Raw genomic sequence first — 42,302 nt, forward strand, 5'->3', positions numbered from 1 at the left:
GAACTGAAAGCTAAAGACCAAGCGAGCTAGTTTTTTTGTGAATAAGCCGCTTTTTCTGGTAGTGGGACTTTTTTTGCTTTCTCGCTTCAGTATAACCATATTTAGGAACTTTATTTTCGTATAAAAAGGCAACGAAACACCGAAAGAACAGTCTGTTTTGAAAGGCTATCTTGAGAATAAGGGTTTCCAGGTTGTTTCTTATGAAGGACTTGCCGAGAGTTACGAACTAACAAAACAGAAAATCGTAACACTACCGTATATGATTTATTGGGGGCTACAACTTGGCGACCCATCCCAATATTTTGGCAAGACAGTAAACGTTGAAAAGTTCATCGTTAAGAATCATCCGCTATCTCAAGGGAAAGTTGATGTTTATGTCTACGAAGTCAATGGTCTACCCATAGGAGGAACTTCGTATCCACATGGCGATACATCAGATGGTGGGTATTGGTCTTTAGAAGGTAAAACGTTAGAAGAACTTCAAACTAAGTCCTTTCAAGATTGGCAAAAAAACTGGATTAACAAGTATAGTAATGAAGTGGGTGGACGGAATTAATACGCCTATTTAAAAATCACCGAAAGGTTCTTCATGTTCAACTAGTTACTATTGCGGTGAATTCACCACTAATTGTATTTCGTACAGCTATTTTCAGGCGAATGGACGATTTCTGGATTTTAAGTGCAAAACCTGCAGCTAAAAGGGGCTGCTTTGGTATCCAGGGCGATTTTCCCCCTTATTAAATGTACTTTTTACAACTAAGTCTCCAATTCCCCCCATTATGGCAAAATTAAATGTACAAAATACAGTTAATGGATCAACAGCGTGCCCACGATTACAATCCCGATATTGAACCATTTGTTTGTAACTTTCATATAAGTTATCTCCAGTCTATGTACAAATTGATTTTCTACAATATAGCACTCTCCACCTAGGCTTCAGGTGATTTTTATCTCCCCCAGAAATAAATAAGGTGCAAGAACCCGGGGAGGCTCTTGCACCTAAAATTGGGGTAAACGTTTGTTAGAGGTTTATCAGCCCTTCACCGCGCCGGCGACAACGCCTTTGACGATGTATTTTTGCAGGAAGATAAACACGATGATCGAAGGCAGCACAGCCATTACCATGGCGGTCATCGCATACTGCCAGTCGGAGGTATATTGACCGACGAAGGTGTAAGCGGCCAGCGTCAGCGTTTTTGTGACCGGCGAGCCGTTGACCATGAGCAGTGGAAGCAGGAAGTCGTTCCAGATCCACATCACATCGATGATGATGATCGTCGTTGTTACGGATTTCAGCAGCGGGAAGATCACGCTGAAGAAGAGCCGGAACCCGGATGCGCCGTCAATCGTTGCGCTCTCGTCAATTTCCTTCGGAATCCCCTTCACGAAGCCGTGGTAGATGAACAGGGCGAGCGGAGCACCAAAGCCCCAATACAGAATGCCCAGACCCCATGTGCTGTCGGAAAGGTGGAAGCTTTTCGCCATTTGCAGCACCGTTAGCATGATCGACTGGAACGGAATGAGCATTGGCATGATACAAATAAAGTAAATGATCGAGCTTGCCCGAGATTTAGTACGAGCCAGCTTGTAAGCGGCGATGGAGGAGATCAATACGATCCCGGCCAGGCCGAGTACGGTAATGACGGTATTGTTCATAAACAGACGCGGGTAATTGATGAAATTCCACACGTAGCTGTAGTTCTCGAAAGCCAGTCTTTTAGGCAAGGCGATTACGTCGGTCATGACCTCAGAGAAGCTTTTGAGTGAGTTGATAATGGTCAGGAACAACGGATACAAGAACAAGATAGACAGCAGAATCATGACGATTTCTAGCGTGATGCGACCTGCTCTATTTTTGCTCATTATGCCTCAACCTCCCTGCGTTTGAAGATCGTTAATTGAATTACGGTCACTACTAGAACGGCGAGGAACAGAATAAGCGCTTTCGCAGTCCCGTAACCGTACAGGTTATTTTGGAACGTATCCCGGTAAATGTCATAAGCGACACTGTAAGTCGTTCCGCCAGGGCCGCCGCCTGTCAAGGACAGGATAACGTCGAATACTTTGATCGAGTTCGTCAGCGCCATAAAGACGGAAATCGTAATCGAAGGAGCCAAGAGCGGCAGTGTAACGTTAAAGAATCTGCGGAATGGACCCGCCCCGTCCACGGTAGCTGCTTCCTTCAAATCGTCCGGTACCGATTGCAGACCGGCGATGTATATCACCATATAGAAACCGATGGATTGCCATATGGAAACAAGTAGAACAGATATGAAGGCTAGTCCAGGCTTACCGAGCCAGCTTAGTGCGAAGAAACCCCAACCGGTCGTATTGCCCAAAGATTCAAAGCCTTGCATGAAGATAAACTTCCAGATAAAGCCGACGATAACCAAGCTGAGAATGTAAGGAATGAAGAAAGCAGCTCTGAGCCAGTTCGTCGACTTCAGCTTCATATCTAGGATCAACGCCAGCCCGATCGCAAGCACGTTGATCAGTACGATATAAAGAATGGCATATTTAATCGTGAATATGGCAGCGTGTGAAAAGTTAGCGTCACCCATAAATATTTGCTTGAAATTGTCGAGTCCAATAAATTTAGGATGTTTTGAGATCCCGTTCCATTTCGTAAGTGAGTAACGAATGGTCATAAAGAACGGATAATAAAAGACTGCAATGATGGAAATCAGAATCGGCAATGTAAAGATTCCAAACTCCAGTTTGTCGCCCCGTTTTCTCCCTAGTTTTAACATAGCGCACCTCTTTTTCTGTAACAGTAGTTTAAAATTCGGGTGATTCGGCTGCCCTACACACATCACCTTTTTCGGCTATAATGTATTATAAAACAGCGGATTTGACGCCAAAATGGATTTAAGAAAACAGTTAAGGGTAAAAAGGTGAACAGCATTTTTGGCGGTGAATCGGATAACTATATATCAGAAATGAGGGCATCATGATCAACCGGGTAAAACGAATGTTTGAGTCGCTTAGGGACCGGATTTCGCGAAGATTGGTCAATAAGCTTATTTTGCTGTTTACGACCATTATTATTCTTGTTGTTGGTCTCCTGACGGTTATTTCCTATCAAATGATCCAGAAGGAATCGGTCAACCACAGCATTACGAGCACGACGAACAACTTGAAGCTAGTGAACCAGAACCTCGAGGACTATTTGGAGGGGATTGAGAAGCTGTCCCTGCCGCAAATCCGCTACGAAGAGATTCTCCGAGCCGTTATGAATGAAGAGAACGATTATGCATCGAAAATGTATCTAGAGGATTACCTTAAGGAGTTGTTTTATTCTCGCAATGATCTGGAAAGCATCTATTTGTATTTGATCGATCAGAAGAAATATTACTCGATCACGCGCGAGGCTTATAACATAACGGTTCGAGTGAGCTACCAAGCGGGAATACCTGAACAGCCCTGGTACGAGCAGGCGATGAACAGCCCCTTTAACCGTTCTTTTCAATCCTTCATTGAACCTGGAGCGAAGACGGGATATACGATGAACCTGGAGCCGAGCTTCATGGGTTATCACCGTGTGCTCCGTTCCATCGTGTCCCGGGACCCCAAAGCCGTGATCTCCTTCTATATAAAGCCTACCGTGAAAGATGAGATTCTGAAGGATATTCCGTTTGAAAAAGGGGAGCATTTACTGTTCCTTGATCCTGATAACGTTCCATTTCACAGCGACGATCGCAGTTTTCTGCAGCAAGCGGAAAAGGCACCATGGCTAAGCCGGCTTGGACAGGACCCAAATTCTAAGCCGATTACCTGGACCAACGAAGATAAGAAACGCTATTTAGTCGTGTACAACGTCGGAGAAACCGATGGGTGGAAGCTGGTTAAGCCGATTCCTTACAGCAAAATTTATGCGGCAGCTACGGCAACGCGTAATTTGAGTTATATGATCGGGTTGATTTTTCTGCTAATTGCGGTCATTTTAGTGACGTTGATTTCCAATAAAATCACGAAACCTCTAAAGAACTTGTCTATGGAGATGAAGCGGTTCAGCGAAGGGACCTTCGACGCGGAAATCCCGGTAAATGGGCGAGACGAAATCGCCTATTTGTCCAAGCACTTTAACCGTATGGTGCGGCGGACCAACGATTTGATTAATGAACGATACAAGATGAAGCTGGTCGAGAAAAACGCTATTCTCAAAGCGCTTGAGGCGGAAATAAACCCCCATTTTCTTTACAATGCGCTGCAGGCCATATCGACAAAAGCTTTGAAAAGCGGGGATGAGGAGGTAGCCGATATGGTGGACGCTTTAGCAGTGACCCTTAGATATTGCATAAGTGGAAAAGATATCGTAAACGCTAGGGATGAGCTCAAACATATCGACCGTTACATCTCGCTGCAGAAGGCTAGATTCGGGAGCCGCCTGCAGGTAACGGTAGAATGGGATGACTCGCTGATGGAGCTGCAAATACCGAAGCTTTCGATCCAGTCGCTGGTTGAGAACTCCATAAAGCATGCTCTGGAAAAGGTGTCAACGGGCGTAACCATTAACATTCGAGCGGAGCTGGCGGAGACGCATGCCGTCATTCTGGTGCAGGACAATGGCCCCGGCATTTCGCCCGAAAGAATGGAGCAAGTACTTCACTCGTTGCAAGCGGATTGGGAAGAGCAGGAAGGCGAGAACATCGGCCTCAAAAACCTGAACACGCGCCTGAAGCTGCTATACGGAGAGGAAGCCGGCCTGCTCATTCGCAGCGACGAACAAGGCACGGAAATGAGTATGCTTATACCGCGGGGGGGCAGCAGCCATGTATAGAGTGCTGATTATTGATGATGAAGAGCCACTCCGCGAGGCAATCCGAATCTTGGGCGATTGGGAAGGACTGCAGGTTGACGAGGTGCTGGAGGCGACGGACGGCAGAGCCGGCCTTGCAATGCTGGAGAAGCACAACACTGATTTGGTGATGGTCGATATGAAAATGCCTGAGCTAAATGGGGTTGAATTCCTGCGAATTGTTGAACGTGAATACCCTGATTTGCTGACGATTGTGATCAGCGGGTACAACGACTTTGAGTTTACCCGCCAAGCGATTCACTCCAAGGTGGTAGATTATCTGCTAAAGCCGATCAACCGCCATGATCTTAACCAGGCGCTGCGCAAAGCGATCGATATTCTGGAGGCAAAGCGTCAGCTTCAAAGTGAATCCATAACCCGCAATATCGCCTTTAATATGTCGTTGCCTAAATTAAAGGAGAAAATTTACTTATCGATTATTGAACGCAGCTTTAAGAAGCAAAGCAGTCGGGCTTTCTTGCCGCTTATAGGTGCCGATGATCCTGCAAACCGCTTCGGAGCGCTCGTACTGCGCATTTTGAACATGGAGGCCGTAAGGGACAGCCGATTTAACAGCGATACAGAGCTGTTATATTTCGCGGTGGCCAACGTCATTAATGAAGTAGCCGTCGATAATCTGTTATGCTTCAGCTTTGCCAACCCGAAGCAGGAACGGGAAATTATCGCGATTTATACCGTGAATGGTGGTTACCCGCAGGATCTTTCCTTCCGGTCGGAACGCTTTATGAAGAAAGTTGTTTCAACACTGAGCGATTTATTTGGTGTTCTTTCAGCCGGGGGTATTGGCCAGGCTTGTCAGAACGTAGTGGAGCTAGCCCAATCTTACGAGGAGGCGCTGTCTTCAGTGCTGGCGATTGATTTGCTGAAGCTGAAGGGAGAAGCGGTTATAGGTAGCGCTGGCAAGTCTGTAGTCAGCAAAGATATTCACTCTTTTTCGAGCAGAGTTCCTATACTCCGCAGTGCTTTGGAAGCTGGTAACCTCAATCATGCAAAATCGGTCATGGCTGAATTTGCCAAAAAGATCAAAGTATCGGGAGCCTTTAGTTTGGGCGCAGCAGACAGAACGGTCCGGGAAATTGTCGTGCTATTGAACGATGTGGTGCTGGAGCTTGGCGTCCCTGCCGAGTCACTGCCGCCATCCGGCGGTGAGCGTGCTCTGCGTGCGCTTGGGCTGCGAACTGATTTTGCAACATTTGACCAGTTCGAGTCGCTGCTGATTCAGCTCACGGAGTACTATGGCGAGCAAATCCGCAGGTCCATGGCGGCAAACCGACCGTTTAATGTGGATGATATCCGGGCCTATATTGACAACCACTATTTTGAAGATATCAAAATTTCCATGTTTACGGAGAAATACTTCCTGAGCCGGGAGTATTTAATGAAGCTGTTTAAACAGCAATATGGATACGGAATTCACGAATATGTACAGAAGGTGCGAATGGACAAGGCTAAGGAACTGCTGGACGATTCATCCCTGAAAATCCAGGAAATTTCGGAGATGCTGGGATATAAGGATAAGAACTATTTCAGCAAGGCATTCCGAAATTATTACTCGCTATCCCCGTCTGAATATCGTGCGAACCAGGATGGAGAGGGCAAAAAGTGAACTGAAGGATCCAACCACTTTTTTACCCTTAAAAAACCACATATCTACATTTTTATCGCTAAACCTTTTCTTTAGAATAAGGAGCATAGAAGGTACAAGCTACCTTTCACAGAAATACACAACTATAAGAAAGTGGGGGCGTTACGAATGAAGAAAAAAATCCTTGCCCTGTCGTTCAGCTTAGTGCTGATTATGGGCCTGTTGTCCGCTTGCGGCGGCAACAACGCAGCTAACAAAGGCGCAAACAATGCCAAAACTGGTAACAATGGTGCTGCGGCTACAACCGAGACCGACAATAGTCCAGTAACGATCAACATGTTTACGGCTTCGCCGGAGTATACGGATGCATTCAATGCCTATATCGCTGAATACAAAAAGGTAAAACCAAACGTAACGATTAACCTGGAAATTATGCAAGCCGACTATAACACCGTCCTGAAATCCAGAATCGCAGCCGGCAGCACACCGGATGTATTCCAAACGACAGCTGGCGGAGATATCGATACTTTTGCCGAATATAGCGCAGACTTGACGAACGAGCCTTTGGCAGCAGCTATGACGGATGCGGTTCGTGCTAACATGACTTCCTCCGACGGTAAGGTGCTTGGCCTTCCGGTTAAAGGCAACCTGTTCTGCATTATCTACAACAAGAAGTTGATGGAAGAAGCTGGTGTAACCACCTTCCCTAAAACTACAGCAGAAATGGACGACGCCATCAAAAAACTCGAAGCAAAAGGCATCAAGCCATTTGCAAACGCTTATAAAGAATGGTGGGTTTGGAAACACGTATTCCAGCATTTCGTGAATGCCGCAGCTGCGGACGCTGGTGTTAGCTCGAAGGATCTCGTAAACAAATTTATCGCCGGAGACGCTCATTTCAAAGATTATCCGGTACTGTACAACAACTTCTTTAACTTCATTGACACGACTGTAAAACATGGTACTGACAAACCGTTGGAACGCGACAGCAACGCTCAAGTCAGTGACTTTGCTTCCGGCAAAGCTGCGATCATGATCGGTAAAGGTGCATGGGACGAAGAAGCAATCAAGAAAATTACACCAGACATCCAAATCGGTATCGCGGGTTATCCAGTAAGTGACAAAGCTGACCAAGCTACGATCATTACAGGTGCTGACCAAGCGCTCCGTATTAACAAAGATTCCAAAGTTGTTAAACAAACCGTTGAGTTCTTCAACTGGCTGTATACTTCAGAATACGGCAAACAATGGTTCTCAAACGTAGCAAAAGTTATTCCACCGATCAAAGATGCTCCGCTTCCAGCTCTGGATATGCCGAAACAAATGAACGAAATTCTGAAAACAGAAAAATCGGGTGATCTGACCGTTAACTATTCGCTCGACACGTTCCATCAAAAATTCGGTGAACTTATGCAAGCCTACATCGGTGGCAATAAGACGAAAGATCAAGCGATTACCGAAATTGAACAAGCTTGGGTTCAACTGGGCTCAGCTCAATAATCGTCAATCAACAATCGGTAAATCCAACCTTCTTAACTCAGCACCCGGCGGTGCTGAGTTAAGTTATTTATGGAGGTTTATTGGGTTGCTGAGGAGAAGTATTTGAGGAAGCTACAATTACGAAGGCAGGTGCTTATTCTATGGCTCAAATGATCGACATCCACGAGAATGGACTACATCTTATACTGGAGATATCGCAGGAGTTGGAAGTTCTTCTGCTGCATTTCGGGTCCCAATCGCTCGGGGAGCAAGTGATTCGCAGCGACCAGAAGCCGGGCTTCCGGCTGATGGAGCTTCAGCTTACCGGAGAGGATCGGGCGGAATACCATGGTCGAACTCACCGGGCAACCTACCCGGGCTTGCGGATGAAATACGAGTCACATTCCGATCTTCGCAACGCCTTGGGACGGAAGCTGGAAATTACATTGCACGATCCGGAAACCTCATTGCGGGCGGTCCAGCATTTTCAATTTTACGATGATGTGCAGACCGTCCGGGTCTGGACCGTTCTAATCAATCGGGGAATGAAGCCTTTGGGCGTAGAATATATTTCCTCCTTCGCATTGACTGGTTTGGACAAGGAAGGCAAGCAGGATCGCGACGATAAAATGATGCTTAGTATCCCGCATACCGGGTGGCAAAGCGAACTGCAGTGGCGGACGTACAGCCTACCTGAGCTCGGGATGTCGCATCTGACGGACCGCAGCTCCAAGCGTATATCCTGCAGCAATACCGGTTCATGGTCCGCTGCCGAGCATATCCCGATGGCGGTCCTTGAAAACAAGGAGGCTGGAACAAGCCTGTTCTGGCAAATCGAGCATAACGGCTCCTGGCACTGGGAAATCATCGATCAGAACGATTTTCTCACCCTGCTCGCCAGCGGGCCGACAGAGCATGACAATCACTGGTGGGTTAACCTTCAACCCGGCGAGGAGTTCGTGAGCGTTCCCGTAGCTGTAGGCGCGGTGTCCGGCGGCTTCGAGCAGGCCATTGGGCAGCTCACCACCTACCGCCGTAAAATCCGCCGTCCGAACGCGGACAACCGCGATTTGCGGGTTATTTTCAATGATTATATGAACTGCTTATGGGGTTCGCCCACGACGGCTAAGCTGCTGCCGCTCATTGACGCTGCGGCCGAGGTCGGCTGCGAGTATTTCTGCATCGACGCGGGCTGGTACGCGGCTGGCGAATGGTGGGATGGTGTCGGTGAATGGATGCCGTCGCCAGAGCGCTTCCCGGAAGGCATCAAATATGTGCTGGACTATATCCGCAGCAAAGGTCTTGTTCCTGGATTATGGCTGGAGCTTGAAGTGATGGGCATCAACAGTCCGAAGCTGGCGGAGACCGATGACAGCTGGTTCTTTAAACGTCATGGGCAAAGGGTTAAGGACCGCAGCCGATACCAGCTCGACTATCGTAATCCTAAGGTGGTTGCACATGCCAATGAAGTCATCCGCAGACTGGTTGAGGATTATGGCGTAGGCTATATCAAGATGGACTACAACATCAATGCTGGCATCGGCACGGAAACGGATGCGGACAGCTTCGGAGACGGCCTGCTGCAGCACAACCGAGCTTATCTGGCCTGGCTGGACAGCATCTTCGCCCGCTACCCCGATCTGGTCATCGAAAACTGCTCCAGCGGCGGGATGCGGATGGATTATGCGATGCTGAGCCGGCACAGCATCCAGTCGACCAGTGACCAGGAGAATTACGTGAACTATGCGGCCATAGCTGCCGCATCACCGTCAGCGCTGACTCCGGAACAGTCTGCGATCTGGTCATACCCGCTGCGGGAGGGCGATGATGAGGAAGTCGTCTTCAACATGGTCAACGCACTGCTGCTCCGGATTCATCAAAGCGGACATCTGGCTGAGCTAAGTCCTCGCAGAAGAGAACTCGTGAAGGAAGCGCTGGATTATTACAAAACGATCCGCGGCGATATTCGCGCTGCGCTGCCGTTTTGGCCGCTGGGCCTGCCGAAGCAGCAGGACGATTGGGTTAGCCTGGGGCTGCGGCATGAAGAGCGCGGGGCAGAGTATGTAGCCGTCTGGCGTACCGGCGGAACATCAGGGGCCAAGATGCTTTCGCTTCCTGAACTAAAAGGGGAAACGGTTGAAATCCGGTGCGCCTACCCGCAGGATTTGCCGACCGAGTGGACCTGGGACTCCGCGAAGGGCGAGCTCCACGTGACAATGCCGGAAGCCAAGACCGCACGGCTGTTTGAGATCAAACATAAGCGATAAAGAGAAAACCGCTGGTTCGCCCGTCAGGTCGACAGCTATATTAAAGAGCCGTTCCTACGCCGCAGCGAACTTGCGTTGCGGGGGAACGGCTTTTTTTGACTGGGAGCAAGCTTTCAATAGCATCCACCTGAGTAGATGTATTTTGTACATTTATTTTGGCTAGTTTCCGCCGATGAAGGTAAATAAATGTAAAACATACATCTAAATGGGCTGAAAAATCATTTATACGCCTGCCGGGCAGCCTTTAGATGTACAATCTGCAATTAAATCAGAAAAAGTTGTTCTACCAATCAAAATAGTTGTACGAAATACATTTAGGTATGGCTGTAAGTAAGAGTATGGGTCTCTCTATCGATTTGTGCGGAAAGGTGGAAATGAAGCGTGAAATCACTGCCCTTTTTCCTCGTGGGAAGTTGGTATACGATGATTAAGGTAGAGAGGATGCTTGAATCCACATTTGCTGAAGAAGCTAGGCTTTTGTCCACACAAGACAGGCTGGTATATAATGGTTGTGTACTACCAAAACGTCAAGGAGGTTATGATCAATGAAGTACACGAGTTTGGGAAGAACCGGATTGAAGGTAAGTCGCCTTTGCCTTGGGACGATGAATTTCGGACCAACGACAGAGGAAAAGGAAGCGTTCAAAATCATGGACGCGGCAATCGATGCCGGGGTCAACTTCTTTGATACGGCGAACGTTTATGGAGGTACACCGCATCGGGGCTGGACCGAGGAAATTATCGGCCGCTGGTTTGCCCAGGGTGGCGGTAGAAGAGAGAAGGTCGTGCTGGCCACGAAGGTTTACGGCGGGATGGGCAATCCTGACGAACCTAATGGCGGACCTGGGTTGTCGGCATATAAAATCCGCCAGCATCTTGAGGATTCACTGCGGCGGCTTGGTACAGACCACGTGGAATTATATCAAATGCATCATATCGACCGGAACGTTACATGGGATGAGCTGTGGAACGCTTTTGAAATCGCACTAAAGCAAGGAAAAATCGGATACGTCGGTTCAAGCAACTTTGCCGGCCGTGATTTGGTCAAAGCGCAATATGAAGCGAAAGCGCACGGCATGCTCGGTCTTGTTTCCGAACAACACAAATACAGCCTGCTATGCCGGCTCCCTGAGCTGGAGGTACTCCCGGCGGCGCAGGATCTGGGGATGGGCGTCATCCCTTGGAGTCCGCTTGACGGCGGTATTCTCGGCGGAAATTGGGATCCAAAACCGGGCACAAGAACAGCCAAACAGGCCGAACGCGTTGAAAAGCTGCGTCCGCAGCTGGAACGGTTTAGCGCGCTTTGTAAAGAGCTTGGTGAGTCCGAAGCGACGGTTGCTTTGGCGTGGACGCTGGCCAATCCGGCAATTACCGCGCCAATTATCGGACCGCGTACGCTGCAGCAGTTCGAGGACACCTTGCGGGTAGTAGAAGTTGAGCTTAGCGAGGATACGCTGAAGGCGCTTGATGAAATCTTCCCCGGACCTGGCGGAGATGCTCCGAAAGCCTACGCTTGGTAAGCGCGAGTTGAGTTTATAAGTTTCTTTATCTTTAACTTTTCATAATTACTAAGCCCTGGGCAACCGGTTCGGCTGCCCAGGATTTTACCGGGAAAAAGGGGAGGGGCTTCTTTATGATTCAATACGTTAGAGCAACTGAAACAGGAACTGATGTTATTTATAATGCGTTTCAGCGGGGATTCTCGGACTATATGATTCCATTGAAAATTTCGAAGGAAGATTTTGAAGCGAGATTCTTCGGACCGGAAGGGAATCAGAAGGAGCACTCCTTTGTGGCCTTGGACGGACAAGAGCCTGTAGGGCTTGCACTTGGCGGTGTCAAGACCTATGAGTCGGTTAAAACAATGCGGTGCGGGACATTAGCGATTCATCCGGATTACCGGGGAAAAGGGATCAGCGCCAGGCTGATGGACCTTCATCGGGAAGAAGCGATTGCAGCTAGCTGCAAGCAGTTGTTTCTAGAAGTCATTGCCGGCAATGACCGAGCGATCGCATTTTACAACAAAAGAGGGTACCGGAAGTTTTACGACATCTTCTTTTTCACACTTGCTGATGCAGGTAAATTAGGAAATCCGAGCATTCCGGAGGGAGGGCGGATCTCCAGAGTTACATTTCAGGAGTTTGCGGCCGTAATCCAAGCGTGGAAGTACTTCCATGTGAACTGGCAAAACGATCTTGATTACCAGGAGCTGGACGACCGCCATATCTATTACATCCTATACATAAAAGATAATCCGGTAGGCTGCTTAAGCGTCACAAGCGGAGGGAAAATCAGTATGCTCGTGGTGGACATCCGGTATCGCGGCCAAGGGGCGGCTACGGCGCTTTTGGCTTTTGCACGCGACGAGCTGTCCATCGCCAAATTTTCAGCTTCCACGCCGAACAACGCGCTGTTGGAGTGCTTTTTGGAACGCAGCGGCTTTACGAGAGACAACCTGAGTCTGCACGAAATGTACATTTTGCTGTAGCGGGGCACCCGATTGACATCCGGCTTGTTTTTCATTTATGATGTAGACCGATTGGTCTAATCTTCTTGAGAAAGGTACCTGCTACATGTCGAACCAGAATTCAACCCGGCAAATGCTGATTGAAACGACTGCCAAGCTGCTGCAAAACCAGGGCTACAATGCGACTGGATTAAATCAAATTACTCAGTTGAGTGGCGCGCCTAAGGGCTCACTGTACTATCACTTTCCTGCGGGCAAGGAGCAGCTGGCTTGTGAAGCGGTTAGTTATATAAAAAATGCAACTCTGGAAGGTTTGCGAGCCGTGCTGAGATTGCCTTTATCTTCAGCTGAAGCTGTTCAGCGGTTGCTCACGCTGCTCGCGGATCATTTTGAGCAAAAGGATGAGGAACTGGGTGTGCCGATGGGAATTATCGCTCACGAAACTGCAAAGAGCAATGAGAATATTCGGCAGGCCTGCTGCGGCGCCTACAACGCTTGGATCGCGGAGTTTGAGCAAAAATTTGCTGCTGATGGGTATGACCCGGAAGAGGCGGCGGAGCTGGCCGTGATGATCAATGGAATTGTAGAAGGTTCGATTATCATGTGCCTGACTCAACAATCAAGCAAGCCGCTGCGGACGGCGGCAAAGCTGGTCCCTAGACTATTTCCGTCTATTTAAGCCTACAACCGGTAAAGTGCCTGAAGGAGAAAGGGTAAAATTTACTTGGCACAATGCCGGTTTTTAATTTAAATTTAATATATAGAACGGTCTAGAAACTATTAATTCATATCACTATATCAGGGACAGTGCCTCGGTAATATGAATGGCGCTCGCCTTGTTCAAATAGATAAGTAAGAAAAAGAGAAAAGAAATTTATTATGGATAGTTTGGAGGTACTTTAGAAGTATGAATACGACTGCACTAAGCGCCGCTCAAGAGGCGGCAAACACAGAAGGAATCAGGCGTTTACCGATCACGATCGCTCTGATTATCGGTGCGTTTGTATCGATTTTAAACGAAACCTTACTGAACGTGGCTTACACGGACTTGATGAAAGAGCTTCAAGTGGGGGCGTCTACGATTCAATGGCTCTCTACCTCCTATATGCTGGTTATCGGTATTTTAGTTCCTATTACGGCACTGTTGATTCAATGGTTTACAACGCGGCAGATGTTTCTGTCAGCGATGTTGTTGTTCTTGGTGGGCACCATCGTTTGCGGTGTTGCTCCTTCCTTTGGAATGCTGCTGTTCGGGCGCGTGATTCAAGCCTTGGGGACAGGGCTGCTGCTCCCGGTGATGATGAATACGATCCTAACGATTTATCCCCCGGATAAAAGGGGAGCGGCCATGGGAACGATTGGGCTCGTCATTATGTTCGGCCCGGCCATCGGTCCGACGCTGTCGGGACTTATTTTGGATGCGCTCAACTGGCGCTGGCTGTTTTATCTGGTAACACCGCTTGCTGCTTTTTCTATTTTATTCGGAGCGATGTATTTGCGTAATGTATCCGAAACGAGCCGCCCTAAGGTAGATCTGATCTCTATTCTTTTATCCACGGTAGGCTTTGGCGGAATTGTCTATGGCTTCAGTAGCGCAGGAGAAGGGGATGGCTGGTCGAGCCCGGTCGTAATTACCTGCTTGATCGTCGGATTTATCGCTCTCGCATTATTCGTTTGGCGGCAGCTTGTCGTGAAGCAGCCCACGCTGGATGTGCGTGTCTTTAAATACCCGATGTTTGCATTATCGGCGGCGCTGCTTATGGTTATGATGATGACGTTGTTCTCTACGCTCATCCTTTTGCCGATGTACTTGCAAGGGGCCTTGCTCCTTACCCCGTTTATCGCCGGTTTGGTGCTCCTCCCCGGTGGGGTGATTAACGGTCTGATGTCCCCGGTCGCGGGCAGGCTGTTTGACAAATTCGGGCCTCGGGCGCTTATTACACCTGGGCTGCTGATTGTGATTACCACGCTATGGTTCATGCGGGGACTGGACACGACCTCGTCGACCACGCTCGTAATCACCCTGCACATTGCGCTGTTCGTCGGTATCTCCCTGGTGATGATGCCGGGTCAAACGACCGGCTTAAACCAATTGCCGCGCCGGCTCTACCCCCATGGCACAGCGATCATGAATACGCTGCAGCAGGTATCCGGAGCGATTGGAACAGCACTCTTCATCAGCATCTATTCTACCGGGCAAAAGCGTTACCTGGCCGGCTCCGCCAATCCGCAAAATCCGGCCGAGCTGGGAAATGCGCTCGTGGCCGGTCTGCATACTGCGTTCACGATCTCTATGTACGTTGGCGTTATTGCGCTGCTGATCGGCCTGTTTCTCCGTCGAACTCAGGCGCCTGCGGAAGGAAATCAGTAAGGGTAATTACGCTGCTTGGCTTAAACGACCTCAAACAAGTGGGTGGAATTCAGCAGAATTCCACCCTTTTTGCGTGATAGCTGCATTCTATACAAGCTTGGAGATATTGGGCGAAATAGCTGAAGGATGTCGTCAGAAAGAATGTTTAACTAAAGCGTCGCTTGTTTCGCAAAATTTTCAGAAATCCAAGAAAGAACTGCAAAAATAACGAAGATGGCTTGACGGAGAAGGACTATAGATTAACAATACAGTTATGCCAAAACGAGGAATCATACAAAAACGGCAATACTAGCTACCATGAGGTTTTCGTACATACGAAGGGAGAACAACACAGATGATTGACGCATTTTTTAAACTCAAGGAACACGGGACCAACATAAAAACAGAGGTGCTGGCCGGTATCACTACGTTCCTGGCGATGGCCTACATTTTGGTGGTCAATCCAGCGGTATTAAGCGCGGCAGGGGTTCCGTTCGAGCAAGTATTTATGGCTACAGTGATTGCAGCCGTAACAGGAACGTTGTTTATGGCGCTATTCGCCAACCATCCGATCGCCATCGCCCCGGGCATGGGGCTTAACGCATACTTCACAAGCGTTGTTGCGTCTACCGGTTTGTCCTATCAAACCGTCCTGGGTACGGTGTTCTTCGCCGGGGTGCTGTTTCTGCTGCTAAGCTTGACCAAGCTTCGGGAGGCGCTCATCCGGGCAATACCGGATTCGCTAAAATTCGGCATTACCGCCGGAATCGGCTTGTTCATTGCCTTTCTCGGATTAAAAATGTCCGGTATCGTAGTAGCCAATCCGAATAACCTGGTCACTTTCGGCGATCTGCATCGTTCCGTCACACTGCTCACCATTTTTGGCGTCTTCGTAACGCTGATTTTGATGGCACGCCGGGTTACTGGAGCGTTGTTCATCGGAATGGCGCTGACGGCTTTGCTCGGCTATTTTACCGGTCAGCTTAAAGTGACCAATTTCTTGTCCACGCCGCCGGCTCCGGTCTTTTTTGACCTCGATCTATCGGGAGTATTCAGTCAGGGACTTTACACAACGGTATTTGCCTTTCTGCTAGTCACACTATTTGACACCACGGGGACGCTGATCGGCGTGGCCGAACAGACTGGCGCGATGAAGAACGGGGAGCTTCCAAGGGCCAAATCGGCGCTGCTCGCTGATGCGACCGCGACGACAATCGGCTCCATGTTCGGGACGAGCCCGACCACCGCATTCATTGAATCGACGACCGGGGTTGCGGCCGGGGGAAGAACCGGCTTAACCTCGTTCATCGTGGGAATATTGTTTCTGCTGTCGATCTTCTTCTCGCCTCTGGTCGGCTCGATCTCCTCGCTTCCGGCCATTACCGCACCGGCGCTCATTATCGTCGGCTGCTTTATGATGGAGGGCTTGGCCCGGATTCAATGGAAATCGTTCGACGAGGCGTTTCCTGCCTTCGCCATTTTACTGATGATGCCGCTGACCGCCAGCATTGCGACAGGCATCGCCATCGGCTTCATCACTTACCCGGTCATGAAGCTTGTTAGCGGGAAGGGACGGGAAGTACATCCGCTCCTCTATGTATTTGGAGCTATTTTCATCATCCAGCTAACCTTTTTCCCGGCGCACTAAAAAAAGGGGCCGCACGGCCCCGCAATTTTCACTCCCAAATCCCTGCCAAACCCTGTTGTTACCGCTTTATTGAATAAGATTTTGTTACCCGTTTTAACTTTGTTGAGACCCTTTTCCAGTGACATACGTATATAATTTAACTATAGGGCATATCTGTAGTCTGTATGCGGCAAAGATGCCGACACGGAAAGGCGGGAACTCTAGTGAAAAGATGGCTGACGGCAGTACTACTTCCAATCGTTTTAATCATAGCGATTCCTTCGTTAACGAATTCAAGCTCGAAGGCTGCCGAAACAAAACAGGTAGTTGAACAGAAACCGTATACGATAACCGTATACCTAAAACATGTTGATCTGGGCTCGAATAGAGGTACAGTAACGGCAGATCCGATTCAGTGGTACGAAGGTAAGGCTGCCGATAAAATATTTGCCGAACGTGAACCGGACGCGGGGATTGACGGTCCGCCGGACGGATACTATATTGTCAACGACAAGGAAGAGCAAACCGAATACCCGGTTGCAAAAGATGCTCAGGTGCTGATGCAAATTTACGACCGGACCGGAAATCCCGAAGACGCAGATATAAAATGGAACGAACCGATAACTCTGGAGAAATTCTCAAAGGTGTTCACTCATACCGATCTTATCGATTTGAGCGGTTTCCCATATCATCTCACGATTGCGAACGGGGAAGTTGTTAAAATTGTTCAGCAATATGTTCCATAACTTCTCTAGTAGCTCTACGATACAGTCTCATATGACGCAAGCCTCTATCAACATATTAAATGGCCTGCAGCTACCAAAGATCCGTCCGGTTCTATGCCGGGCGGTTTTTTTCAAGCTTAGGATATCGACCTTAAATGCTAGCAGCAATAAAATATATAGAAAAATATACCTTTCGTAGTATAATATTAGAATAGGTAGTTCTTTAGACCTACACAAATTGCTTAATAAGGATACAGCTAACTGCAAAGTGAAAAGGTGGTAGCTATGCATACGGATACCGATCTGATTCATCAGAAAAACGTTTGGGTACTGAAGATGTTCGCTTGTTTTTTTGCCATTGCCTTAGTCATTAATTTCATCTCGAACGGAAGCGTTACAGGGATGAAACCACTCATCGGTTTCGTGCTGCTGCTGATGTTGGCTGGCTTTGTAAAAAGTCACCGCTGGCCTTTTATCACAATGCTGCTGACGATCGGGTTTGTATTCGCTTATTTACATATTTTGATTTCTAACGATCCATCGGTTGTTAATTATATTTTTTTGGGACTTATTCCTTTGTTAAGCCTGTTCTATCAAAGCTACTCGGCAGTGATCTTGTCGGGGGTACTTTATGTGCTATCAGGAATTTACTTTATGTTCATGTATGATAAAACGGTATTTTCCGGAATCGTAAGTTCACGGGATACGGCATACATACTGCTTTATGACCTGTTCATCTTATTGTTTTCCTTGTTCTGTACATATATCAACAAAAGCTTATCCGCTCGGGCCGAGCTTAGCGAGGATCGGCTGCAGGCCATTCTGAAAAGCGTATCCGTCGGGATTTGGAGCTACGATTTAGACACCATGCAATTTGAAGTTTCAGACGGTTTCGAACGAATTACGGGTTATACCGGTGAGATGTTCAGAAATAGTCCGAGCTGTTTGAAGGACTTTATTTACCAGGAGGACCAGCATCTTTTTCAGGAGTGCCAGAAGGAAATGATTTTGGACCGGACAAGCTCTGTGATGGAATGTCGGGTGATATGCCCCAACGGGGAGCTAAAATGGATTCAAAGCCGCGGCACGCCTTATTTCAATTATACCGGGAACCTGGTTCGGCTGGAGGGGGTCATTATTGAAATCTCGGAACGCAGACAGCTGGAGGAGACCATTCAATTTCTGGCGTATCATGACGAACTGACCGGATTACCCAACCGCCGACAGCTTAGCGAGAAATTTGCCGAGTACGTCGAAAAAGGGATACAGCCGCTTGCACTTATGTTTCTGGACCTGAACAACTTCAAGGAGGTCAACGATACGTTCGGCCACGACGCCGGGGACTCGCTGCTGAGACATATCGCCGTAAAGCTCTCCTCTCTGATTCGCAGTGAGGATATGATTTGCCGCCTTGGCGGGGATGAATTTGTCATTTTGCTGAAGGATTTAAACGAAGAAAGTGTCTTGAAGGTGGTTGAACGGATTAGAACAAGCCTTTCCGAGGGCTACAATTACTTAGGAAACTGGATCGACGTGTCGGCCAGTATCGGCATTTGCGTTTCCCACGAGGGCAAGGGCAATCTCGATGAAATGATCCGGGAGGCAGACGCCTCCATGTATGAGGTAAAGCGCGGCGAAAACCGCTCCTACCGCGTTTATGGGGAGCCGAACCCGGTCTCTTAATCTTCGAACGGGCGGCTCCAAAAGGCCAGCCTTAGCTAGTTATCTTCTCTGCTGCGGCGGTCGAAATAAACGGCTCCAAGCCACTGGCTGGCAGCGAACAACACGACCAAACCAAGGATGATCAGAAAGCGATTATCCCCTTTGCGCATCAGCAGTTGAATCATGAATAGGGCCACAGCGACCTCGGTCCACATTAGCCCCCGTTTGCGCAAAGCTTTAAGGTCATAGGAGCCGGTTTTCATTTTACGCAAATTAATAAAAGCGACCGTCAAGAGTACGACAATGAATACCGCCGAACCGATCAGGTCCTCCGTCGAAAAATTATTCAAATCGCGAACCTCATTTCTTAGAAGTAATGATGAGCTGCATAGGCTCGTGTATATGTAGCATTGTAGCGTAAACGAAGCGGTGCAAGCAAACCGACCCTTCACCGCCTTGTCAAGGACATATCCAATAGATATTATTTCAAAAATAAGATATCCTCTTTTAAAGGATCGGAGCGGCTTTGCTTTGATTGTATCTGAAATAGAAAAAGAGGATGATCATCAATGGCGATAACAAAATTTCTCAAGCTGGTGGAAATTCAGACAAAAGCGGCCAGCATGATTCCGTTTCTGCTTGGAACGGTGTACGCCCTATTCCGGTTCCACGAGTTTCACGCAGGGCACTTCGCGCTGATGCTTATTTCACTGCTCAGCTTTGATATGGCAACAACGGCGATCAACAACTATTATGATTACAAGAAAGCTACCAAAAAACACGGCTACGGCTATGAACATCATAACGCTATCGTTAAATATCAGATGAACCCCGCAGCGGTGCTTGGTATCATCATAACCTTGCTCCTTATTGCCATTCTGGCGGGGATTTTGCTGTTCCTGCAAACCGGGCTGCTCATTTTACTGCTTGGAGGTTTGTCGTTTGCGGTCGGCATCTTATACTCCTTCGGCCCAATTCCGATTTCGCGGATGCCACTTGGTGAGATTTTTTCCGGCTTATTCATGGGGTTTGTCATTATATTCATATCGGCTTATATTCATGCGGGAGAGAAGCTAGCGACCTTGACACTAAATGGGGAAACTATCGTCCTTCAGGTGCAATTCGTCGAGGTGCTGCTCGTTTTTCTGCTTTCGATTCCGGCCATCCTGGGTATTGCGAACATTATGCTTGCGAACAACATTTGCGACATGGAGGATGACATCGAGAACAAGCGTTATACTCTGCCCGTATACATCGGCAAGGCGCCTGCGCTGATGCTGTTTAAAATAATGTATTACGCCGCATATGCTGACCTGATCGTGCTGGGATTCATGAAGGTTAATCCGCTCATCTTGGTGCTGGTGCTCGCTACCGTCATCCCCGTGGGCAAGAACATCAAACGGTTTGCGGCTCAGCCGACAAAGCAGCACACGTTTGGATTAGCGGTGCAAAACTTCATATTAACAAACGTTGCCCGGATTGCTGCGCTTAGCATTGCGGCTTGGATGACGTTTTAAAAGGTTGTGGACAGCTGCAGGCACTAGAAAGGTTTAGGTTTAAGGATGGAGGCGGCTTAACATGGATAAAATCAGGTTCGGCATCATCGGTGGCGGCTGGAGGGCCGAATTTTACTTACGAATCGCTAAGGCGCTGCCGGAACGGTTTGAAGTTGCAGGCATATGGGTGAGGGATGAAGAGAAGAGCCGGGAACTTGGCGGAAAATGGGGCGTTCCGACCACCTCCCGGCTGGAGGACTTCTTGGTGCAAGCCCGGCGCGATTATAGCTTTGTGGTTCTGTCGCTCACCAAGGTGGTCACCCCGGAATTTTTGGTCAGACTGGCGGCGGAAGGAATCCCTGTTCTAACGGAGACGCCTCCGGCAGTCGATATGGAGGGCCTCCTCCGTCTATATGAATCCGTTGGTCCTGAAGCGAAGATTCAGGTTGCGGAGCAGTTTATGTTTCAGCCCATGCATGCCGCTAGGCTGGCTGTGGCCAAATCCGGCCTCTTAGGCGAAGTGTCCCATGTCCAAGTGTCGGCGGGACACGGATATCATGGCATTAGCCTGATCCGGCACCTGCTGGGCGTTGGCTTCGATGAAGCGGAGATCAGCGGGCAGCGCATTGTTTCTCCGCTAATTCAAGGACCCGGGCGGAATGGCCTTCCATCTGCGGAGGCGGTGATCACCTCTGAGCAAGATATAGCGCTGATCCGTTTTGGCGATCGGACAGCGTTGTTTGATTTTACCTACGACCAGTATTTCTCCCCGATCCGGCGGCATCGCGTACTCGTTCGCGGACTCCGTGGAGAAATAGAAGGTACGGAAATCCGCTACCTTCGCGATTTTCGTACCCCGGTATATGTCCAGCTTCGCCGGGTGGATGCCGGCCATGGTAGTTCTTTGGAAGGTTATTATCACCAGGGTGTACTGGCCGGGGCCGAATGGGTGTATGTGAACCCGTTCGGGCCGGCTAGGCTAAGCGATGAGGAGATCGCCATAGCGACCAGCCTTGAGCGCATGGGCCGATACGTACAGGGCGGCCCTGCTTGCTACAGTTTGGCCGAGGCATCGCAGGATCAATATTTAACGCTATTGATGCTTGAAGCCATCAAGTCTGGCAAGACGGTGAAGTCGACTCACCAGCCTTGGGCATATTGAAGCTGAGTGTTCCCGCGAGGTATCAAGCTAAGTTCATCATCATTTGTAGCTCACCAAACTTGCTCTCATTTCTTTTCCAGCAAGCTGATGATCTGATTCAAATAATCGATATCAAGCTGCAGCAGCGCTAGACAATTATCAAACGAAGCCTCGGCGAATGCGTTAATTCCGCCGCAATTTTGCTTGATCTCTCGGCCTTTTCGCCAAAGGGACAACGTCTCCTCCAACTGCTGCAGGTTTTGCTGAAGCAGAGCTAGCGCCTCTTCCTTCGGAATCGATTCGACCCAGCTTAGCGCAAGGGTGAAATCAGATTTTAAGGAGTGCGGGGTCAAGGTTAGTGATTCGCGTACCATTTGCTGAAACGCAGCTTCCCCGGCTTCAGTAATAGCGTAAATTTTGCGTAGCCGCGCTCCCGTACGCTCTTCCGCTTCCGTCCGAATCAATCCTTCCTGCTCCATTTTGTTCAAGGCGTAGTAGATGGAGCCCGACAATAGGTTGGCCCAAGTATCTATGCGACTGGTCTGAATCAGCTGTTGAATTTCATAGCCATGCATCGGATGATCGCGCAGCAGGGCAAGAATAATTAGATTAGTCACTGGGATCTTCCTTTTCAAAATATTGATTATCCAACGTTGGATATCTGTAAACCAATTATATGCATCCGCTTCCTAAGTGTCAACAATTTCCTCCCCCACGGAAAAAAGCCGAGAGCACGAGCAAAAAACTCGCGTTCGGCTTTTTTGTACTCTGGGGATGAGAACCGGGCCTCGTGCAGCCAGGCCAAAGTCGTGAATTCGTTACAATCTCTTTTTCGGGGCAAGCATTACACCGGCACCGATGACGATCAGCGCAATAGCGAGCACGGGTTGTCCGAAGATCATGCGGTTGTATAGGTTTCCAATCGAGAAAATCGCAAAAAACAACAGCGCAAGTCCGCCCAAAATGTTAATCGGAATTAGTAAATATTTGTTTCGCTTTCCGAACCAGTAGAATTCAAACAAACCGACGGCAGGGGCAAGGATAAAGCCTGGCCATAAATACTGCCAGCTGTCGAATATCGTCGATAGCTGACAAACGAGACCTACGGTAAATAAAATACCGCCAGGGATGAGCAGCCCCGTCCCTCTTCGATCGGTCATCGAAAAATACAGCCAATGGAAGAACAATCCGAGCGGGATGACGAACAGCGTAGGCCAAAAGTTTCCGAACAGCGTACCTGCACTAATCGCTTCCTTGCGGAAGAAGAACAGGTAGATGCCCACCAATATCAAGGCAGGTCCGATCCATGCTTTTTTATTCATGTTCATGTTACAATCTCCTTTTCCTATGTACTGACTGTAATCCATCATACTATAAACGACGGGCAGCATCTTCGGTCTCTGGGGAAGTTGAGGACTGGACCAAAGTCCAGTTATTTGGCGTAAGCCTTGCATGCGTGTTAAAAAAGTGAACGCATAATAATCAATCGCTCATGAAACGCTAACTTCAGGAACATGAGGTGTTGTATATAACCCGTGAGGGTATCCTACACTTATCCCTAGAAGCTGGCAAGGAGGTTTTACGATGGCAAAAGAAAAATCACGCGGCAGACAGGCTGGAAATGGGAGCAGCAACGGGCAAAATCAAACGACAGGTAACGGTGGGGAAGGCCAAAGCGGACGCTTGTCCCAGATTAAGAACCATAAGACCTCGGGGGGAGAAACGCTGAACGAGTTTATTTCCGGGACTGACCGCTACGAAGGCTGATTTTCACCGCTGAAAAAGCCGAAAAAGCCGCTTCACAGCAGAATGGGCTGTGTGCGGCTTTTTCGCGGAAAGAGGAGTTATTTTTGCGTCCCGTGCTGCTTGGTCGGGAGCTTGCTGGCCGGGTTGCCTTGTCCATGGCGCTTTTTGTTGCGCGCCTCCTTCTCCTGCTGGTCATGTACTTTTTCAACGAATTTATGCAGATCTTCCATCCGGGTCATCAACTCCTTTGCAAATGGTTGGGTTCCCAGCGTTACTATGCCCTAATTTCTAAGCTTTCATCATTCTCCATATACTTAGAGGGGCGAAGGATTGTACAATAAAAAGGAAAATCGGATGGAAAAGAGGGTGCCTCCTAAAATGAAACGGGAAGACAAGCAGCTACGCTGGGGAATCATGGGGTGTGCGGGGATTGCTATAGGTGCCGTGATGCCAGCTATACAGCAGTCAACCACCGGGGTGATTACTGGCGTAGCTAGCCGGAATTTAGAAAAAAGCCGTCAAGTGGCGGACCAGTTTGGAGCGCCAAAAGCTTTCGGCAGTTATGAGGAAATGCTGGCTGACGCAGATATTGATGCTCTATATATCCCGCTCCCTAACCATTTGCATAAAGAATGGGCGATTCGGGCTATGCAGGCAGGCAAGCATGTATTGTGCGAGAAGCCGATTGCGCTGAATGCACCCGAGGCAAAGGAAATGGCTGACGCTGCGGACGAAGCTGGCGTACAGCTCGCGGAAGCATTCATGTACCGCCATCATCCAAGATGGGAGCGCATTCGCGAAATTATTGCCAGCGGAGAAATCGGCGAGCTACGAGTGATTCGCGGGGCCTTTACGTTTAACAACGCTGAAGATTTAACCAATATTCGCTTGCGTCCCGAGTGGGGTGGCGGCTCCATCTATGATGTTGGCTGTTACCCGATCAGTGCGGCCCGATATATTCTTGGCCAAGAACCGGAAGCGGTTACCGTACAAGCGAAGTTCTCACTGAAGCATGGCGGTGTTGATATGATGGCTGCGGGTCTGATCGAGTTTCCGGGTGAAGTCGCTCTGACGTTTGATTGCGGAATGTGGGCGGAGAACCGAGAGTTGCTGGAAATCGTCGGCACCGAGGGAGTTATCGATCTTCCGCGAGCATTTACAGCCGGCATGGAGAAAGCAGCCTACGGCGTTACTGTGCGCGGCGAGCGGCGCGAAGAGATTCCAGAAGCCATGAATCCTTATGTGGCTGAGCTGGACGATTTTGCCGCAGCCGTCTTCGGCGAGCGCCCGCAGCGTTTTACACCGCAGGATGCGGTGAAGGGCATGACGGTGCTGGAGGCCTGCTTGACCTCGGCCCGGGAGAAAAGACGGGTGAGCCTGCAAGCTTAGGGGCCGGTCTGGGGTTCTCGGTCGTTTGATTTGAGTAACAAGTAACAGGCAACTTTCGCAGATGAACAAGCAGGGCCAGGTGTACACATTGCGCCTGGTCCTGCTTCATTTTTATTATTTCTAAATATTACTGGAAAACCTCCCGCTATTTTTGGCGAAAAAGGTAGATTTGACTGAATTAACAGGAAAACCTCCCGTTAATTTTACTAATGTCGGCTGAATTGATGAAAATGCATCAAATTAGCGGGAGGATTTCCCTCTAATTTTTTCTATCCGGTGATTCGTGGCCAACTAACAGGAGGATTTCCATCTAATTACTTATTTCTCTCCAATCGGGTGATGCTTTACAGCTAACAAAAATTCTAAGCATCAAACGGTTGACAATTAAAAATATGAGACGGTATAATTCAATCTAGTTGATAATGAAAATCATTATCAATCGTCTGTCCTGCCGGCAGCAAACAAACTTGATCTTCCTACTGGCCAGAGGAAGAGAAGTAGGGCATAACACATGAAGAAAAAATATCTAACTATTTTGCTAATCATATTATCTTTGGTTTCCCTGTTCATCGGAGTCAAAGATATTTCTTTATCAGGCCTGCTGCACCTCCAAGCGGAGCAGTGGGAAATTCTCAGCATCAGCCGGATTCCGCGACTGATCAGCATCATCATCGCCGGCGTCAGCATGAGCATCGTCGGGCTAATTATGCAGCAGCTGACCCGCAACAAATTTGTGTCGCCGACGACGGCGGGCACGATGGATTCAGCCAGCTTCGGCATCATGGTATCGCTGCTGCTGTTTGGCTCAGCAGGTCCGCTCGTCAAGATGGCCGTAGCCTTCGTATTCGCGCTGGCCGGGACATATATCTTTATGCGCATCCTGGATCGGGTGCGGTATAAGGATACGATTTTTATCCCGCTGGTGGGTTTGATGTTCGGTGGCATTGTCAGCTCGGTAACGACTTTTTTTGCCTACAAATACAATTTGATTCAAAGCATGTCGGCCTGGATGCACGGCGATTTCTCCATGATCATGCAAGGGCGCTACGAGCTATTGTACATCAGCGTTCCGCTCGTTGTCGCTGCCTATGCCTACGCGAATAAGTTTACGGTGGCGGGCATGGGGGAGGAATTTTCCGTAAACCTTGGCCTCAATTACAAGCAGGTCGTCAATATCGGTTTGGGGCTGGTAGCGCTGGTCACCTCGGTGGTGGTACTGACGGTTGGGGCGATCCCGTTTCTCGGGCTCATTATTCCGAATCTTGTCACGATGTACCAAGGCGACAACCTGAAGAGCAACCTATCCCATACGGCCCTCCTCGGAGCGGTGTTCGTGCTGGCCTGTGATATTTTCGGAAGAGTCATTATTTATCCATATGAAGTGTCGATTGGACTCACCGTCGGCGTGATCGGGAGCGGCATTTTTCTGTACTTGCTGATGAGGAGAAACAGCTATGCGCATGAGTAACAAAGTGAAATTGAGCATCCTGGCAGGGCTCGCCATCTTGCTTGTGATCGTATTCCTGACCATCGATGCCGGGGGAAATTGGGATTACATACTGCCTAGACGCGGCAAAAAGCTGCTGGCGATCGCGCTCACCGGCACGGCCGTGGCTTTTTCGACAGTGGTGTTTCAGACGATCACGAATAACCGGATTTTGACGCCAAGCATTATCGGCCTGGACTCTTTGTACATGCTGCTCCAAACCGTCATCGTTTTCCTGATCGGCGGCACAGCGCTCACGATGATGAGCAAGAACCTGCGTTTTTTGCTTGCGGTAGGCATGATGGTGCTGTTTGCGGGTTTGCTCTACAGGCTCCTTTTCCGAAAAGAAGGCCGCAACATTTATCATCTGCTGCTGATCGGGCTCGTGTTCGGGACGTTTTTCTCCAGCCTGTCGTCTTTCATGCAGAAGCTGATCGATCCGAACGAATTCCTAGTTATTCAGGACAAAATGTTCGCGAGCTTTAACAACGTAAATTCGGATATTTTGCTTCTTTCGCTTGTGGGTGTGCTGCTGACGGGGTTGTACTTCGCCCGCTTTACGAAATATCTAGATGTACTTGCTCTGGGCCGAGATCATGCAGTGAACCTCGGAATTTCTTACGAATACGTCGTAAAAAGAATGCTGATCGTCGTCGCGGTGCTGATTTCGATTTCCACGGCGCTGGTCGGACCGATTACGTTTCTTGGACTACTGGTGGCGAACGTTGCTTATCAGTTTTTGGACACCTATCGTCATAAAACGTTGATCTTCGGCGCCTCCCTGATCAGCTTTATCGCTCTAGTCGGCGGTCAATTGATCGTTGAACGAGTGTTCACCTTCTCCACCTCACTTAGCGTGATCATCAATTTTATCGGCGGGGTGTACTTTATTTATCTACTGCTAAAGGAGAATAAGTCGTGGTAAAGGTCAGGGGAGTATCGAAAAGTTATGGCGGCAAAAAAGTGATTGACAACGTTTCGCTGGACATCGCCAAAGGGAAAATCACCTCCTTCATCGGCCCGAACGGGGCCGGCAAAAGCACGCTGATGTCGATGATCAGCCGGCTGATCGCCAAGGATGAAGGCGAGATTCTGATCGATGATCGGGAGCTCGGGAGTTGGAATAGCCGGGAGCTTGCCAAAAAGATTTCGATCCTGAAGCAGTCCAACCACATTAACCTGCGGCTGACGGTCAAGGATTTGGTGAGCTTTGGACGGTTCCCTTATTCGCAGGGAAAGCTTACGCCGGAGGATCTTCGTTATGTTGACGAAGCGATCGAGTATATGGAGCTTGCGTCGATGCAGCATAAATATTTGGATGAGCTGAGCGGAGGCCAGAAGCAGCGGGCGTTTATCGCCATGGTTATCGCCCAGAACACAGAATATGTGCTGCTCGATGAGCCGCTGAACAATCTCGATATGAAGCATTCTGTGCAAATTATGAAGGTCCTGCGCAGGCTGGTGGATGAGCTTGGCAAAACGGTCGTTCTGGTCATTCACGACATCAACTTTGCGTCCTGCTACTCGGACTACATTGTGGCGCTGAAGGGCGGGGTTGTTGTGAAGGAAGGGCCGACAGAAGAGATGATGGTATCTGATGTACTAAGCGCAGTTTACGATATGGACATTCCGATCGAGGAGATCGGCGGGAATAAAATCTGTGTGTATTTTGCAGGATAATGGTTTTTGCCAATAAATATGGGGATAAGGTGGGTTTTCAGGTGAATCGAAAAATAACGATGATGTTGATGATGATTTTTCTCGTGGTGATGCTGGCAGCGTGCGGAAGCAGCAAAGAGGGAGCAGGCAGCAGCCGTAATGCGAATGCAGGGGCGGCGAAAAGCGAGGCGGGGGCTAGCGGTACGAACACGGCTGAACCTGCCACGGCAGCACCGGCCGAGGAGGAGCTGACGATCAAGCACAAGCTGGGCGAAGCGAAGGTGAAGAAGAACCCGGGGAATGTAGTCGTATTTGACTACGGTGTGCTGGAAACGCTCGACAAGCTCGGTGTGGAAGTAGCTGCGGTTCCTCAAGGGAATTTACCGACCCATCTGAAAAAATATGAGGATAGCAAATACACGAACGCAGGAACACTGTTTGAACCGGACTTCGAGAAGCTGAGTGCCCTTAAGCCGGGTGTCATCTTCATCTCCGGGCGGTCCGCGGAGGCATATGAGGAGCTCAATAAGATCGCACCGACGATTTTTATGGGTGTCGATACAGCTAAATACATGGATTCTTTTACGGAAAATGTAAAGATGCTCGGCCAAATTTTTGGCAAAGAAGCCGAAGCCGATAAGGAGCTTACTGCCCTGAATGATTCGATTAAAGCAGTGAGCGAACAAGCGTCGTCCAGCGGCAAAAAAGGGCTCGTTATCCTGACGACGGGCGGCAAAGTAAGCGCCTACGGTCCGGGCTCGCGGTTTGGTGTGGTGCATGACGTCTTTGGCGTGCCGGCCGTTGACGACACAATCGAAGCTTCAACGCACGGCCAAAGCATCTCCTTCGAATATGTGGCCGAGAAAAACCCGGACTACCTGTTCGTGGTTGACCGTGACGCCGTCGTTACTGAAAAGGGCAAACAGGCTGAACCGGCCTCGAAGCTGGTTGAGAACGACTTGGTGAAGAAGACGAACGCCTACAAAAACGGCAAAATCATCTACCTGGACCCGAGCTATTGGTATTTGTCGGGCGGTGGACTGTTGTCCCTGCCGGAAATGTTGAAGGAAGTTCAGGAAGGGATCAAGTAAGTCAGTAGATTGGAGCGGAGAGCTGGGCAATTTAATATGAGGGCAGTTTCTGCAGCAGGTGATCACGATGTGATATGCAGAAGCTGCCCTTTTATCTTGCGAAGGTAATGGGTGCATGATTGCCTGCTCCTTTTGCCTCTGGTAGCGCGGCGGAGTGATCGTTGCGTTACCTAACGAACTCAATAAGCGCTAATCGGGGGATTTTACTGGTTCTACTAATCTAACGAACTCAGTAGCGCTTATTGCGTGGAATTTGGCAATAAAGGCCCCTGCAGCAGCCCAATAAGAACGCTGGGGTTCGTTAGATTGCCCAAATGGCTGTTTTCGCCGAATTAGCGCTTACTAGGTTCGTTAGAAAGCCGAACGCAACGCAGAGTTGGAGAGACCCGTTGGGTGCAGTATGCAAGATTAGATGGCTTGGGGCTCTACTGCTGTATTTTCTCGTGTTGATTTGCCCAATGCTGTTACCGCCGAATTTCGAAACTCCGGATTCGTTAAGTAGGCACGAAGGAACAAGTCCAGCTTGTTCTTTAGCCAAAACAGTTCCATTCTTTTGCGCTCATGAATGAAAATAACCAGTTGTCCTTCATTTCCTGCTTTGTCGCGGTAGTACAAGGCTTCGTTGAGAATGTCGAGGGTCGAGCCACCCTTAAATCCAATGCGCTCTATCGGAGATTCCGGGTTCGGCTTCCGTTCCATAATGTCATAAAAGATCGGTAGAGCTATCGGCGAGAGCCTCTCCCCATTCTGGATGCTTTGCAGAAGTTGTGCGTATTCCTTTGCGGTGGACCGGGGAAGTCGATCTGACCAGACCGCCTGTGCGGATAATGGCAAATTAATGCGATTTAAGTCAGAAATCGTATCGGGCAGTTGGCGAATCATGTCAAAAAGCTGGTTGGCAATAGCTACATATTGCTCATCGGAAAAGTTCTTCATGGCTTGCTCTGCCTGTCGGCTTGACAGACAGTCATTTTTAATAAGGTGGGCGTACATCAACATTGCTGAAGAAACAGGGTAAATCGGGTCATGCTCAGATAGGCCAAGGGCGGTAATCCGCCGGTTAATGTTGTCCAATCCAAGCTTCTCCATCAAAAACTCCGTATTAGCATTTGAGCTAAATTGAATCATTCCCCTAGTAACCTCGATTAGAGGAACAAAGCCACTACTTTCAGCTCCGTCAGTAGTTTCCTGCCCCAAGTGCCCTAGCCAGCTTGAATGGGCGTTCCCATCCGAATTCGGAATGTAGAAACGGTTGAGATCGGCCAAGGAGATCATTTCATCCGGCTGAATGGTACCTTGAGCGGCCTGTTCGGCAAACTCGGCAGCAATCACAATCTTGAGTACACTTGCTAGGGGCCGTTTCACGTTAGACTGGTAATCAATAACTACCTGCCCATTTTCAATCGCAACCACCGAGGAGCAATCCGGCTGTTGAGCGAGAAACTCCAGAACGTCCTGCTCTGTTTTTCGATCAATCTGTCTTTTTGCCATCCAAACTAGCAACCCAGCGGCTAACAAGACGAAAGAGACAATTCCTATCGCAATGTAGACAAGCAAGCAATAACCTCCTTTAAAATTAGATCAATTTTGAAGTAAGTTCACCTGATTATTTACGAGCGCAGAGTCCATCACGTTTCCAACAAAAGAGAATCCGATCTATAAAAAAAGAACTGGTCCAATTAATAGGGATCAGCTCTTTTTCTTATACCAGCCAAGCGTCAAGCTAGCTTTGTATTGAATCTATGATATAGCAGGCTTAGCCATATTCCAGATGACAGCAGCGCCGCAAACGCAAATGGCAGCAGGCTCTCCTGCTCGAGGCAAAGCTTGGCGATCCAAAAGGATGGCAGGGGGGCGAATAGGTATTGTACGTCGCCCGAGATAAAAAACGGAATAGGCAGCCCGACCATGATCAGTCCGGCCATCTTGGCAACCGCCATCCCTTCAACCCGGTTGTGGGATACCGCAAAGATCAGCAGGGCGACAGAGATGCTTACGAGACTACTAAGCAGGCAGGTCAGCAACAGCATCCCGAAAGACCATGCAGTCAAAGAGAACCGTTGCATAAGGATGACGGATAGCAGAAAAGAAATCGCCGCAGGAAATACCAGCCGGGATAAGACGTAACCCCGTTTTCCTAACGGTGTAACGGCTAGATATCGTGATAAGTTCTCATCGTATTCCCCGAGCATGACCATCGCTGAGGCGAAGCAGAGCATATACGGCGTTACGATGCTTAGTAACAAATCGAATAGCAAATAGTAATTTGCCAGGATCGCTGTTTTCTGGAAATAATCACATAATACTTGCTCAATTGCCGGTACACCATACCGAATAAAAATGGCCGACAATACGGAAGCGAGACAGACGGCGACCAACATGCTGTCCTTAAATACCTGCCGGACAAACATGATGAAGGAACGAATTAAGGGCTTCATAGCTTTACGCCTCCCAGCGCTTGAAGACTCTTGGCCACGGTGTGGCGGGCAACTCCTGCAGTAATCCCGACCCAAACGGCAAGGATGATCGCCGCGAGCCACGCGTTGGGGCCGTTTTGGCATAGTTCGATAATGCTGGCCCCTGGGTGAAGAATCAGCCATCCCGGCTTCCACCCGAACAAATAGACAATGGCTGGCACGTTGATGATGAGCTCGGCTGGAATGGTAGCGACAATAAACTGATTGAGCGTTCCAATACCCGCGGCAACCATGAGCCCCACCGCAGAAAATAGACAGGATCCAAGGAATACACCGAGGAGAAAGAAAAACGGATTCTCAACCACGCCGCCGAACACGCCGATCAGCCATCCGACAATCGTGGAGATGATAGCTAGTGAGATCAGTTTGGCCGTCACATATTCCAATGGCTTAACGGGAGAGATGGCAATGCTGTTCAACACCCGTTCGCTTTTTTCAAACAGGACGATCGCCCCCATGAAATACAGGCCCATAGCCGCGGGATCGCTGAAGATCATCAACACGGCCGCCTGATCGCGCCAGGTGTCCGGCAAAGCGTACAGCAAACTAATATAAATCAGGGTAAAAACGAGATATATAAAATAGAAACCATATTTGTACTGAAAACGCACGTCGCCGATTAGCAGAGCCTTCGTTCTCATTGCAGCTTCCTCCCGGTCAGCTCCACAAAGATATCGTTGAGCGTAGGCTCGCTGCTGTGGATCGAGCGTAGGCGGTTTTCTCGAATCAACCGCTGTAGCTGCTCGTCAAGGCCCGTTTGATCCAGGCGAATTTCCTCCTGCTCCTCGCGGTTGTTCTGCTCATAGGTATATGTAACCTTGGAGGCTCCGCGGGACATGATCAGGTTATGGGGTGTATCCAGTGCCGCTAGTCGGCCGTCCACGATAAAAGCAACACGGTCGCACAGCTCGGTCGCGTCATACATATTGTGAGTCGTCAGGATAATCGTTTTGCCATTTGCTTTTTCCTGAAGAATCATGTCCTTCATCACTCTCGCGTTGGATGGATCAAGCCCAGATGTTGGTTCATCCAGAAAGAGCAGCGCCGGGTCGTGAAGCAGGGCTTTAATGAAATTCAATCTGGACTTCATTCCTTTGGAGAAATCCGAAACCTTCTTATCGCCATCCTGAAGCAGACCGACCCGCTCCAGCAGCAGCTCCGGATCGCCAGCTTTTTTGTATAGAGACCCAAAAAAGCGCAGATTCTCGCGGGCGGTCAGTTTTTCATACAGGCTGGGGAATTCAAAATCGACGCCGATCTGTTCGTAGAAGCCGTTATCGTGGTGCTTGGCTTCCGTTCCATTCACCTTCACGCTGCCGGAATACTGAGTGAGGAGTCCGGTCAATATTTTCTGCAAAGTGCTCTTGCCTGCGCCGGAAGGACCTAAAAAGCCAAAAATTTCTCCGGTCTGCACTTGGAAATTCATATTTTCAATAAAGGATTGTTTCGTATAGCTAAAGCTCAAGTTTTGGACTTGGATCATAAAGTTCCCCCCTCAAACAGCTGGAGCACAACGCCGCGCAGCATCACCTTGATCGCATCGTCGAAGACATCCTCGCCAATCTCCTTCTTATGAAGCATTGTCATAAAGATAGCCCTGAGCACCGCACTGAAAACTTGAATATTCCCGTCCGTGTGGACGCCCGGCAGCAGTGAGAGCAACTGCTCCATGCTGAAATTGTCCTCCTCGGCGTGAGCCATCGCCACCTCCGGCGGCAGCTTGCGAATGAGCAGTTCCAGATCGCCGTTAGCGATAAATGAATATAAAAACGTAGAGTCAACCTGTTTATACAGTCCAAAGATGAGGTCAGTGATCGCATCCGGCGTCACGTTTCCTTCGAGTGCATGAATCTGACGAAGCAATTGGGACTGGAGCTCATCATGGAGCTGGCAAAACACATCGAAAAACAGCATTTCCTTCGACGGATACAGCAAATAAAAGGTCCCTTTAGGGATATTGACGCGTTTTACGAGCTCATCGACCGTCGTTTTACGCATTCCGAACTGAGTAAGACAGATTTGCGCCTCTTCCATGAGGCGTTTTTTCATATATGCGCGTTCGTTTTCGGTAAAGGATTTGGGCATTTCAGCACCCCTTCATTCTATTTGACTAAAAATGAAAATATAGTCAAATGGTAATCCTGACGGATTGTTTTGTCAAGCAATCTTTTCCAGTAGCGACTTGTTAGGAGGGGGCACGCGGCCTAACGAACCGTATAACGCTTATTTTTGAAAAAACGGGCTCTGATGAATTCTAACGAACTCCAGCGGCCTTATTTTGGCAATAAGCAGTGAAAACAAGGCGAATTACTTCAAATAGCGTTTCTGGAGTTCGTTAGAATTTTCAAAACCTGTTTTCTTACCAAATAGTGCTTATTGAGTTCGTTAGACTAACGTAGAAGGGGGAGCGGCGAACGAAGAACAGTAACCAGTACCCTATTTAGAGTGACGTAGATTCTAGGGAACAGTAGGTAATCTATGGTAAACTTAAGCCAGTGAAAGAGAGGAGTTGTGGCAATGGCAAACGCGGTAGAACCGGTCATTAAGATTGCAGATTTGCGGATGAAATATGGAGATAAAGACGTGCTGAAAGGGGTCGATCTTGAGGTTTACCCTGGACAAATTATCGGATACATAGGACCTAATGGAGCAGGGAAAAGCACCACGGTCAAAATTATGCTCGGGTTGGTAGAGGGATATTCCGGCGAGGTACGGATCTTTGGCGAAAATCCGAAGGACGGCGGTATCGATTATAAAAGAAGAATCGGCTACGTCCCGGAAATCGCCGAAATTTACGATACGCTGACCGCCCGGGAGTACTTGTCGTTTATCGGCGAGCTGTACGGAATGCCCGCGGCGGCCGCCGAATCAAAGGCGCGACGCCTGATGAACCTATTTGGGCTGGAGAATGTATTTAACTCGCGTATTGCCACTTTCTCGAAAGGGATGCGGCAGAAGGTGCTGATTATGTCTGCTCTGCTGCATAATCCGGACGTGTTATTTTTGGATGAGCCACTAAGCGGCCTGGATGCGAACAGCGTAATGGTAGTGAAAGAGATGCTGGCACTGCTTGCCGCGCAAGGGAAAACGATATTTTACTCCTCGCACATCATGGAGGTCGTAGAGAAGATCAGCAGTCGGATCGTACTGCTCGACGGCGGGCGAATCGTCGCGGACGGCAGCTTCGAGCAGTTGAAGGAGCGCAGCCATGAGGGCTCGCTGGAGGAGATATTTAATCAGCTAACCGGATTTAACGAGCATCATGAAATTGCCGAGCAACTCGTATCCATCGTGCAAGAGGTGTAGCTATGAGTGAAATGAAGACACTGCAAGTGCTTGATCGTTTTCGCGGATGGTTTGAGAAGTCCGGAGTCGACTACCCTGTTATGAGACGAATCATTCAGGTGAAGCTGACGATGGATGCCAGAAGAATGCCGACGGTAATCGGAAACAGATCCAAAAAGAAGGGAAACGCCGGGATCCAGAATGAAGGTAACCAATTTCTGAGCTCGCTGTGGATGTACGTCATTTTTGGCGGGTTAAGTACGATGTTTATATTCATGGGGGACAATTACCTGTTTCAAATGAGCCTGATGTTCGGCATCTTCATGTTCATGATTACGACGTCGCTGATTTCGGACTTTTCTTCTGTGCTGCTGGATATACGCGACCGTCACATCCTGTCCACGAAGCCGATTAACGGCAAAACGATTGCCATGGCAAAGACGGTGCACATTTTCATCTATATGTTTTTCCTGACCGGATCGCTTGCTGTGGTACCGGTGGCTGTAGGCACATTCCGGCATGGAATTGTCTTTTTCCTGCTCTGCGTGGTTGATCTGATTTTGATGGATTTGTTGATCGTTGTATTTACGGCTTTGCTGTACTTGGCGGTGCTGCGTTTTTTTGACGGGGAGAAGCTCAAGGATATTATCAATTACGTGCAGATCGGTTTGACGATCGGGATTACGGTTGGTTACCAGCTGCTTGCCAGATTGTTTAATATCGTAGATATGGACATTGTGTTTCAGCCGAAGTGGTGGCAATATTTTATCGCTCCGATTTGGTTCGGCGCTTCGTTCGAGACTGTGCTGCGAGGGGGAGCGAACCCGCAATTCAACGTCTTTACCGTGCTGGCTTTGCTGGTTCCTATCGTTTCTTTTATCATTTACATCCGGCTGATGCCGGCATTGGAAAGAAACCTGCAAAAGCTTGCCGAGCCCGATGGAAATAGCAGCCAGAAAACCGGTAAAGGGGTAAAGTGGATCGCGAATATTCTTTGTGCTTCGCCACAGGAGAATACGTTCTTTCGGTTCGCGTGGTCGATGATGGGCAATGAACGGGAGTTTAAGCTCAAGGTATATCCATCACTCGGCTTTGCTATTATTTTTCCGATTATATTTCTGTTCTCGGATGGCATCAAGGACGGACTTCATGGGCTTGCGGGAACCAACAAATACTTGTTCATTTATTTCTGCGGATTAATGCTGCCTACCGCAATCCGGCTGCTAAGACATTCTGGAAAACATAAGGCCGCATGGATTTACCAGACAATGCCGATTCAGAATATGTCTGATGTTTATAAGGGTACGCTGCTTGCTTGTCTCGTTCGTATGGTTCTGCCTCTTTTCATCGTGGAATCCGTTATTTTCATCCTGCTGTTCGGTCTGTCGATCTTTCCTGATTTGGTTGCTGTCGGTCTTGCCTTACAGCTGTATGCGATCATCTCTTTTGGCTATTTCAAAAAAGGTCTCCCTTTTTCCGAGCCGTTTGAAGCTGTCCAGCAGAGTGAAGGACTTCGAATCATACCGTTAATGCTGTTGCTTGGCGTTTTTGCTTTGCTCCATTTGCTGGCAACCTGTTTCCGGTTTGGAGTGCTCGTCTACGCTGTAATGCTCATTGCGGCGATCTGGCTGGCTTGGAGATTTACTTTTGCTTCAAAGAGGTTAAATTCGGGCAATTAATGAGTAGAAGGGAAGAAGGGAGGGCTGTAGATGGATGTGCTCCGTTCGGAAGATCGTACGGAATCTCTAACTGGGGCGGTGAAGACACCGCCCGGCCATTTGCAGAATGAACTTGGGTCTTGCGGTATCGGTCAAGTAGGTGAAACTACAAAAGAGCAAGGACACAGCCCTCGAATCCGCCGGGAAAAAGCGACCGTTGCTCTGATGATCAGCTTATATTGCAGCCATCAGCACAAAAACCGGGTAAGGACAAGCTTGGTAGCACCGGATACCGGCTTGAAGCTAAGCTTAAGCTTATGTGAGGAGTGCCTTAAGCTCTACACGTACGCCAATCAGCGGTTGACTCATTGTCGGTTTGGAGAGGATAAATCCACCTGCTTGTCGTGTCCAGTACACTGCTATGCTGCATCGCAGCGGGAGAACATCCGTAAAGTGATGCGTTACGCCGGGCCGAGAATGCTTTGGAGGTACCCACTTTTAACATTGCAGCATTGGCTAGACGGAAGGCAGCGTTTTAAGTCACAGTAATGTCAAAAATAGTCCTGAGGTGCTAAAAACCAGTCGTGGTGCGGGTTCTGAGGCTCACATTCATCGATGTGACAATTATCATGTGATTCTTGTCACAAAATTATTACTTTTACCCCGTTGATTTTCATTTCTCCGTGATAGAATTCACATTAGATAATAATTATTAGAAAGTAGGGAAGGAAAAATGTTGGATCCGATTCTGCTTGCACGCCTTCAGTTTGCAGTCACCACGATTTTCCATTTCTTCTTCGTTCCACTATCCATCGGTCTGGTGCTGCTCATCGCCATCATGGAAACGATGTATGTGGTCAAAGGCAAAGAAGAGTACAAACAGATGGCTAAGTTCTGGGGGAAACTGTTCCTTATCAATTTTGCGGTAGGGGTCGTGACGGGTATCCTTCAGGAATTCCAGTTCGGCATGAACTGGTCGGATTACTCACGGTTCGTAGGGGATGTCTTCGGTGCGCCGCTGGCGGTTGAAGCCCTGTTCGCCTTCTTTATGGAGTCGACGTTTATCGGACTGTGGATCTTTGGTTGGGACCGCCTTTCCAAGCGGGTTCACTTGCTATGTGCTTGGCTGGTTGCTGTGGGAACAACGGTATCCGCATTCTGGATTTTGGCCGCTAACTCATTTATGCAAAGACCTGTTGGTTTTGCGGTCAACAATGGACGTGCGGAGATGAATGATTTCTTCGCTTTGATCACTAACGGGCAGTTGATGGTTGAATTTCCGCATACCGTACTCGGCGCATTTGCAACGGGATCGTTCTTGATTGCGGGAGTCAGCGCTTATAAGCTGCTGAGACGCCAAGATGCGGCATTTTTCAAAAAATCGTTTACGGTCGCTATAGTTGTGGCACTGATCGCTTCGGTTGGTACCGCATTATTCGGTCATCAACAGGCACAGTATTTGGTTAAGACACAGCCGATGAAAATGGCCGCTTCCGAAGGCCTGTGGGGCAAGAGTGGTGACCCGGCTCCTTGGACCGTGTACGCTCACATCGACTCGAATGATCAGAAGAACAATTTTGAAATTAAAATTCCTTATTTGCTCAGCTTCCTGTCTTACAGCAAATTCTCTGGTGAAGTCAAGGGGATAAAGGAGCTGAACGCGGAATATCAACAAAAATACGGCCCTGGAGATTACATTCCTCCGGTACGCACGACCTTCTGGAGCTTCCGGATCATGGTCGCAGCCGGCAGCTTGATGATTTTACTAGGCTTGTACGGTGCTTATCTCGCTTGGCGCAAGAAGCTAGACAAACCGCATAACTGGTTCTATCGGGCGATGCTGTGGTCCATATCGCTTCCGGTGATCGCCAACACATCGGGCTGGATTATGACGGAAATCGGGCGTCAGCCTTGGACGGTCTTCGGCCTGATGCAGACGAAAGACAGCGTGTCGCCTAGCGTTACCGGCGGGCAAATTCTGTTCTCGCTGATTGCCTTTACGGCGATCTATGCGGCGCTAGGTTCCGTATTGGTATACCTGTTCGTGAAAGTTATTAAGAAGGGCCCGAATGCAAAGAACGATCAAAAAGACGTCTCTGCGGATCCATTCGGTAAGGAGGGTTATCATGTCTCTTAATGAGCTCTGGTTTGTCCTTGTCGCAGTATTGTTCATCGGCTTCTTCTTCCTGGAGGGCTTTGATTTCGGCATTGGTATGAGTACCCGCTTTTTGGCAAAAAATGATATGGAGCGCCGGGTGCTGATCAACTCAATCGGCCCGTTCTGGGATGCCAATGAAGTTTGGCTTCTGACAGCTGGCGGCGCGATGTTTGCGGCATTTCCAAACTGGTATGCCACGATGTTCAGCGGATATTATACGCCGCTTGTCGTGCTGCTGCTGGCCTTGATCGGCCGCGGTGTCGCCTTCGAGTTTCGGGGCAAGGTCGATAGCGGAAAATGGAAAACGACTTGGGATATCGCCATTTTTGTCGGCAGTCTGCTTCCTCCATTCCTGCTCGGCGTTGTATTCTCCGGCCTGATGAAGGGCTTGCCTATCGATGGAGACATGGAAATGAAAGCCGGCTTGTTCGATATGGTTAACGTATATACCTTGGTCGGCGGTATTACGGTTGTTATGCTTTGCCTTGTTCATGGTCTTCTGTTCGCTACGCTGCGGACGACTGGGGACCTGCAGGAACGGGCTCGCAAAATGGCGCATAAGCTGCTCATTCCGCTCGCGGTTATGTTCGTCCTCTTGGGTGTGTTGACTTATTTCCAAACGGACGTCTTTGAAGTCCGCGGTTTGCTGCTTGGCATCGTAGCTGTCCTTGGGGTTGTCGCCTTTGTGCTGGCGGGCATGTTCATTTCGAAAAAACGGGACGGCTGGGCATTCGGCATGACGGGTACGATGATCGCCCTTTCGATCGCTTCCGTATTCATCGGATTGTTCCCTCGTGTTATGGTCAGCTCGATCAATGAAACGTTCTCCTTAACGATTCATAACGCGGCTTCCGGTCATTATTCGTTGAAGGTGATGACCATCGTTGCTTTGACCCTTCTGCCATTCGTGCTGGGTTATCAAATTTGGAGTTACTTTGTTTTCCATAAACGCGTACACGAGAAGGAGCATCTGGAATATTAATGGGACGCGGCTTAATGAAATTTAAAGGGATTAGGCCGGTCATGATGATCATGGCCGGACTTACCCTCCTTCAAAGCATCGCTATCATATTGCAGGCAAAATGGCTGGCGGAGGTCGTCTCCGCCCTGTTTGCCGGCGCCAAGCTGCAGGAGCAAGTCGGCGGTGCCGTCTTGTTCCTGCTTGCTTTTACGGTGCGGCAAATCTGTGCACTGCTGCAGCAGAAGACAGCCTATCGGTTTGCCGAGCACACCGGAAGGGACCTGCGCAAGCAGGTGCTGGAGAAGCTGTTCGAGCTGGGGCCTCGATTTGCCGGAAAAGAAGGCACAGGCAACCTGGTCACCCTCGTACTGGAGGGAGTCACCAAGTTCCGTGGCTATTTGGAGCTGTTTATTCCGCGGATGCTGGGCACTGGCATGACGCCGGTGCTCATTTTGGCCTACGTATTTATGCTGGATCTGACCTCCGGCATTATTATAACGGTGACGATGCCGATTTTGATCGTCTTTTTGATCCTGGTCGGACTCGCGGCACGTAAGCAAACGGAAAAACAACTAAAATCATACCGGCTCTTATCAAACCACTTCGTTGATTCCTTGCGGGGACTGGAGACGCTGAAATATCTCGGACGGAGCAAGTCGCACCGTACTTCTATCGACAAGGTCAGCGATTCTTACCGGTCCGCCACCATGCGGACGCTGCGCGTCGCTTTTCTATCCTCGTTTTCGCTTGATTTCTTCACGATGCTGTCTGTAGCCTCCGTAGCTGTCGGGCTTGGGGTAAGGCTCGTAAATGGCGACATTATGCTGCTGCCTGCTTTGACCGTGCTGATTTTGGCGCCGGAATACTTCCTTCCGGTCCGTATGGTAGGGGCCGATTTCCATGCCACACTCGACGGAAAGCAAGCGGGCGAAGCGATGAATGAGATTATCTCCGCAGCGGAGGAGGAAGCAGCCAAAGCGGCTCCCGTACCGGAAGGGGCTAATTTGTCGTGGACGCCGGATAGTGAGCTTGTATTAAGCGGTATCGGCGTCACCCACGAGCAGGAAGCGGGGCCATCGCTAGCGAACGTAAGTCTGAAATTTCATGGCATGGGCAAAATCGGCATCATTGGCGAAAGTGGGGCGGGCAAGTCCACATTGATCGATCTGATTGGGGGATTCCTGCGTCCGACAGCCGGAGCCTTTGAGATAAACGGAACGAAGCTTGGCGATTTGGCAGCGCCCGGCTGGCGGGAACAAATTACATACATACCGCAAAATCCGTATATTTTTAGTAGTACACTGGCGGACAACATCCGCTTCAATGCTCCGAACGCCACACGGGAGGAAGTAGAAAGAGCTGCAGTGGCCGCAGGGCTTGAAGGCTTGGTGCGGCAGCTGCCCGGCGGGCTGGATGAGCTGATTGGGGGCGGAGGTCGGTCTTTAAGCGGCGGTCAGGAGCAGCGCGTGGCGCTGGCCCGTGCTCTGCTCAGCAAACGTCCGATTATTTTGCTGGATGAGCCGACTGCTCATCTCGACATCGAAACGGAATACGAGCTAAAGGATACAATGCTGCCATTGTTCACAGGCAAGCTGGTGCTGCTGGCTACCCACCGGCTACACTGGATGCGGCAGATGGATTACATCATCGTCATGGAACAGGGCCGGGTGGCCGAGACGGGAACCCATGACGAGCTGATGGCGAAACAGGGGGCCTACTACAAAATGGTGCTGGCCCAGCGGGAGGAGATTGCATGAATCAGGAGCCTTGGATTCGCCCCTATTTTCGGATGTACAGCGGCAGGTTTGCGCTGTATCTGATCCTCGGTGTGCTGACGCTGCTTTCCGCCGGGATGCTGATGTTTACGTCAGGGTACCTTATTTCCAAATCGGCGCTCCGGCCCTATAACATACTTCTCGTATATGTGCCGATCGTTGGCGTTCGCACATTCGGGATCAGCCGGGCAGTCATTCACTATGTAGAGCGGCTGGTTGGTCATGATACGGTGCTGCGGATTCTAGCGAAAATGCGGGTTCGCCTGTACAGCATTTTAGAGCCGCAGGCGCTGTTTATCCGTTCCCGTTATCGCACGGGGGATATCCTTGGAGCGCTGGCCGACGATATCGAGCAGCTGCAGAACGTGTACATCCGCACGGTATTTCCAAGTGTCGTTGCTTTGATTCTCTATGCGGCAGCGGTGATCGCCATGGGATTCTTCGATCCGATGTTTGCGTTGCTGCTTGCTTTATACATCTTTATATTGGTTGCTGTGCTTCCATATATATCGCTACGTTTGACCCGGAAAATGAACGAGGAAGTCAAAAAGGAACGGAACGGTTTGTACCAAACGTTAACGGACGCCATTATGGGTATCGGCGATTGGATGATCAGCGGCAGATCATCGGAATTCCTGGATGCCTATGAGCAGGATGAAGAAGCGGTGGCCCGCAAGGACCGCAAGCTCCGGGCTTGGGCCAGATGGCGCAGCATGATCGGGCATTTCGTCGTAGGGATCGTTGTCGTATCGATGGTCTTTTGGGCCGGCGGAGAGGCCGAAGCGGGTCACATCGACGTGACGCTGATCGCCGCCTTCGTGCTGATTGTGTTCCCGCTCTCGGACGCGTTCCTGCCGGTATCCGAAGCGGTAGAGCGGATCCCGCAGTACCGCGTCTCGCTGGAGCGGCTCGCGCGGATCTCCGGCCCGGCGGTGGCCGGGGCCGGGAGCAGGGGCAGCGGCGGCACGGCCGCTGCCGCCATTGAGGCGGCGGGCGATG

38 protein-coding genes are annotated in these 42,302 nt (G+C 49.4%); 27 read left to right on the plus strand and 11 right to left on the minus strand.

The window, feature by feature from the left end; all coding sequences use genetic code 11:
• Positions 1-157 precede the first annotated feature (157 nt).
• Positions 158-556, plus strand: coding sequence for a hypothetical protein (locus tag ACFQ3W_RS24620; protein WP_379321884.1), 399 nt, complete (start codon positions 158-160; stop codon positions 554-556).
• Positions 557-1,032: 476 nt separating this feature from the next.
• On the opposite strand, the gene ACFQ3W_RS24625 is transcribed toward ACFQ3W_RS24620, so the two are convergent.
• Entirely contained in the window at positions 1,033-1,863 is an 831-nt protein-coding gene (locus ACFQ3W_RS24625) for a carbohydrate ABC transporter permease (RefSeq protein WP_379321885.1), read from the minus strand.
• Positions 1,863-2,750 carry a carbohydrate ABC transporter permease gene (locus tag ACFQ3W_RS24630; RefSeq protein WP_379321886.1) on the minus strand — a complete coding sequence of 296 codons (888 nt, stop codon included), beginning with the start codon at positions 2,748-2,750 and terminating at the stop codon, positions 1,863-1,865. The genes ACFQ3W_RS24625 and ACFQ3W_RS24630 overlap by 1 nt, the downstream gene beginning before the upstream one ends.
• Before the next feature lie 200 nt (positions 2,751-2,950).
• On the opposite strand from ACFQ3W_RS24630, the gene ACFQ3W_RS24635 reads away from it, so the two are divergent.
• The 11 genes from ACFQ3W_RS24635 (at position 2,951) to ACFQ3W_RS24685 (ending at position 19,002) form a co-directional block, all read left to right on the plus strand.
• A complete protein-coding gene (locus ACFQ3W_RS24635; RefSeq protein ID WP_379321887.1) occupies positions 2,951-4,780 on the plus strand; it encodes a cache domain-containing sensor histidine kinase in 1,830 nt (609 codons plus the stop codon).
• Positions 4,773-6,425 (plus strand): response regulator, encoded by a 1,653-nt coding sequence (locus ACFQ3W_RS24640; protein ID WP_379321888.1) that lies wholly within the window; start codon positions 4,773-4,775, stop codon positions 6,423-6,425. Before ACFQ3W_RS24635 ends, ACFQ3W_RS24640 begins: the two co-directional genes overlap by 8 nt.
• 147 nt (positions 6,426-6,572) lie before the next feature.
• On the plus strand, positions 6,573-7,904 hold the full coding sequence (locus tag ACFQ3W_RS24645) for an ABC transporter substrate-binding protein (RefSeq protein WP_379321889.1): 1,332 nt from the start codon (positions 6,573-6,575) through the stop codon (positions 7,902-7,904).
• Positions 7,905-8,044: 140 nt separating this feature from the next.
• Positions 8,045-10,150 carry a glycoside hydrolase family 36 protein gene (locus ACFQ3W_RS24650; RefSeq protein WP_379321890.1) on the plus strand — a complete coding sequence of 702 codons (2,106 nt, stop codon included), beginning with the start codon at positions 8,045-8,047 and terminating at the stop codon, positions 10,148-10,150.
• Positions 10,151-10,695: 545 nt separating this feature from the next.
• On the plus strand, positions 10,696-11,670 hold the full coding sequence (locus ACFQ3W_RS24655) for an aldo/keto reductase (protein WP_379321891.1): 975 nt from the start codon (positions 10,696-10,698) through the stop codon (positions 11,668-11,670).
• 113 nt (positions 11,671-11,783) lie between these two features.
• Entirely contained in the window at positions 11,784-12,638 is an 855-nt protein-coding gene (locus tag ACFQ3W_RS24660; RefSeq protein WP_379321892.1) for a GNAT family N-acetyltransferase, read from the plus strand.
• An 85-nt stretch (positions 12,639-12,723) separates the two neighbouring features.
• Positions 12,724-13,296, plus strand: coding sequence for a TetR/AcrR family transcriptional regulator (locus tag ACFQ3W_RS24665; protein ID WP_379321893.1), 573 nt, complete (start codon positions 12,724-12,726; stop codon positions 13,294-13,296).
• Positions 13,297-13,524: 228 nt separating this feature from the next.
• Positions 13,525-14,988 carry an MDR family MFS transporter gene (locus ACFQ3W_RS24670; RefSeq protein ID WP_379321894.1) on the plus strand — a complete coding sequence of 488 codons (1,464 nt, stop codon included), beginning with the start codon at positions 13,525-13,527 and terminating at the stop codon, positions 14,986-14,988.
• Positions 14,989-15,322: 334 nt separating this feature from the next.
• Complete coding sequence (locus ACFQ3W_RS24675; RefSeq protein ID WP_379321895.1) at positions 15,323-16,615, plus strand: NCS2 family permease; 1,293 nt, start codon at positions 15,323-15,325, stop codon at positions 16,613-16,615.
• A gap of 203 nt (positions 16,616-16,818) precedes the next feature.
• Complete coding sequence (locus ACFQ3W_RS24680) at positions 16,819-17,340, plus strand: hypothetical protein (RefSeq protein WP_379321896.1); 522 nt, start codon at positions 16,819-16,821, stop codon at positions 17,338-17,340.
• Between the two features lie 264 nt (positions 17,341-17,604).
• Positions 17,605-19,002, plus strand: coding sequence for a diguanylate cyclase (locus tag ACFQ3W_RS24685; protein ID WP_379321897.1), 1,398 nt, complete (start codon positions 17,605-17,607; stop codon positions 19,000-19,002).
• Positions 19,003-19,037: 35 nt separating this feature from the next.
• Here the strand turns inward: ACFQ3W_RS24685 and ACFQ3W_RS24690 are convergent, their stop codons facing one another.
• Positions 19,038-19,331, minus strand: coding sequence for a hypothetical protein (locus ACFQ3W_RS24690; protein ID WP_379321898.1), 294 nt, complete (start codon positions 19,329-19,331; stop codon positions 19,038-19,040).
• A gap of 219 nt (positions 19,332-19,550) precedes the next feature.
• Here ACFQ3W_RS24690 and ACFQ3W_RS24695 point away from each other — a divergent pair, with 219 nt between their 5' ends.
• Together ACFQ3W_RS24695 and ACFQ3W_RS24700 are read left to right on the plus strand one after the other, a co-directional pair.
• A complete protein-coding gene (locus ACFQ3W_RS24695; protein WP_379321899.1) occupies positions 19,551-20,498 on the plus strand; it encodes a 1,4-dihydroxy-2-naphthoate polyprenyltransferase in 948 nt (315 codons plus the stop codon).
• Between the two features lie 61 nt (positions 20,499-20,559).
• Positions 20,560-21,639, plus strand: a complete 1,080-nt coding sequence (locus tag ACFQ3W_RS24700) for a Gfo/Idh/MocA family protein (RefSeq protein ID WP_379321900.1) — start codon at positions 20,560-20,562, stop codon at positions 21,637-21,639.
• Between the two features lie 65 nt (positions 21,640-21,704).
• Here the strand turns inward: ACFQ3W_RS24700 and ACFQ3W_RS24705 are convergent, their stop codons facing one another.
• Complete coding sequence (locus ACFQ3W_RS24705; protein ID WP_379321901.1) at positions 21,705-22,235, minus strand: PadR family transcriptional regulator; 531 nt, start codon at positions 22,233-22,235, stop codon at positions 21,705-21,707.
• Between the two features lie 201 nt (positions 22,236-22,436).
• Entirely contained in the window at positions 22,437-22,940 is a 504-nt protein-coding gene (locus tag ACFQ3W_RS24710) for a hypothetical protein (RefSeq protein WP_379321920.1), read from the minus strand.
• A 262-nt stretch (positions 22,941-23,202) separates the two neighbouring features.
• Here ACFQ3W_RS24710 and ACFQ3W_RS24715 point away from each other — a divergent pair, with 262 nt between their 5' ends.
• Positions 23,203-23,385, plus strand: a complete 183-nt coding sequence (locus ACFQ3W_RS24715; protein WP_379321902.1) for a hypothetical protein — start codon at positions 23,203-23,205, stop codon at positions 23,383-23,385.
• 77 nt (positions 23,386-23,462) lie between these two features.
• Here ACFQ3W_RS24715 and ACFQ3W_RS24720 read toward each other — a convergent pair whose 3' ends face one another.
• Positions 23,463-23,594: a DUF4023 domain-containing protein gene (locus tag ACFQ3W_RS24720; RefSeq protein ID WP_379321903.1), complete on the minus strand. Its 132-nt coding sequence runs from the start codon at positions 23,592-23,594 to the stop codon at positions 23,463-23,465.
• A gap of 148 nt (positions 23,595-23,742) precedes the next feature.
• On the opposite strand from ACFQ3W_RS24720, the gene ACFQ3W_RS24725 reads away from it, so the two are divergent.
• The 5 genes from ACFQ3W_RS24725 to ACFQ3W_RS24745 all read left to right on the plus strand — a co-directional run bounded on the left by ACFQ3W_RS24725 (position 23,743) and on the right by ACFQ3W_RS24745 (position 28,989).
• Positions 23,743-24,753: a Gfo/Idh/MocA family protein gene (locus ACFQ3W_RS24725; protein WP_379321904.1), complete on the plus strand. Its 1,011-nt coding sequence runs from the start codon at positions 23,743-23,745 to the stop codon at positions 24,751-24,753.
• 511 nt (positions 24,754-25,264) lie between these two features.
• The gene (locus tag ACFQ3W_RS24730) at positions 25,265-26,221 is read left to right on the plus strand and encodes an ABC transporter permease (protein WP_379321905.1); all 957 of its coding nucleotides are present in this window, start codon (positions 25,265-25,267) and stop codon (positions 26,219-26,221) included.
• Positions 26,214-27,164, plus strand: coding sequence for an iron chelate uptake ABC transporter family permease subunit (locus ACFQ3W_RS24735; RefSeq protein WP_379321906.1), 951 nt, complete (start codon positions 26,214-26,216; stop codon positions 27,162-27,164). Before ACFQ3W_RS24730 ends, ACFQ3W_RS24735 begins: the two co-directional genes overlap by 8 nt.
• Positions 27,158-27,919: an iron ABC transporter ATP-binding protein gene (locus ACFQ3W_RS24740; RefSeq protein WP_379321907.1), complete on the plus strand. Its 762-nt coding sequence runs from the start codon at positions 27,158-27,160 to the stop codon at positions 27,917-27,919. Before ACFQ3W_RS24735 ends, ACFQ3W_RS24740 begins: the two co-directional genes overlap by 7 nt.
• Positions 27,920-27,960: 41 nt before the next feature.
• Entirely contained in the window at positions 27,961-28,989 is a 1,029-nt protein-coding gene (locus tag ACFQ3W_RS24745; protein ID WP_379321908.1) for a siderophore ABC transporter substrate-binding protein, read from the plus strand.
• A gap of 408 nt (positions 28,990-29,397) precedes the next feature.
• Here ACFQ3W_RS24745 and ACFQ3W_RS24750 read toward each other — a convergent pair whose 3' ends face one another.
• The 5 genes from ACFQ3W_RS24750 to ACFQ3W_RS24770 form a co-directional block, all read right to left on the minus strand.
• Positions 29,398-30,546, minus strand: coding sequence for a serine hydrolase (locus tag ACFQ3W_RS24750; RefSeq protein WP_379321909.1), 1,149 nt, complete (start codon positions 30,544-30,546; stop codon positions 29,398-29,400).
• Between the two features lie 161 nt (positions 30,547-30,707).
• The gene (locus ACFQ3W_RS24755; protein ID WP_379321910.1) at positions 30,708-31,427 is read right to left on the minus strand and encodes a hypothetical protein; all 720 of its coding nucleotides are present in this window, start codon (positions 31,425-31,427) and stop codon (positions 30,708-30,710) included.
• Positions 31,424-32,107 carry a fluoroquinolone export ABC transporter permease subunit gene (locus ACFQ3W_RS24760; protein WP_379321911.1) on the minus strand — a complete coding sequence of 228 codons (684 nt, stop codon included), beginning with the start codon at positions 32,105-32,107 and terminating at the stop codon, positions 31,424-31,426. Before ACFQ3W_RS24760 ends, ACFQ3W_RS24755 begins: the two co-directional genes overlap by 4 nt.
• Complete coding sequence (locus ACFQ3W_RS24765; RefSeq protein WP_379321912.1) at positions 32,104-32,949, minus strand: ABC transporter ATP-binding protein; 846 nt, start codon at positions 32,947-32,949, stop codon at positions 32,104-32,106. Before ACFQ3W_RS24765 ends, ACFQ3W_RS24760 begins: the two co-directional genes overlap by 4 nt.
• The gene (locus ACFQ3W_RS24770; protein WP_379321913.1) at positions 32,946-33,551 is read right to left on the minus strand and encodes a TetR/AcrR family transcriptional regulator; all 606 of its coding nucleotides are present in this window, start codon (positions 33,549-33,551) and stop codon (positions 32,946-32,948) included. Before ACFQ3W_RS24770 ends, ACFQ3W_RS24765 begins: the two co-directional genes overlap by 4 nt.
• Before the next feature lie 432 nt (positions 33,552-33,983).
• Between ACFQ3W_RS24770 and ACFQ3W_RS24775 the strand changes: the two genes are divergently transcribed.
• The 7 genes from ACFQ3W_RS24775 to ACFQ3W_RS24805 all read left to right on the plus strand — a co-directional run.
• The gene (locus tag ACFQ3W_RS24775; RefSeq protein WP_379321914.1) at positions 33,984-34,772 is read left to right on the plus strand and encodes an ABC transporter ATP-binding protein; all 789 of its coding nucleotides are present in this window, start codon (positions 33,984-33,986) and stop codon (positions 34,770-34,772) included.
• A 2-nt stretch (positions 34,773-34,774) separates the two neighbouring features.
• Positions 34,775-36,430 (plus strand): hypothetical protein, encoded by a 1,656-nt coding sequence (locus ACFQ3W_RS24780; protein ID WP_379321915.1) that lies wholly within the window; start codon positions 34,775-34,777, stop codon positions 36,428-36,430.
• A gap of 30 nt (positions 36,431-36,460) precedes the next feature.
• Positions 36,461-36,958: a nitrous oxide-stimulated promoter family protein gene (locus ACFQ3W_RS24785; protein ID WP_379321916.1), complete on the plus strand. Its 498-nt coding sequence runs from the start codon at positions 36,461-36,463 to the stop codon at positions 36,956-36,958.
• A 184-nt stretch (positions 36,959-37,142) separates the two neighbouring features.
• A complete protein-coding gene (locus ACFQ3W_RS24790; protein WP_379321917.1) occupies positions 37,143-38,546 on the plus strand; it encodes a cytochrome ubiquinol oxidase subunit I in 1,404 nt (467 codons plus the stop codon).
• Positions 38,533-39,549 (plus strand): cytochrome d ubiquinol oxidase subunit II, encoded by a 1,017-nt coding sequence (cydB, locus tag ACFQ3W_RS24795; RefSeq protein ID WP_379321921.1) that lies wholly within the window; start codon positions 38,533-38,535, stop codon positions 39,547-39,549. Before ACFQ3W_RS24790 ends, cydB begins: the two co-directional genes overlap by 14 nt.
• Complete coding sequence (gene cydD / locus ACFQ3W_RS24800) at positions 39,549-41,285, plus strand: thiol reductant ABC exporter subunit CydD (RefSeq protein ID WP_379321918.1); 1,737 nt, start codon at positions 39,549-39,551, stop codon at positions 41,283-41,285. The genes cydB and cydD overlap by 1 nt, the downstream gene beginning before the upstream one ends.
• A partial coding sequence (locus tag ACFQ3W_RS24805; RefSeq protein ID WP_379321919.1) for an amino acid ABC transporter ATP-binding/permease protein occupies positions 41,282-42,302 on the plus strand: 1,021 nt, incomplete at its 3' end. The genes cydD and ACFQ3W_RS24805, both read left to right, overlap by 4 nt.

This window comes from Paenibacillus puldeungensis, assembly GCF_042678945.1.
In the GTDB taxonomy this organism is placed as follows: Bacteria; Bacillota; Bacilli; order Paenibacillales; family Paenibacillaceae; genus Fontibacillus; species Fontibacillus puldeungensis.

What these genes read in the sequence shown, in the direction of transcription:
- ACFQ3W_RS24625 (WP_379321885.1), bottom strand. Translation starts at nt 1,863, where the DNA reads ATGAGCAAAAATAGAGCAGGTCGCATCACGCTAGAAATCGTCATGATT.
- ACFQ3W_RS24630 (WP_379321886.1), bottom strand. Translation starts at nt 2,750, where the DNA reads ATGTTAAAACTAGGGAGAAAACGGGGCGACAAACTGGAGTTTGGAATC.
- ACFQ3W_RS24635 (WP_379321887.1), top strand. Translation starts at nt 2,951, where the DNA reads ATGATCAACCGGGTAAAACGAATGTTTGAGTCGCTTAGGGACCGGATT.
- ACFQ3W_RS24640 (WP_379321888.1), top strand. Translation starts at nt 4,773, where the DNA reads ATGTATAGAGTGCTGATTATTGATGATGAAGAGCCACTCCGCGAGGCA.
- ACFQ3W_RS24645 (WP_379321889.1), top strand. Translation starts at nt 6,573, where the DNA reads ATGAAGAAAAAAATCCTTGCCCTGTCGTTCAGCTTAGTGCTGATTATG.
- ACFQ3W_RS24650 (WP_379321890.1), top strand. Translation starts at nt 8,045, where the DNA reads ATGGCTCAAATGATCGACATCCACGAGAATGGACTACATCTTATACTG.
- ACFQ3W_RS24655 (WP_379321891.1), top strand. Translation starts at nt 10,696, where the DNA reads ATGAAGTACACGAGTTTGGGAAGAACCGGATTGAAGGTAAGTCGCCTT.
- ACFQ3W_RS24660 (WP_379321892.1), top strand. Translation starts at nt 11,784, where the DNA reads ATGATTCAATACGTTAGAGCAACTGAAACAGGAACTGATGTTATTTAT.
- ACFQ3W_RS24665 (WP_379321893.1), top strand. Translation starts at nt 12,724, where the DNA reads ATGTCGAACCAGAATTCAACCCGGCAAATGCTGATTGAAACGACTGCC.
- ACFQ3W_RS24670 (WP_379321894.1), top strand. Translation starts at nt 13,525, where the DNA reads ATGAATACGACTGCACTAAGCGCCGCTCAAGAGGCGGCAAACACAGAA.
- ACFQ3W_RS24675 (WP_379321895.1), top strand. Translation starts at nt 15,323, where the DNA reads ATGATTGACGCATTTTTTAAACTCAAGGAACACGGGACCAACATAAAA.
- ACFQ3W_RS24685 (WP_379321897.1), top strand. Translation starts at nt 17,605, where the DNA reads ATGCATACGGATACCGATCTGATTCATCAGAAAAACGTTTGGGTACTG.
- ACFQ3W_RS24695 (WP_379321899.1), top strand. Translation starts at nt 19,551, where the DNA reads ATGGCGATAACAAAATTTCTCAAGCTGGTGGAAATTCAGACAAAAGCG.
- ACFQ3W_RS24700 (WP_379321900.1), top strand. Translation starts at nt 20,560, where the DNA reads ATGGATAAAATCAGGTTCGGCATCATCGGTGGCGGCTGGAGGGCCGAA.
- ACFQ3W_RS24710 (WP_379321920.1), bottom strand. Translation starts at nt 22,940, where the DNA reads ATGAATAAAAAAGCATGGATCGGACCTGCCTTGATATTGGTGGGCATC.
- ACFQ3W_RS24715 (WP_379321902.1), top strand. Translation starts at nt 23,203, where the DNA reads ATGGCAAAAGAAAAATCACGCGGCAGACAGGCTGGAAATGGGAGCAGC.
- ACFQ3W_RS24720 (WP_379321903.1), bottom strand. Translation starts at nt 23,594, where the DNA reads ATGGAAGATCTGCATAAATTCGTTGAAAAAGTACATGACCAGCAGGAG.
- ACFQ3W_RS24725 (WP_379321904.1), top strand. Translation starts at nt 23,743, where the DNA reads ATGAAACGGGAAGACAAGCAGCTACGCTGGGGAATCATGGGGTGTGCG.
- ACFQ3W_RS24730 (WP_379321905.1), top strand. Translation starts at nt 25,265, where the DNA reads ATGAAGAAAAAATATCTAACTATTTTGCTAATCATATTATCTTTGGTT.
- ACFQ3W_RS24735 (WP_379321906.1), top strand. Translation starts at nt 26,214, where the DNA reads ATGAGTAACAAAGTGAAATTGAGCATCCTGGCAGGGCTCGCCATCTTG.
- ACFQ3W_RS24755 (WP_379321910.1), bottom strand. Translation starts at nt 31,427, where the DNA reads ATGAAGCCCTTAATTCGTTCCTTCATCATGTTTGTCCGGCAGGTATTT.
- ACFQ3W_RS24760 (WP_379321911.1), bottom strand. Translation starts at nt 32,107, where the DNA reads ATGAGAACGAAGGCTCTGCTAATCGGCGACGTGCGTTTTCAGTACAAA.
- ACFQ3W_RS24765 (WP_379321912.1), bottom strand. Translation starts at nt 32,949, where the DNA reads ATGATCCAAGTCCAAAACTTGAGCTTTAGCTATACGAAACAATCCTTT.
- ACFQ3W_RS24770 (WP_379321913.1), bottom strand. Translation starts at nt 33,551, where the DNA reads ATGCCCAAATCCTTTACCGAAAACGAACGCGCATATATGAAAAAACGC.
- ACFQ3W_RS24775 (WP_379321914.1), top strand. Translation starts at nt 33,984, where the DNA reads ATGGCAAACGCGGTAGAACCGGTCATTAAGATTGCAGATTTGCGGATG.
- ACFQ3W_RS24780 (WP_379321915.1), top strand. Translation starts at nt 34,775, where the DNA reads ATGAGTGAAATGAAGACACTGCAAGTGCTTGATCGTTTTCGCGGATGG.
- ACFQ3W_RS24785 (WP_379321916.1), top strand. Translation starts at nt 36,461, where the DNA reads ATGGATGTGCTCCGTTCGGAAGATCGTACGGAATCTCTAACTGGGGCG.
- ACFQ3W_RS24790 (WP_379321917.1), top strand. Translation starts at nt 37,143, where the DNA reads ATGTTGGATCCGATTCTGCTTGCACGCCTTCAGTTTGCAGTCACCACG.
- cydD (WP_379321918.1), top strand. Translation starts at nt 39,549, where the DNA reads ATGGGACGCGGCTTAATGAAATTTAAAGGGATTAGGCCGGTCATGATG.